Source organism: Klebsiella sp. Shm-1 (assembly GCF_040804525.1).
GTDB classification, from domain to species: Bacteria; Pseudomonadota; Gammaproteobacteria; order Enterobacterales; family Enterobacteriaceae; genus Klebsiella; species Klebsiella pneumoniae.
In genome coordinates, this window is the sequence record NZ_CP161824.1 from 115,192 (window position 1) to 172,862 (window position 57,671).

Below are 57,671 nucleotides of genomic sequence, written 5' to 3' on the forward strand. Positions count from 1 at the left end.
ACTCATTAAGGGCAGGCTCCTGGCAGCAGAACTCAGCGATGTTATGTTCAGACATCAGGGATTCAGGCGCTCTCATTCCCATGGTGATTTGCGGTTCATCAGGTTATCGATTCGCGCCTGGCGCTCCGGTGTTATTGGGGCGTCAAGCTCTTCAATAAACGCCTCAAACTGATTGTCATTGAGGAGGAACAGGCGTTGATCAAGCAGAATGTCCTGTGCCTCCCTGCAGGCAACCTCAAGCATAAAATCAGTCCGTGATTTTGAGACCAGGCTTGCGGCCATGTCGATCAGGTCACGCTGTGATGTTTTGGCCCGGATATTAATCGGAGCTTCACGAACGTCTGGTTTCATAGATACCTCATGTGTAGCAGATTTATACACGATTATAGCCTTTGTATATAGAAACGCTATACAAATCTGGCACACTTTCGTCGATCAGAAACACGAGCCGCGTTGTATCATCATGCATCTTTCAGGACTTATAAAGTTGTATCCAGCTGATAATTTCATCAAGCTGCTGGTTGTCCAGTTGGCCGCAGTTTTCAAACACCGCTGCAGCTACGATACCCTGCATTCTCTCGGTTGACGAACCTACACCAGCAACCGCTCCCATTCCCTGTCTTCCATCATCTGTCAGCACTCCTCTGCCGCTGCCGGTAAGAAACTGCTTCGCTTCGATGCTCATTTATTTTCTCCATAACATAGTAGGTGTTAATTCTGTTAAAGCGCTCGCCCCTCAGGCCAGTTCGCCACTTTCGGTGATAAGCGTGAGAACAAGCCGGGTATTCACACTCAGAGAAATGGGATCTCAAAAAATTTATGGATGGTTCGTTTTTTATCGATACGTGCCTGTCGCCACGTCTGTAAGTCCGGGCCTGTGTCCGCCATCCTGACGGCTTCAACAGATAATACCTTATATTTGCCCTGCTGCAGTGGCACGCCAGGCCAGCGGCGTATGGGGGCGTCTATCCACAGACGGGAGTTCTTAAGTTGGTCGACGGTGATCCATTTTTCTGACCATGCATAAAATTTCTGGCATCGCAGCTGATAGCATCGCTCTTCTTCCCGTCTTTTCCAGTCGCTGTCTACAGCAAACGTTCGGAGATCAATAAGAATCTCATGGACTTTGCCCATACCTGCTCTTCCCCGGAATGTCGTCAATATCCAAGGTATCAGGTCATGGCCGTAACGACCAGCAGCTCCAGGGGGAATAGTCCGGCCAGTACCGGCACCTTACCCTGAATTGATGTCTACTGTATGCGATATATTTGGGAAAACTGGCGATGGCTATTCTCCTGATTCTGATCGCCGGCAAGCGTTCCAGGCAGCAAAAGAGCCTGCGTAAGACAACATACCCTTGAGGGTCCTGACCTTCAACGTGCCCGACCCGGCCCCCGCCGCGCGGACGAAAAAAAGAGAAAAAATAAAAAAAAAGAAAAAAAGAATATGCCGAAAATGTGCACAGTCGCGACCCACGCAGAGCGTGGCGCTCCGGGGCAAAGGCTTTGCAGGGCTATAAGGCATGTTGTCTTACGTTTTGAGTGTGATAGTCCGATCCCACCAGCTTTCATGAATTGTCCCGCCGGGTGGACTGCTATAAAGTGCATACCAGCACTGCAGCCCCTGCCGGTGATGATGAATAATTCCGTCCGGCGAGTATTGAGCAAGACCTTCACTACGTATTAAAACCTGGAACTCCGGGATGACGATGCCTGAGGTGATTTACCACCGTGAGTAAAAATTCGTTTATGGCGCCAGCAGCTGGTACCTGGCAGAGTTAAGTTCTTATCGCAAAGGATGATAAAAATGAGCCATGGCAAATGTGAGCCGACAAACACGAATGCCGCCGATTACAAGCTGTACGCGCGATTCGATGCTGGTGAAACGCTTGAAAGCGTTTTAGCCTCTCCTCCGACCACGAAGCACAATAAAGTAACTTCTGAAGGAAACATCAGGACTGAACACAGAATGTGGATAGCGTGGAGAAAGAAGCATCCCAGACCACTCTGATTATCAGTGACGATTAATAAGGATAAAACATGCGAACGACAAGTATCACCCTGTGTCTGGTTTTGGCGAGTTTTGGTGTATCCGCTAAAATCCTTGCAGACCCAGACCTTACTTACCAGGCAAATAAAACGTGTGCTAAACGAGATGTACTGGAACTGAAAGTCCCTTTAGAAGCCAATAATCCCTCCTCCCCCACATGGGGTTTGGACAAGGGCATGGTGCAGGCCACAATTGACGCACTGAAAGAAAATCCAGACATCGCCCCGACTGACTCTGTAGCCTGCCAACAGGCTGCAATAAAACAGTATCGGGCTGGGCAAAAACACTACAGTAAGCTCAGGTAGCTGCCGTGATGCCCACCAGCTGAAACCTGTGTGTGGTATAAAAACCCCGTAGCGCTGGTGCAAAACAGACCAGCGCATTCCAGTTCTCAATCCCCTTCTGTGAAGTAGGCCCCTGTCGCATTCAGACCTGAATAACCGTGCAGGGAAACATGTCAGTAAGCCATCTGGATACAAAAACTGGTGGTATAGCCACTTTAGCGTAATGCTAATGTATGCGTACATTAGCATTAAATTTATGTTATTTACCCTTCTCCCTTCCTGGATGCCTTAACCAGGGTCTGATAGTTGCGCTTTACCCGTTCAATTTCCGCCAGAGTTGCTGCCCAGTGCAGCTCTGCTGCATGACGATATCTGGTTGCCATTTTTTCAACGGCCTCCGGCGTACTGTCAACGCTGCGGTGCTGCCGTCCCTTCACCCCGAAAATTTCCACAATAAGCCACTGGCTACCGGTTCTGCCGAACAAGGCCTGGCACAGCCGCTTCACGGCAAGCGGGGTCAGATCCGGGTCGGGATCATACGCGATGGTGGCAAAAATAAAACGCAGCATCTCAGAGGTTTTGTAGCGTTTTACCGCTGCCGCCAGCCGGGCAGCTCTTTGCGGCGCTTCCCAGCGGTCGTCGCTGTAACCTGCCACTTCAGAGAGATAGTCCTTCTCGAGTTGTTTAGCCGTGTAGCAACGTCCTCCCAAAAACATCCGCATAGCTTCTTTCGTTTCAGCTCTCACGAATCTTGTCCTCAGCCAAAGCTAATGTACGCATACATTAGCATTAAGTATCAGGTTAAACAAAAACCAGGAAACCGATCTGATTCAGTGCAGGTGGCTGTCTCTTTTGAATTATCGCTTTTGCGTTCTGGTATACAGGTTACCCCTCCCCCCTCTTTTCCCGCTGGTCTACTGTAGTCGACACAAAAGACAGGAACTGCGGTATGTCCTGATAATATTGTTTGAGTTTTAATCACGAAGCAGAGGGTATCGCATACAGTAGACACAACGCAGCCAGAATAACGCTCGATGTAAAATTTAGATCGTTGTCGCCTGCAGTAGACATTCCTGGTATCGACTCTGGTGCATCCAATACTGACCCGTTCCCGGATCATGGCAGAGCATCCAGTAGACACGGTATGGAAGGACGTCAGTCCTCACCTTTCCGTCTGTTTTGACTGTGTCGGAGACGACGGTTGCGGTTATTGTTGATGCCTTTGGCCGTCAGGTGAATACCTGTCAGTCAGGTAACTCTGTCGTTACATTTGATGCCCGAAAATCATAATTACCACATATTAATCCGGGCATTCCGGAAAATTGTGCCTGCCTGAAGAGTGTCAAACGATACCTGTCTCCCCTCCTCTGAATTATCTGCTCAGTCGAGAACCTTGACGATCGGGTGATTCAGTTTCGGCAAATGGCAGCATGATAATGTCAGCCAACAGCGTGCTGGTGAATTTATTGTCGGGCCAGACGAATTCTGTTTGTCACTGCATACTGCATGCCGGGCAGAGGAGTGAACAACGATCGAACTGAAACAGTTGCAGCGTCGTATGGAGAAAGAATGGGTTGGTTTCAGGCGGTGCTTCGGTCGGTTTCAAACAGTGTCTGACCGACTTCTGGTAAGTTTCTCCCTTGCTGTCTGGTGATTCTGTCTTGCCCGGATTGTTGACTATTGATGATGGTGTTTATCCACAGCTTAGAATAATAACAGAAGCTTAACTAAAGCTAAGAAAAGGACAAAAAAGACTAATAAAAGAATAACGTTTTAGTGAGGCCTTGAACTACGGGGCTCTCAGGCCATCTCTGTCAACGCTGGCGGGTATTCTATCATTGCTGGCGGGTGAACCATCATCGCCAGAGGGTATACCATCAACGCTAACGGGGCAATTATCATCGCCAGAGGGTAGATTTTATCAACGCCAGCGGGTAATCTGGTAAAAATATCCACATCTGGGATTTTATAAAATGGCCAATGATAACAATCAGTTAGCGCTAATTATCACTGAGCAAGATAAAAGTTCTGGTGAAGTTATACATTTGGTTCCTAACTCAAAACAGAGTATTCAACCTAAATCGCTACTGCGATTGGGGGTCTTTGTTCCGACAGTCAAGGATGGCAGCGACCCTATGGCACGAGGTCATGTCATCGATGCAACGACTGAGTTGTGTCGTCTTTCTTCTATCGCTGGAGAGGGGTACGAAAAGATTAGTATTTTTGGGCCCAGGCTTGATATGGATACGGATTTCAAAGTCTGGCTAGGGATCGTGGACACACTCGCCAACACGTTTCTTGAGCCTGATGGGACTGTTAGGGTCAATTTTATCGATTTTGCTTTCAGTTGTGGGCTTGCTACAAAACGAGTTGATTCAAGGTTAAGGAAACGTTTTAGCGACTCACTGACACGGATCCAGCACACCCATTTCCAGTTCATCAAAAACTCAACAGTAGAAGGGAAAAAAGTAAAGATCGACATGAGCCTGGTGTCTACTTCTTACTATGATGAGGGAACCGATGAGGTCATTATCAGGCCAAATCCGGATTTGAATACTCTGTATCGTGTCGACGGGAAGACCCGACTTTACTTAAAAATATTGAAGACCCTGTCGCGAAAAGAATCAGCCCAGGCACTGTATCTTTATCTAGTTGAATTACCTGACCATTTTTATCGCATTGGATTCGACCGCTTAAGAGAACGGTTGCAGCTGACTTCACACAAAGGTGCTCAGAATGCGACGATAAAAAAAGCGTTAGAGCAACTGGATGAAGCTGGTTTTTTAAAATACACGATAGAAAAAAATCGTGGGGATTATGTACTGGTCATTCTTAGTCGAAACAAAAAAGTTACCTGAGTTATTTAGGTAAAATCAGTCATTTACATTACACACTGACTCCAGAGTGTAGTTTCAAGAGTTCGGGTTTTTAGCTAACGCAGCAAACCGCACCAGGTAATTACCCTCCAGGGATGAGGCTTTACACCAGCAGCACCCTGTTTACCCGCCAGCGTTGAGGATGACCACCAGCAGCGACCACGCTTACCCGTCAGCGTTGAGGATGGTCACTGGTATCGCCCCTGTTTACCCGCCAGCGTTGACGGTGACCACCGACAGCGGCCACGCTTACCCGCCAGCGTTGAGGATGACTACCGGCAGCGGTCCCGTTTACCCGCCAGCGTTGAGGATAGCCACCGTCAGCGGCCACGTTTACCCGCCAGCGTTGAGGATGAGCACCGGCAGCGGCCACGTTTACCCGCCAGCGTTGAGGATAGCCACCGTCAGCGGCCCCGTTTGCCCGCCAGCGTTGAGGATGAGCACCGGCAGCGGCCACGTTTACCCGCCAGCGTTGAGGATAGCCACCGTCAGCGGCCACGCTTACCCGCCAGCGTTGAGGATAGCTACCGTCAGCGGCCACGCTTACCCGCCAGCGTTGAGGATAGCCACCGTCAGCGGCCACGTTTACCCGCCAGCGTTGAGGATAGCCACCGTCAGCGGCCACGTTTACCCGCCAGCGTTGAGGATGAGCACCGGCAGCGGCCCCTCTTACCCGCCAGCGTTGAGGGTAGCCACCGTCAGCGGCCCCGTTTGCCCGCCAGCGTTGAGGATAAGCACCGCGGCGGTCCCGTTTATCCGTCAGCGGTCACGTTTGCCCGCCAGCGTTGAGGATGAGCACCTGCAGCGGCCCCGCTTACCCGCCAGCGTTGAGGATGAGCACCGTCAGCAGCCCCGCTTACCCGCCAGCGTTGAGGATAAGCACCGTCAGCGCCCCCGTTTGCCCGCCAGCGTTGAGGATGAGCACCGGCAGCGGCCACGTTTACCCGCCAGCGTTGAGGATAGCCACCGTCAGCGGCCACGCTTACCCGCCAGCGTTGAGGATAGCTACCGTCAGCGGTCACGTTTACCCGCCAGCGTTGAGGATGAGCACCGGCAGCGGCCCTGTTTGTCCGCCAGCGTTGAGGATGAGCACCGGTAGCGGATCCGTTTACCCGCCAGCGTTGAGAATGATTCCCCTCTACCGACCCCGTTAACACGCCAGCTTTGACACTACCAGCGACTACAGTCGACATTAAAATCGCCGTGCCCTGCTGCAGCGTGATATACGCCCGGCTGGCATCAAAAGAATCTTAACCAAACAGCACACATCCAGCGGTACAGGAGGCCAGGTTTAACCCGGGGCAGAAACAGATTGATCTATAGCGACTTGTTAGGATCATTTAGCAAAAACCAATCCCGAAAGGCCTGCTTGCTATCGAAGGTGGGAAGGTTATGTATGGACAAGTTCCAGTTAATGATTTTCACTATAAAAGACAAAAATTCAATTTCTGAATCGCCACGGATAATCTAGACACTTCCGAGCCGTTGATAATACTGGTTTTCATATTCTGTCGGTGACATCTGATCGCTAGAACCATGCCGACGCTTACTGTTATAAAACATTTCGATGTAATCAAAAATATCGCTGCGGGCTTCTTCCCGCGTTCCGTAGAGCTTTTTCTTTATCCGTTCGCGTTTCAACAACTGGAAAAAGCTTTCTGCAACCGCATTATCATGGCAGTTACCGCGACGGCTCATGCTGCCCTCCAGGCCGTGTGATTTCAGGAACGACTGCCACTCATGGCTTGTGTATTGACTGCCCTGATCCGAATGAACCAGCACCTGTTTTTGGGGATTACGCCGCCATACAGCCATCAGCAGTGCGTTCAGGACAATGTCCTTTGTCATCCGGGATTGCATGGACCAGCCGATAATTTTGCGTGAGAACAGATCAACAACCACGGCAAGATACAGCCAGCCTTCGTGGGTCCTGATGTAGGTTATGTCCGTTACCCAACGCTCATCCGGAGCATCCGGATTGAACTGTCGCTGGAGCCTGTTGGGCGACACGATACTGGCTTCGCCTTTACGTGCCCGCGGGCTCCGGTATCCAACCTGAGCCTTTATCCCGACACGTTTCATCAGTCGCCAGACTCTGTTCACTCCGCACTGTTGCCCGCTGTCCCGCAGATCCAGATGGATTTTGCGATAACCATAGACGCATCCCGATTCCAGCCAGAACTGTTTAATCTGTCCTGTCAGTCTTAGGTCTGCCTGATGGCGTTGTGAATGCGGCTGCTGAAGCCAGGCGTAAAAACCACTGGGATGAACATCCAGCACCCGACAGAGCAGGCGAACAGGCCAGCAACAGGTGTTGTCACGGATAAAGGCGTACCTCAGTCGGACAGCTTTGCGAAGTACGCCGCGGCTTTTTTTAATATGTCCCGTTCGTCGGTAACCCGCTTCAGCTCTTTCTGGAGACGGCGGATCTCGGCCTGAGCATCTGACTGTTCTTTATTAGTGGAAGAATCCGGACCGTACTTCTTTATCCAGGCGTAAAGGCTGTGGGTGGTGATATCGAGACGTGTTGCAACGCTGGCAACAGAATAACCGCGATCAACAACCTGTTTGACTGCTTCAATTTTAAACTCTTCGGGATAACGCTTACCGCTCATGGGCACCTCTCTTTAAGCCATCTTAAATGACTCTGAGGTGTCTGTTAAACCCGTGGCGATTCATTCAGCCTCATTCAGTACACCCTCTCCTTTTTTCCGTATATAGAAGTCATACCATCGTTCGTAGGCGGCAACATTGATAGATTCAGATGCTTCCAGAAGCCGGGGGATATAATAAACCAGTTCTTCAAAGGCAATACTGCCTTGAGGGATATCAGAACGGCTCAGGCGACAAAGAAGGTTAATCGTGGCTCGAAGGTGATGCCACTGCTGTGCCGGGGAGGATGGGAGGGCGTTCATGCTTATCGGAAGTTCATGAGGAATTAAAGCAAGGATCTGATTTCCACTGGTAGACAGCTCACGCCGGTACTGGTGTAAAGTATGGTGTTTAACCTTCTTCATCATAGGATGGTAGATCCATTTTTTCGCTTCCTCAGAAACGAAAAGTAACTTTTCTATCGCATCCATCATCTTTATGCCTTCCCCATTCTCACGATATGGAGCGATGATACTTTCAATCCGAACGGCATCGATCTCCACCAGCGCCAGCTGGTCTGTTTGCGCTAACAGGTCTGGATTGGGCTGGATATCCTCCGACGTATCATTAATAAATATCCCGATTGTCGTATCGTTACATATCCCTGTGAGGTCAGCATTAAGGCCACAAACAATCCCACCACCAGCGAGATTTTTGAGGTTAACTATCCCTTTCTCCTTACCCTGCAGAAGATGAGGGAGAGCAAGGTATTTTTTTTCCTGTATTTTCACCTTTATGTATTTTTTTATATGTTGTAGTGTGAGCTCACTACAAACCCCTTTTACTTCTGTGCTGTGGCTAAAATGCCATTTTTTATTTTGACCCTGCCTGGCAATCAGGGAGGTCCCACAGATGAGGCAGATACAGTTACACGAAAGCCCATTTTCAACGCTGGCGATATCAACAATTTTATTTGAATCCGTATCAAATCCAAACGGGATCCATTTTTGTGCATTACGTCGCATGTATATTCCTCGTTAAAAATGAGTAAAGGAATTCTACATCATCCGTTTTTATCAAACCTGGAATAACAGCTTCTAATTACATTATTCATATCTCATCGGGGATGAGATGCCACACGGAAGCAGGTATTTTGTCATAGTTTTTTTTCATGTAGATCTCAGCCCTGCGGTGATCATAAGATCCGTTCAGGCTGGTTATCTTATTTATATCCCCACCTTCATCATTTAATTTATCCAGGATACGCTCAAACACTCGGTCAAGGGTTTCAGTCGTACTGCACTTTCTGAACTTCAGGAGATAGGTTTCTCTCAGGCTACTGTGCGCATTTGGGCTTTTCAACAACGACGCTCCGGGGCATGTTCAAAAACACTGGCTATTTTCGAAAACAGTAAACGAAGTTCCACGCACAGGCAAGAGAAGCCATTTGATTAATTCACGTTCTGCCTGGATTTGAAAAAAAACAATGTTACTATACTGGTTATAAAAACAGTATCAGTGAAAAGACATGAGATCTTCCCATGACAGATAAAACCAAACTGGTTGCTATCTCACGAACCGATGACATGAGCGCTCTGGATGCACTCAAGCTCTTGCGGTTTCGCCGGTACAATACGGCCAGAAGTCAGTTAAGGGTCACGAGTGTCTGGTCTGCATGGTGCGCCAGGCACGGTCTGACCCCCTTCCCGGTCACAGCGGTTGATGTCGAGCGCTATATTAATGGGCTGAATGGATCCGTTAAAATGGCGACTATCTCTCATTTTATTGCATGCCTTTCAAGCGTTAACAGCAGCCTGGGTTTTCCAGACTTCCGCAACGTTCTGATAAAAGCACTGGTTCAGGTATGGCGGGCGCGGGAGAATGAGAAAAAAATCGTCACCGGTCAGGCCCTTCCATTTCTTATATCCGATCTCAATATTCTTCGCCGGTCGCTGCATAAAAGCGATGACCTGAGAGACATACGGGACCTTGCAATGATATGGGTTGGGTTTGAAACCCTGCTGCGTAACGTGGAAATTCGAAGGATTAAAACCGGCGACCTGAAATGGCAAAATGACACGTCCTGTTACCTTCTGGACGTCATGCGGACCAAGACAAGCCTTTCAAGTAACCTGACATTTCAGCTCTCACCACAATGCAGTCAGCATGTCAGACGGTTGATTGAGACGGTGGAATACACCGATACCGAAACCTTCGGGCACCGTTTTCTTTTTCAGCCTGTAAACATCCATACAAACCGATATTTCCCGTCCACCAGCAGTAAGCTATCCCGGGGAAAATCCATAGACAGGATGCTGGTCAAAGCAGGATTCAGTGAGGGGTTACTGACGCAGCTACAGAATGAATCAAAGGTATCACGGGAAGATGTTGGTATGCTGTCCTCTAATTCACTGAACCAGGCATTTGCACGCCTCTGGGGGATTGCCGGGAAGGTCGGCGACAGTAACCGACAGTCCGGGCGGTACCGGACATGGACAGGACACAGTGTGCGTGTGGGGGGAGCCATAGAGCTGTTTAAGGCCGGGTACTCCCTGGAAAAGATTACCGAGATGGGGAACTGGTCTGATCCAAAGATGGTCTTCCGTTATATCCGTGGATATCTTGCCAGTGAAAAAGCCATGGTAAGCTTTATGCGTAATCATCTGGACGACATATAGATTTTACTGAGAGAAACGCCAGCACTCAGCAACATGTTTCTGAGCGCTGGTCACTTATGAACTTTTCAGATATTCAGTTCTTTCAAATCTGTCACAACAAAATCCCCTTTTCCTGAAAGACTATCAAAATCATCGAGTGTAAATTCATGGGTGTGATACCAAATGACCCTGCATGTGGGGCAGGTAACAGGTAACAAATCTTCCGCTAACTTTTCGCTGTTATGGATAACCTCACCCATCTCGTTATGTTCGACAATATAACCACTTATGCAAAGGGTTTCGTACCCATGAGCACCGGTAACAATATGGGTTGCTGTTCTCTCACGAATTTCCCCATTAATTTTAATCTGCTCTCGAGTGGTAATCGTTCTTTTATTATTCATGAAAACTCCGGATGATATTTAAAAACGGCTGACATTGCTCCCTGCTTCGGAATAATTGTGAAGGCAGCCAGGAAACCTGAAAATATGTTACCCTGTGCCTGAATCAGTTCTGGTGCGTCTCACGAATGAAAATGAGAGGCGATATCATGGATTATCCTTTTTGAGCAGCTTTTTCTTCTTTTCTTTGTTTTTTTAATCTCCGTTTTGCCCGGAAATTTGCAACGGTATAGAGAGTGACAGATGCAATGAAATTCACCAGTGCAGCAAACTCTACTGCCAGATTGATCACGGCAGGTTTGACAGGAAGCCAGAGTGAGACAAGGAGAAGGAGGAACGATGTGATACACCGTAAGGCGTGTACATTAGAGCCTCCACTCTGGTTAATCATACCCGTACCGGAACAGATTTTGTTTGTCAGATAATTTAATCCGAATGCACAAACAGCAGTTACTAACAAGAAAATAGCGTAAGTCATTTTTCCTCCAGAGGCTTTAATCTTAATTTGACCACGTTAACCAGTTTCATTACTCCCGCCTCATCCGGTACGAAAATGTAACGACATCTCGGCCATGTCGCGTGTGTAAATATCTTACCAGCGGTGTTGATATTCAGAGGCATAAGCCTTTCAGTCTTACTCAACGGCATTTTCTCTATCGGGATCAACCCTGACTTAAAACTTTTTATCATTAAGTCGAGAGGGGTTTTACAATCTTTATTGCTCATCGTTTCTGTGTAACGGATCATCCCGGCAATCGTTACCTGTATCGTTCCTATATCAGATTCGAATTTCGGCAGCACCGGCCAGTAAGGAATTTCAAAATCCACACTGGTAAGCGCCTGTTCGTAACCCTGCTCATTTGTTTCTGCAACCGTTTTAAGGCCTGGAAACCGGGCGTGCATAAATTTGATAATCTTTACCACATTGGGCGTGCTGGCCTGACGCTGATATATCTCTGGCAGCCATGTGGACGTGGTGGCCCATGTCGTGGTGCATGCATAAGTTTTTTGCTCCATATGCCATAAAATAGAGGTGTCAGCCAGGAAGTGATGAACAGTCAACAGCTCGGCCAGCAGCCGATCTTCATCTGGATGTGTTATGGCATTTTTGAAACAGACCTGTACACGAAAACGTTCTTTTGCAGACAGAAAAGTGTTTCCCCTACTGACGGCCACTTTGTATAACCTCCTGGCCGGATCAGCTTCACAAATCCCGGTTAAAATCCGGCTCATTTTGACTCCCTGATGACTTCCACCAGCCCTATACGGGGCAGGACAGAACGATATTTTTCATTAAAATCGCCGCGCTTCTGCCTTTCACCTTTTACGTAATTTTTTAACGGATTAAACCGGCCCGGTTCGCTGAACAAAATTAATGGTAAAGGCGCGCGAAAGTTGAGTTTGTACGGCCCATGAACATCATCTGGATCTTCAGGACTGGTGTACCGGATATTGACGTTAACAGCCGGAAAGTTACTTTCCCGGATAAGCCGAAATTTTCTCAAATTTTCATCGTCATGACTCACTTCATCATTGAGCAACGACAGCATCATGATTTCTTCGGTTCGTTCCTGTTTCAGCCGTTCAACATCCTGTTTTGTCAGACTGATATCCGGCTGGAGCTCAGTTATCTCCCTGCGTAAGCGGTCGATAACCGTTTCCAGCCGGGTAAATTTATGAATGACAGGGATTTGCCAGGTGAACCCCAGGGAGCGAATTTGCTCAGTAACGATCCGGATATTACGGGACACCTGTAAAGTCACCAGCCACGGGTAAACCTGATGCAGAATTTCTGACCGGGAGTCCTGGTAATGAGTGATAGCTTTTACAGCATCAGCAAATTTGTCGCGAAGCCGGTTGATTTCACCCACCAGCGACATCACCTGATCATGATTGTTTCTGACCACAACGAACCCGGGATATTTTCGGGTGATTTTGGTTGAATAATGCTCATCCCTGACATGGACTTTATCAACCCGCTGCTGCCGGTAAATATCCACCAGGGTGTCGACGTCGGGTACCGAATGAGTCACATTGATTTCCTGTGGAGGATTCAACTCCTCAACACTACGGGGCTCCGGGAGCGTGGCAAGGTAAGATGAGCCGATATCGCTGTGACGGAGTAAACTGTGCAGCTCACCGAGTTTGCGTAGTTGCTCTTCGTTGTAATGGGCAAAGTCAGTATTCATATCGTCTCCCGTATCGTATTCCTGAACGTGCGACGGTAATCGTTAAACAAACTCTGGTAAAGACTTAAACGTCAGCCATACAGGCTGGCGTCGCCCGTCCCTGCATACTCTGACGAGGCGGTAACGGTTTTTCTCCATCGTGACCAGCCAGTACCCATCGGAGACAGGGCGGTCGAGAGTGACCAGTTTTAACCCGTAAAAACCCATCGAGGTAAACAAACGCCCTTCCCGCTCCCGGAAAGAGACCGTGAAGGACGGGAACAGAAGCCAGAATGCAGTGAAGAAGACATACCAGGTATACGGAACAGTCAGTTGTAGAATTTCATAGTTCCTGACGGTAGCTGTGACCAGGCCAAGGCTTAATACAGCAGCAATGCTGGCATATACTTTGAAAGACGCGCTATCGGAGTTTTTCCAGGTAATACCACTAATACAATGCACTTTGCTCATCGCCTTGCCTCAATGTAGTTGTCTGCGCACTTTCATCCGGGGAAGAATTTCTTTCTCCCACAGAGACCTTGCATTCCCATGCCCCCCCAGGAGTTGCATTGCACAAACCCTGTTAAACACGGTTACTTCTTTCCTGATTGCCTGGGTTTGGCTGTCTGTGAGCTCAATGCATTCCGGTACCAGCTGCATAACACCGTTCATCATTTCGGCCTTTATGAGGCCTGGACCGTCTTTTGGGTCGGCCTCACAGGATTCCTTTACATTAAACCCGAATGAACAAAGAAGCTGGCCCTGTGCCTTAGGCCCCATCTGGACCCCCCGGCTATCGACGGTAAAGCGGACGATCGCGTAATCCCCTCCCTGGTCGCTGGTTATGTTTCTTACCAGCATGCTGACCGGAGTCATATGAAGCCAGCTGTAGATACCCAAAACAATTTCTTCTTTTAAAATCATATTCAATTTACTGGTTCTCATTTTCTAATTTATGAATATGAAAACATAAAAAAAAGCTCTGTAAAGCCCTAATCTGTAGAAAGCAAAGGTTTGGTGGCTTTTAACTTGTACTCAATAAAAATTCCGGCTGCATCTGCAGCTGTTATTTCAGACAATATGGCATCAATGATTTCCGGCTCCGTGATGTTATTGAACCCCTGCTTACGAACCATCTCTTTAACGCACTCAAAACGTCGGGCTGTTGCCGGGTCGATGACAAATGTATTTAGATGCACATCATCGCATACGCCAGACGTCTCATTTAGTTTCATGTTCACTCTCCAGATCAGGGATGAAGTCAAAGTTGTACGCAATCGCTTTTTCAGGTGATTCACCCGCGATGAGTTTTAACCAGGAGTAAGAGTCTTGCTGGTTAAGAAAAATAACGAGATACCCTTCATCCGCGCTGTTTCGCTGTTTAATGAATTCAATCTCATTATCCATTCCGAAACCAAATGGTCCATGTATAACACGCGACTGCTCTGGAAGCATTGAGCTGAACATTGATACCACGACTTCCCTCAGCTCCAAATTTTGGTGCGCAATAAAAGCCACTCTTTTACCTTCCTTAACGGAAGCTACAATTCGTTTAACACTCGACTTCACGTTATAGCGATACACAATCAACCGGAGCCGGGTCATGCAGAGGAAAATAATACATACGCAGCTGACAAGAGCCCCATAAGCTGAGCCTTCAATGAACCAGTTAAGGAATCCCAAAACAACCAGTCCCAAAAAAGTAACTAAACTCAACAGGAAAATATAAAAATTAATTTTACGGTCTTTTGGATACCAGGTAGATGCAACGGCTATAATAGCCACTACGCCGACTAATGCTGGACTGACCCCGCCCCGGTAGATGATCCTGCCCTATAGTGTGAGCACAGGAGGAGCCTATGGGCACACCACGATTTACACCTGAATTTAAGGAAGAAGCCGTCCGTCAAATAACGGAATGCGGTTATTCCGTCGCCGAAGTATCTGACCGTCTGGGTGTTTCTGCACACAGCCTCTACAAGTGGCTACGGGCTATCAAACCTGATAACAGCGAGCAGTATGCCCGGGGTATACTGGAAGCTAAAAGCGAGACCCTGAAACTCCGGGCGCAGCTAAAACGAACCGAAGAAAAATGGGATATCCTGAAAAAGGCCGCGCGGTACTTTGCAAGGGAGCCAGGCTGAAGTACCGCTTTATCAATGAGCACTGCACTGTATGTGGTGTCATGACGATGTATCGGGTACTGAATGTCGCCCGGGCCGGGTACTATGCGTGGCTGCATATAACGGCGAGCGCCTCTACGAATCCCTGAATAACCTGACGCCGGAAGAATACCGGCTGATGGCTGAAACTGATCTCCTCCCTGAAAACAGTGCCAGGCTAAACTGAAGTCTCCGGTCTTACTTCCATCTCACAGAGAGGCACATCGCCATGCAAAAGACCCGCTATACCGAAGAACAGATAGCATTTGCGCTGAAACAGGCCGAAACCGGCACTCGGGTGGAGGAAGTCTGCCGAATGATGGGTATTTCTGAGGCCACTTTTTACATCTATGGACTACCTCCTTTTTACAAGTACTTAATCTGGTTTTGGGTTGTTGCTTACATCTATCCGGCATCAGGAAAATCTGTGCCAAATGGGGAATTCGCACACAATCGCCTCAACAACTGGACGGCCTCTGAGGCCAGTATAAAAATCAGGTTCCGATTGTGCAGGTGCAACCTGTCACCATTTCTCAGTACGCTGCAACTTTTTCTGGCAGGGGATTAATTTCACACTACCTGATACTCGGTCTCATTTCTCAGCATCGACCAGATTATTCGCGCGTTTTTGTTAGCGACCGCCACGGTCGTTTTATTAAATCCGCGCCGTTCCTTTAACTGGTTAACCCACTGATTCATATGGCCATCATCGTTATTCGTGGCAACCCTGACGACAGAGCAGGCACCATGAATAAAAAGTGTCCGCAGATGCTTGTCGCCTTTTTTCGTCATATTCATCAGCACTTGTCTGTCGCCACTCGAATGCTGGCGTGGAACCAGACCCAGCCATGCAGCAATGTGGCGGCCATTCTTAAATTCAGTTCCTTTGCCAATAGCAGCAACAACGGCAGTGGCCGTTTTAGGGCCAATGCCTTTAACTCTGGCGATACGCTGACAGGCTTCTGATTGCCTGAATACTGTTTCAATTTCCTTATCAAAAAAATGGATCCGACGCTCGAGATCGTTAAAGAGATCATAGAGCTCGGCAATTGTTCTGCGCATACGGGAACTTAGACCGTTTTCTGCATCTTCAAGGATAAGAGGAATAGCCCGGCGAGCTCTGGAGACAGCACTGCCAATGGGGATCCCCCGGTCAAGTAACAGCCCTCTTATTTGACAGACTGTAGCAGTGCGGTGATTGACAATACGCTGCCTTGCCCGGTGTAAAGCCTGGATATCCTGCTGTTCGGGGCTTTTTGGCGACACGAACTGCATTGTCGGTTCCATCAGAGCCACTGCGATGGCCTGTGCATCATTACCATCATTTTTTTGCCCGTGGACAAAGGGTTTTACATACTGAGGACTGATGACCTTTGCTTTGTGCCCCAGTTTCTCAAACTCACGCTGCCAGTAAAATGCCCCGGTGGACGCTTCGATCCCAATCAGACATGCAGGAATATTTGCCAGCGTCTAGAGCAATTCTTTTCGGCCAGTTCGTTTCGTATAAACCGGTTTGCCGGCCTGGTTTAACCCGCAGAGCTGAAAAACATTTTTAGCCAGATCAATACCCAGAAATACGATATTCATGGTGATTCTCCTGGTGAGCACATTTCGTACAGTTAACCGCAGCGGGAGGAGGTAGTCCATCCCATTAACTGGAAGAAGAAATTCGCTGGTCTGGGCGTGACCGAACTGTGGCGTCTGCGGTAACTGGAGGATGAAAATCAGCGTCTGAAACATCTGGTGGCCGATTTAAGTCTGGACAAGGAGATGCTGCAGGAGATACTGAAACAAAAGTTCTGAGGTCGGCTCAGAAGCGTCAGGCGGTGCATTTTCTGCGGGAGGCTTACCGTATCAGTGTCCGGCGGGGATGCGGACTGCTGATGCAGAGCAGAACCGTTTACCACTGGCAGAGCCGGCGGGATGATCGGGCGATAACCCTGCGTATCCGGGAAATAGCAGAAACCCGGATCCGCTACGGTTGCCCGCGTATTCATATTCAGCTGCGGCGGGAAGACTGGCCTGTTAACCACAAGAAAACACACCGGATTTACTGTCTGGAAGGCCTCAACCTGCGCAAAAAGCGCCCCCGCAGGCATGTCAGTGCAGCACATCGTCAGCAACGTCCGGTCCTGACCGGAGTCGATCAGTGCTGGAGTATGGATTTCGTGTCGGATAACCTGTTTAACGGACGACGTTTCCGGGCGCTGACTGTAGTGGATAATTTTAGTCGGGAGTGTGTGGCGATCCATGCCGGAAAGTCGCTGAAAGGTGAGGATGTGGTCGGTGTGATGGAAAGGTTGCGGGTGCCGGGCAAGCGCCTGCCGGTACGTATTCAGACAGATAACGGCAGCGAGTTTATCTCGAAAAGTCTGGATAAATGGGCGTATGAGCACGGTGTTACAATGGACTTCTCCCGCCCCGGAAAACCAACGGATAACCCGTTTATTGAATCATTTAACGGCAGTCTGCAGGATGAATGCCTGAACATTCACTGGTTTCTCTCACTGGAAGATGCGCAGGACAAACTCGACAACTGGCGCAGGGAATATAATCATGAGAGAACGCATTCATCATTAAATGACATGACTCCGGCTGAATTCATCCGAAGTCTCCGGAAAGACGAAGCTCTCTGATTTAGCACTGCACTGAATTTGGGCCAGGGTCAAAGTTAAAAAGGAGCACACTAAAATCCTTAGATCTACAGAGGTTCCTCCTGGTGTTCCCTCAGGAGACTATCTAATGCTGGAGACCAGTGCTTATATTTTTGCGATGAAGCAACCTAGAGGGTATACCTACATTGGTCTGGTGAAGAATTTAATCAACGAAGGTGAAGGACATATTTGGTGGAAAATATAAATAACGATGTACCACAGCATCAACCTTACCGAAATGAAAAGGTATTTAATTCCGGTAAGACAGCGCTTGAGCTCAATTTTTCTGAGACAAATGGCAGTGTGAATCTTATCCTTGCGGGGCCTTTAGTATCGAAGCCGGGAAGTTTTGACTGGACTGGTCAAAAGGCCTTTTCAACAAAGCTGAGTGATGATGAAGTGATCACCTTGTGTATGGCGTTTCTTCGCCTTACTCATGAGGCTGTTCTGAAAGATAAAAAAACAAAGCACCATAATAAGCAAGTCTACAAAAACGTAAAAGTTACTTTTGATGGTAAATCTACAGCAATGATGGAGGGGGGAGTTGTAGCTATCAACAAAGACGAGAGAGACATTAATTTTATACATAAAATTAGTATTGATCCTGCCGCTTGCCTTCGCTTAGGTCTTTTCCTCTTGTCCGTCATACTGGCCCGAAATCCAGGGGTCCCATCTGACGCGGTTCTAACGTGCATGCGTCTTAATGCAAATGCTCAACTACAAAAGTAACTTTTCTATCTTATCATTCCCGTTTTACGGGAATTTCAAAAAAAGATACTTCCCTTAATGGGGAAAATACGCTCGGTTCATAGGATACATTAGATGTAACTATGGACTGACCCCATGCCTGTAGACAAATTCTGTCCTCACGACGAGGCCTGTTCGAAGGCCTCCGGACTGACGCCGCCGGGATGACTGTGGCGCCGGGTCGGATTGTAGAACACTTCAATGTAATCGAAGACATCCGCCCGGGCCAGATCCCGGTTTGGTATGTTCTCTTACTAATGCGTTCTTTTTTCAGTGAACTGAAGAACAATTCGGCCACCGCATTATCCTGGCAGTTGCCACGCCGGCTCAAGCTCGGTGCCAGGTTATTGGCCCGCAGAAGCGGTGCCAGTCGTCACTGCCGTACTGACTACCCTTACACAACCACAGACGGAACATGTTAAAGATCATTCCTGCCGATCGCATCTGGAAGGTAGCCGTTTCTCGTCTCCATTACTGCCAGTGTCAACATAGCTGTTTGTCCTGGCATTACCCCATTTCTCCCAAAAACGACGAAAGTGCCTGCAGGCCGCGTCATAACTGGCTTAAGCATAGATCTTAACCGCAAAAGGATCCTTTACGCATTTGGTTTTACCCGCAATAATGTGGGATAAGACAACAAAAGGATCCGCGCGCTGCGATTTATTGTCATGGCAGGATCAGCCGCTTCAGGCCAGAATAGCTGTATCCAAACCCGTTGTGCGCTACGTGAAAAATAACTCATGAACAGCATCATTCCCCTGCAGAATTCACCAGATCGCGTCTCCCTGCTGCCGATCCGCCCCGGGCGTTGATTTTGCGACCGCGGTGGCACTCCGGCGGATGGCCACCTCAACAGGTGCCACGCCGGCTTACCTCCTTGCGCCGGAAGTGAGCGCCCTCCTCTGGTATATGCCGGACCAGCGTCACCACATGTTGTTCGCCACCATGTGGAATACCGGGAGCCGTATCGGTGAAGCCCGGACGCTCACCCCGGAATCCTTCGACCAGGATGGTCTGCGCCCTTTTGTTAGGGTGCTTTCGGAGAAAGTGCGGGCGCGCCGCGGGCGGCCGCCAAAAGATGAAGTGCGCCTGGTGCCGCTGACGGATGGCAGTTTTGTGCGTCAGATGGAAAGCTGGATGGTCACCACCCGCCCCGCCGGCGGGAGCCGTTATGGCCGGTCACGGATGAGACAATGCGCAACTGGCTGAAACAGGCGGTGAAGCGGGCTGAAGCTGATGGCGTGTATTTTTCGATCGCCGTGACGCCGCATACCTTCCGGCACAGCTATATCATGCACATGCTTTATCACCGGCAGCTCAGGAAGGTCAACCAGGCGCTGGCCGGGCATAAGGATCCGCGCTCGATGGAAGTCTATACCCGGGTATTTGCGCTGGACATGGCTGCCACCCTGGCCGTTCCCTTTACCGCTGACGGTCGAGATGCCGCGGAGATCCTTCGCTCCCTGCCACCGGCCGGCTGAGATTGTCGGGCAGGCGGCCGGGGCTTTGCCACTTAGTGAAGGAGATAAAGACAAACGCATTCCAGACGAGGCAGAGTCAGTCAGTCGCTTCTGAGTCTCTCACCGTGCCGGCTGCAGAAGCGTTACGCTTATCCAGTATGACCCGGGCATCATTCCATCCGGGTCTGGAGAGAAATATTCATACCGCATCCCGTGTCGCCTCACCTTCTCATTGCACCATGACATCATTCGTATTAAGGAGCCCCGGTCCCCTGGTGACCAGCTGACATCTTCATACCGCAGACAATAAAACTTACTGCGATCCGGATATCAGCAGGTTACAGGGGATGTACCTGAGGGCCTTTCCAACCGGGTAAGCCAGGTCGTTATTCAGTATATCGTCGGTGACTGCGTCCCGGGCCATTTCTGACAGCCATCAGGTTTCCTCTTTATGATTGCAGATATCAGTGCGAAGCTGGCTGAGGGTACGATAGGATTAACGAACTTCGGAGGACTGGTTTTAGCAGCTCTTGTATGGCAATGCCGGAATCAACGCTCTGCTGAGTGGCTTCATTCAGTGCGCACCGGGGATTTACTGAAATATTGACTGTGGGATGCAGTCACGTGGAGAGCTCTCAATTGGTCGGGTAACACCCTCGTCAAACTTGCATGCTGCAGTCAATATCAGCATATTCTGGCCATAAATGACATACTGCAGTCAATATTGTCCGATCTTTACCTGCAGGAAGGAGAGCGAATATTGACTGTAGTATGCGTGATGCACCTCACAGTCAATAACTAATTGCGTATGCATACGGCAGTCATGGTAATGCATATCGCAGTCAATTTTCCGGCTTCATCGCCGATAGCGCTTCAGCAAGTTTCTGCGGATCGATGCCTGCAGCCTTCAGTGCCTTGATGACTTCGTCATAATTCTGCTCCGGCGCCTTCTCTTCTTCCTCCTTGCGCGGTACCTTCACCGTCCCGCTGATGAGTTTGGGATTGCGATTATGAACGCTAAAGTAAGTCGCCCGGCCACGTTTAAACTCGGTGTAATCCAGATAGCCGATATCCCGAAGTTGCTCCATAGCCTTTCGGACCGTGTGGTTCTGCGTATAGACATTTGAGGTAAGATTCAGCCGGTCCCGCATACGTTTCATGGAGATAGGTGCGGGATTCTGGGGAAGGCTCTCGATGTAGGTATACAGCGCCTGGGCAGATTCCTTCCGCTGCAGGGCGTCAATGGCTTTCAGCCGAAGCAGGACCCGCCTGTCCATATGGTAAAGCTCAAAGAGCTTGGGTTCAGCCTTGATCTCCACGATATCCTCGTTGATGTCATAATAGGCTGACTGCACCAGATGGGTGGTCCATCCTTTGGTCTCGCTCTGGAACTGCAGGGTAACCGAGGCGAGTTTAAACAGGGAATTGCTGATGCGATCCCGCATTTTCTTGTTTGAGCGCCGTGAGTCAAATCCACACATCTTAACGAATTCAACGAACGACAGTTCCAGGGTGTCACTTTTTACCCCATACTCAGACATCGAGCGAATGATCCCGAGCCAGACTTTAAAATCCGTGTCCATATCAAGACGCGAACCGGTGATCTTAACGTCGGTGTACCCTTCGCTTTTGGCGATGGACAGCTGTACGAGCTCCTCAGTGGCATCTGTGACGTTTTTACGGTTTGCCTTACTCCTGGAGGTTGATTTCAGGGTTGGAACGAAGAGACCGAGCCTCATGAGCGCTACCGGCTGCACAGTACTGGTACTGTTGACATCCAGCTTAACAACTTCGCCGGTTGTCTTGTCCACTTCCTGAAGATTGAGAGGTAAGCTGTTATTTTCGCTCGTCATCTTGATCCTCAACGGTTATCCACAAAAGAATGTCGTTATACGTATCGCAGTCAACGGATATACATACCTCAGTAAATACCGTTGCATATCACAGTATTAGATTTCGCATACAGCAGTCAACTTTTTACATTCCACAGTCGATCCAGTATGACGTTCAAGCCAGTTACAGCGCCTGCTGCAGCGATCCGGGGATCTCTTTAGGATCTCAATATGATCTCTTTGGGATCAATTACTGGATCGAAGCAATGAATAACGTTAATCCCCAGCCAGATCTACCCCACCACATTCGGGGTTCTGCAAGGGTAATCTGAATGCCGCATGAGTAACTCTCCCTGATTTAACATTAAATATTGACTGCGATATGTAGAATGTTCTTTTGTTGTTGACCAGCCCTCGGCGTTTAGTTTCATACCATAGTCAATTTTTCACATATCACAGTCAACTTCATGAAGATAGACTAATCCGGAGAAGTATCCGGCATCGTAGCGTTCGTGCTTTGTGCAGTCTCTGTGCTTTTCCACTTCCTCACTTCGTGAGATCGCTTACTACGGCGAGCGGCAGTGAGAAATATTGACTGCGGTAAGTGATTGAGCCTCTCTTCTCCGGTTTACAGCTTTCATTACAGTCAGCTTTGCAATTTTCAGATGACTTTGCGATTTTATTGTTGCTTTGCAAATAATCCCAAGATTTAATAAAATGATGCAAAGCGATGATTAAAGGATGCTCAGAATGGGACTGATGGATATACTTAACCAGTGCATTACTGCTGGACATGAGATGACGAAGGCTATCGCCATTGCGCAGTTTAATGACGACAGTCCGGAAGCAAGGAAGATCACCCGCCGCTGGAGAATTGGTGAAGCGGCGGATCTGGTTGGCGTTTCTTCTCAGGCAATCAGGGATGCAGAGAAAGCCGGCCGGTTACCTCACCCTGATATGGAAACCCGTGGCAGAGTTGAACAACGTGTTGGTTATACCATCGAACAAATCAATCATATGCGGGATGTGTTCGGTACCCGACTGCGGCGTGCAGAAGATGCTTTCCCTCCGGTGATCGGGGTTGCGGCTCATAAAGGGGGGGTTTACAAAACCTCCGTTTCTGTTCACCTAGCTCAGGACCTAGCCCTGAAAGGACTCCGTGTTCTTCTCGTTGAAGGCAATGACCCACAGGGAACTGCTTCTATGTATCACGGATGGGTGCCCGATCTTCATATTCATGCTGAGGACACTCTCCTGCCCTTTTATCTTGGGGAAAAGGATGATGCCAGCTACGCTATTAAGCCCACCTGCTGGCCTGGCCTTGATATCATCCCGTCCTGTCTGGCACTGCACCGCATTGAAACTGAGCTGATGGGGAAATTTGACGAAGGCAAATTACCTACTGACCCGCACCTGATGCTCCGTCTGGCCATTGAAACGGTCGCTCATGATTATGACGTGATTGTTATCGACAGTGCACCCAACCTTGGTATCGGTACGATAAATGTTGTATGCGCTGCTGATGTATTGATTGTCCCTACTCCGGCAGAGCTGTTCGACTACACCTCCGCACTGCAGTTTTTCGATATGCTTCGTGACCTGCTTAAGAACGTGGATCTTAAAGGCTTCGAGCCAGATGTCCGTATTCTGCTTACCAAATACAGTAATAATAACGGCTCGCAGTCCCCGTGGATGGAAGAACAAATTCGGGATGCCTGGGGAAGCATGGTCCTTAAAAATGTTGTGCGCGAAACGGATGAAGTTGGTAAAGGTCAGATCCGTATGAGAACCGTTTTTGAACAGGCTATTGATCAACGTTCTTCAACAGGTGCCTGGCGTAATGCCCTCTCTATCTGGGAGCCTGTTTGCGATGAGATTTTTGATCGTCTGATTAAACCACGCTGGGAGATTAGATAATGAAGCGTGCCCCTGTCATTCCAAGACATACCACACATACTCAATCGACTGAAGATACCTCATCACCGGCGCCGGCTGCGCCGATGGTGGATTCATTAATTGCGCGCGTGGGTGCTATGGCCCGCGGTAATGCCATCTCTCTTCCGGTATGTGGACGGGAAGTAAAATTTACCCTTGAAGTGCTCCGGGGAGACTCTGTTGAGAGCGCTTCACGCGTATGGTCAGGCAATGAGCGCGATCAGGAACTACTTACCGAAGATGCTCTGGATGATCTCATTCCTTCATTTTTACTGACTGGTCAGCAGACTCCAGCTTTCGGCCGCCGGGTTTCCGATGTCATTGAAATTGCAGACGGCAGCCGTCGCCGTAAAGCCGCAATCCTGACGGAAAGTGATTATCGCATTCTGGTTGGTGAACTGGACGATGAGCAGATGGCAGCATTGTCCCGACTGGGTAACGATTATCGGCCGACGAGTGCTTATGAACGTGGTCTGCGTTATACAAGCCGGCTGCAGAATGAGTTTGCTGGAAATATTTCTGCACTTGCCGATGCGGAAAACATCTCTCGTAAGATCATTACCCGCTGTATCAATACGGCCAAACTGCCTAAATCCGTTGTTGCCCTGTTTGCACATCCTGGAGAACTGTCTGCCCGGTCAGGTGAAGCCCTTCAGAAGGCTTTTGCAGATAAAGAAGAATTACTGAAGCAGCAGGCTGAGACTCTCCACGATCAGAAGAAAGCGGGACTAATCTTCGAAGCTGAAGAGGTCATTAGTCTTTTAACATCCGTACTGAAACAATCTTCCGCATCAAGAGTTAATCTGAGCTCACGTCATCAGTTTGCTCCAGGGGCAACAGCATTGTACAAGGGCGATAAAATGGTGCTTAACTTGGATAGGTCCCGCATTCCTGCGGAGTGTATAGAGAAAATAGAAGCCATTCTTAAGGAGCTTGAGAAACTAGGAGTTTGATGCGGACACGCTTTAGTCTACGGTTATCTCCCTTTACTTCATTTCCTTTCTCACAGGCCAGAAAAAATAACTGGCCTGAATACTCTCTATGGGACCACGGTCCCACCTGTATTATCGATTAGGTTTCAGCCTGGGACCACGGTCCCACCTGCATCGTCGTTTAGGCTTCCAGCCTGGGACCACGGTCCCACCTGCATCGTCGTTTAGGTTTTCAGCCTGGGACCACGGTCCCACCTGCATCGTCGTTTAGGTTTCAGCCTGGGACCACGGTCCCACCTGCATCGTCGTTTAGGCTTCCAGACTGGGACCACGGTCCCACCTGCATCGTCGTTTAGGTTTTCAGCCTGGGACCACGGTCCCACCTGCATCGTCGTTTAGGTTTTCAGCCTGGGACCACGGTCCCACCTGCATCGTCGTTTAGGTTTCAGCCTGGGACCACGGTCCCACCTGCATCGTCGTTTAGGTTTTCAGCCTGGGACCACGGTCCCACCTGCATCGTCGTTTAGGCTTCCAGACTGGGACCACGGTCCCACCTGCATCGTCGTTTAGGTTTTCAGCCTGGGACCACGGTCCCACCTGCATCGTCGTTTAGGTTTTTAGCCTGGGACCACGGTCCCACCTGCATCGTCGTTTAGGTTTCAGCCTGGGACCACGGTCCCACCTGCATCGTCGTTTAGGTTTTCAGCCTGGGACCACGGTCCCACCTGCATCGTCGTTTAGGTTTTCAGCCTGGGACCACGGTCCCACCTGCATCGTCGTTTAGGTTTCAGCCTGGGACCACGGTCCCACCTGCATCGTCGTTTAGGTTTTCAGCCTGGGACCACGGTCCCACCTGCATCGTCGTTTAGGTTTCAGCCTGGGACCACGGTCCCACCTGTATCGTCGTTTAGGTTTTCAGCCTGGGACCACGGTCCCACCTGCACCGTCGTTTAGGTTTTCAGCCTGGGACCACGGTCCCACCTGCACCGTCGTTTAGGTTTCAGCCTGGGACCACGGTCCCACCTGCATCGTCGTTACATTATTAGTTTGGGACCGCAGTTCCATCAATGCCTGTCACGAACAGGTATTGGCATAGCGCCGGTGACCCGTTGAGCGGAGTAATCACGCAGCAGGACTGCTATTACAGGCGATGGTGAAAGCTCTGTTGGGAAATGAACGAAGCATGCATGTTGAGTGAAATCTGCAAAATTTCGCAGGGTATGCGGCTTAATTTTAAATTTCCGCCAGCATTTTTAAAGCCAGTTGCCGCCGCTGCGCGTAGGCCGGTCCTTCGTTCGGCCGGTAACCAGTTCCGGCCGTTTTTACGACCTTTGGATCACCTCGTCAGCAGTGTCTCCACTGTGATGTCGTTTGTCACGTTGTCCGATCACAAAATATATTGATTTTGACGTTCTGTTATCAATTGCGCCAGGTCTTTTTCGTCCAGAAGACCGAGCATTTTTTCATACAGAACCGCGGGCACACAATAAAAAAACAGGCCGGTTGCTGTCAATAATAGCGACCGGGTAGCCGCAGCCGGCACCGGCGCTGCCCACCGGATCGTTTTTAAGTTCGCTGACGCTGGCAGTTACATCACACAGAATGATATTTGTCATGGTTCCCCCCTGAGACAAGTCATCTGCATGATCGGTAAAGTATGATCTGGCGGCAAGTTCCGTCTGTCATTTCGCCGGTCAGAAACGGGCAACCGGCAGCTCCTTCCAGCGCGTGGTATATGCCGATGAAAGCATCTCACGTTTCATCGGCCATTCCGGGGCAATTCCTCTACCGGCAAACCATACTTTACCCAGCCCTGAGTTGTTGATCCCGTCCAGAACCATCATCAGCTCAGCACTGTGAGGCAGGCGGGCGTTCGTCGAACAGCTGCAGCTGCGAAACGCCAGACCCGGTGGAATCATTCAGCATAACTCCGGCTTTGGCATACCGGTGCCCATCCTTCCAGATACGCTCCAGAGCCGTTGTGGCGGCAGCAATGATATCCCTGGTGTCCTGAGTGGGTGTAAGCAGTTTCTCCGTGGCCACGTTACCGTAGTAAGGCTCTTTAACGGCGAACGGAGACGTTTTGATGGAAACGGAAATATGCCGGCAATACTGGTGCTCTTTACGCAGCTTTTCATAGGCCCGCTCAGCGTGCTGACAGATAGCCTGGTGGAGCGACTCGTACTCCATGATCTTCACACCAAAACTGCGACTGCAGACAATTTGCTGTTTCGTCGGAGGGGCTTCCTCAAGCGAAAGGCAGCTTTCCCGTTCAGTTCACGTACCGTTTGCTCTAGGACCACAGAAAAATTTTTGCGGATGAAGGTCGAGTTTGTCCTGCGCATCTTCCAGCGACAGGAACCAGTGAATGTTCAGGCATTCATCCCGCAGACTGCCGTTAAATGATTCAATAAACGGGTTATCCGTTGGTTTCCCGGGGCGGGAGAAGTCAATTGTGACCCCGTGCTCATACGCCCATTTATCCAGACTTTTCGAGATAAACTCGCTGCCGTTATCTGTCTGAATACGTACCGGAAGGCGCTTGCCCGGCACCCGTAACCTTTCCATCATACCGACCACATCCTCACCTTTCAGCGACTTTCCGGCATGGATCGCCACACACTCCCGACTAAAATTATCCACTACAGTCAGCGCCCGGAAACGTCGTCCGTTAAACAGGTTATCCGACACGAAATCCATACTCCAGCACTGATCGACTCCGGTCAGGACCGGACGTTGCTGACGATGTGCTGCACTGACATGCCTGCGGGGGCGCTTTTTGCGCAGGTTGAGGCCTTCCAGACAGTAAATTCGGTGTGTTTTCTTGTGGTTAACAGGCCAGTCTTCCCGCCGCAGCTGAATATGAATACGCGGGCAACCGTAGCGGATCCGGGTTTCTGCTATTTCCCGGATACGCAGGGTTATCGCCCGATCATCCCGCCGGCTCTGCCAGTGGTAAACGGTTCTGCTCTGCATCAGCAGTCCGCATCCCCGCCGAACACTGATACGGTAAGCCTCCCGCAGAAAATGTACCGCCTGACGCTTCTGAGCCGGCCTCAGAACTTTTTTTTGATAACTTCCTGCAGCATCTCCTTGTCCAGACTTAAATCAGCCACCAGACGTTTCAGACACTGATTCTCTTCCTCAAGCTGGCGCAGGCGGCGCAGCTCTGTCACGCCCATGCCGCCAAACTTTTTCTTCCAGTTGTAAAATGTGGCTTCAGAAATGCCCATCTTTCGGCAGACTTCCTCCACCCGAGTGCCGGTTTCGGCCTGTTTCAGCGCAAATGCTATCTGTTCTTAGGTATAGCGGGTCTTTTTCATGGCGATGTGCCTCTCCGTGAGATGGAAGAAAGACCGGAGACTTCAGTTTAGCCTGGCACTGTTTTCAGGGAGGAGATCAGATCTTTGGTAAAGGTGGCTGTTCCAATGTTCTTTACCCTACCTGTGACCATTAATCGGCAAGTTCTGAAGTGATTAGTAGCCCTGAATTCGTTATCCTGGAAACGCCTGTAAACCTCTTCAGGAGCATGTATCCGATTAACAACGTTGACCATTTCCGGTTCTGCTGGTTTTAGAGGTACTTGAGTTAACATCTGGAGTTTCTGTGTCATGGTTCGGAGGTGATGTAAGGACACCATGAACAACAAGCACTGCAAACGCTAATGCCAGAGAAATTGTAACTATTTTGGTCAAATGTTTGTGAGTTTTTAGCATCCTACTTTTCCATCATTTCGAGGGTTATGATCTGATCATTTCTGCGATAAACCTGTAATTGGTCCTGAGGAGATTTCACCGTTTTTTGAATTTCTCTTACGATATCTTTTGTCAGAATATCGCTAGCTTCCATGTACAAAACTCTGCGTTCATCAAGACTGGTACCGTTATCGGTAAGCCAGGATTCCGGTATTTCCGTTTTGTGGATTAGGGTCATGTATTTGACGATAAATTCATAGGTGAGGGTAAAGGGACCAATCTGATACTTTCCGTTATAAAAATGGCCTGCTGGAAGTTTTTGCCATTCGTCTTTGTTTAGCCTGATAAGAGTTGCTGAAGCCATTATCTTGCCACCTCGAGTATCTTGATGCGTTTGTTGGTCATGTCGGTAAGGCATTCTGTGTCCCTACGGCAGGTATCTTTTTGCTTAATCCACTCCCGCTGCGATGGCAGTAATTTTCTACGGGTTTCTGAGGGGAGTTTGTTCCAGATTTCATTAAGTTTCTGGTCACTTAGTGCATACCTGTCCTTATTTTCTGTGACTGAAGATGGAGCCTTGTTGTAAAAGACAGGAGAGCGGATACCTCGCTTATAATCATCAGCGGCTTGTTCTGCGATTTTGGCTCCACTGGGCGTCAGTAACTTGCTGAAAGAGCTGGTGTTAAAACTGAAATGACGCTGTTCACCATTAAAGCGAATACTGACCAAACTCATACTGGATTTTGACAGGTTATCCAGGTAGTCGAATGCATCGGTTCCAAAGGAACATACGACCTCTTTGGTATTGTCACGAATGTTGGGACGCAGGGCATGCATGCGGAAGTCTTTATTATTTGTGGTTGCGATGACATCAGCATAAGGGATGTTTGATTCAGCCTGTTTCAGCATGGCGAAACAAATACCCTTTAGGTCCGCATTCCTGTCCATTCCTAGAAACATCAAACCTTTTTGGTCTTCGCTGGCGACGCCAAATGATTTTGCATCAGGAAGTGCGTATACGGTGGCGTTAGACGCTGTTGCGCTTACTGAAACTGAAAATGCTGGTATCACCATGATTTTAAATTATTTTTCAAATTTCATTTTTATACCTTCCTTTGTTCGTTACCAGCACTTAAATCATCCATGGCTGGTACATAGCTTGTGATGCAATGAAATCTGGCAAGGAATCATGATTTTACATTGATCTGTAAAATCTATTGATATCATAAAATCGATCTATAAAAACGATCGATCGTTTTTTCTTATGATTGATAATTTTTAAATCATTAAGGGTGGTTTATTGTTTCTGCATTTAGGTTTTTAGGAGGTTGTATGGATATGGATTTCATTAACAGACTGATATTCATTGCATTAATTTAACCAACGGAGGGCAGCGCCTCCGCAAGATGTTTCTGTATTTTTGTTGAAAACAGGAAATGTGACTCATCACAAATGAAACGCAATATATAGTGTTTATTATTTAATATGGCACCACATGGTGTCGAACACTTGTCAGGAAACCTCATGGGAAAGAACCAACATGTCGTACCGCACAATGGTAAGTGGGCTGTACGTGGAGAGGGTAATGAACGGGTAACATCTACCCATCGTACACAACAGGAAGCAATAGATGCGGCTCGTTCAATCTCCCGCAATCAGGAAAGTGAACTGGTTATTCATCGACCAAATGGACAAATCAGAGATAGAGACTCTCATGGAAAAGATCCATTCCCCCCTAAAGGATGAGAAGTGAGGAAAAAAAGAGGCTATGCAGCCTCTTTTTTCTATCAATTTCAATAGAAATCCTGATCTGTTCATTTAATGAGCACAATCTTTTTCTTGATGTTTCGGGCAGCGTATAACAACGTATGAATCCATGCGGCAGGCAATTTGCCAGTATGCTGAACGTGCTGCGGAAAAATTGAGCCAGGAACGTCAGTACTGCGGTCAGGTATCAGCTTTCATAAAAACCTCGACTTTTTCAAAACATGAACCCTATTACAGCAAAGTCTCCAGCGAACAGCTCTGCATTCCATCACGTGATACGCGGGACATTATCGCGGCGGCGGGCCGGGCTCTGGATAAAATCTGGAAAGACGGACATAACTATGCAAAGGCTGGTGTCATGCTCAACGATTTCCGTCCCTGCGGAGTTACCCAGCTATCGTTATTTGATGAAGGGAGGTCGTATGCAAACAGTGACGCGCTCATGAACGTACTGGATACGATAAACAACTCAGGCAAAGTATGGTTTGCCGGTCGGGGCATCGCACCGGCGTGGTCAATGAAGAGAGATATGCTCTCTCCAGCCTACACAACGAGGTGGGACTCGATACCGATCGCTACACTCTGAGGTATCGCAATCAGGAAAAATGCCTTCCGTCTGCTGGTGGTTGATATTTGCTCCGGTGTTACCATTTGGGTATAATGTAATGACCAAATGGAGGTTTGCTATGAAAACATTTAGTTTGTCCTCAACTCCAGCCAGACCACAGCGCCTCTGGCAGGTTGCCGGGTTAAATAATGCTGATGGCGTAGCGCTCCTGGGGCAAATCAATGAAGGCCTGGACGGGAAGGTGGCAAACCGGATCACTGACTGGGCCAGAATAACCCAGAATGACCTGAGAAAAATGTCCGGTATCCCTTCAACCACATTTAGCCGCAGTGTGAAGGCACGTTTTAACCCGGAACAAAGTGAACGTCTGGTACGTATTATCCGCGTCATTGATCGGGCGGTAGATTTGTTTGAAGGCGACAAGGAAGCCGCACAGAAGTGGTTGAATGAACCTAACCGGGCATTGAGCTGGAAAGTGCCAGCAGACCTGATGGCATCCGAGACGGGAGCGTATGAGGTCATTAAGCTGATTACACGTCTGGAGCATGGGGTGTACTCGTGATCCTCTACAGGCTGACGAAAACAAAGTATCTTTCTACGGCCTGGACCGGATATGGTGCGAAAGAGGCTGGTGGGCGCTGGAATAGCGTGGGGGTGTCAATGGTATATGTCTCCGAAACGGCATCACTAACGATGCTGGAGACGCTGGTACACCTGCATGCGGCACAGATAATGGACTCTTTCACGCTACTGAGTATCGATGTGCCTGATGAACTAATCCAAAGCGCAAACATGGATGAATTACCGGACAACTGGGCTGATGAGGATGCGCCTCAGGAACTGGCTGATTACGGAGATGCCTGGTCATTTACCAGGAGCTCGGTTGCACTGCGTGTTCCCTCAGCCTTATCGCCGGTAGAGTTCAATTATCTGTTAAATCCTGAGCACCCTGAGTTTTACGGGATCGTGCAGAAGGCTCAACAGATACCGTTCCGGTTTGATAGTCGTCTTAAACCTGACAGGAAGTGAAGCAAGAGAGGATAGGGCGCTGTCATGATGCCTGGCGCTCCTGTCCGGTGTCACATAAAAAAAGCCCGCCAGCGGCGGGCAAAGTCTACACACAATTATTACAGGATGATTCAGGCAGTTTCTTCGTAAACGTTGTAATCCAGCTTTGCTCCACTGTAATTATGCAGGCTACTGGCTTTATTCATCGTGCAGCTGAACGCATTCGAACGATCGCCTGCACTCCCGTTATGCCCATAACGGGCAATTTCATACGGTTTCTCATAACTGCATTCTTCCAGCACAATAAAGGCTCCCGGTTCACTGGTCAGCAATTCGAAACCAAGACCTGAGGACTTTGTATTTCTTAACTGGTAATATGCAGTGAGTGTCATAATTGATTACTTAAAATAATATCGATGCAAAGATATTTCTACAGGCATAGTTGAGCCTGTAAAATTGCTGATAGCTCAGAGCGCTTGTAAGTAATAATAACTTATTCAAGTGGCGCGTCAATTGGCTAAATAACTTTACCTTCATTAAATTTTGAAAGAAATACAATCAGGAAAAGTGACTTTAAAAATCTCTTTCGAACATGACGCTACTGATATCTGATATTGCCTGGAGAATTTTGTCATAGGCGTAGACCTCTATTTGGGCGTAAATCTTCAAACTGGTAGCTGAGTCGTTTGGTTAACATCAGACATGGGCGCAGTTGGCGAACAAGGGGGTTGTTCTGGCAATGCATTGCGTCTGCACAGAACCGCTACACTGGACGGCGCAGAAGTGGTAACCGGAGCATATCGACAGAGGGGAAAATTCATGACTGAACTCCAGCAGATGCCAGGATGCAGGGCAGAAACACGGCGGAAACCATCTTAAAAGTTATTAACTTACCAGCTTATCAGCCCTGGGAGGATGAGAGTAAACACGGTATAATGGTGTCGGCGCTTGAGGCTTTTTGCCTCATGATGTTTGAGTGTTTTGATGTTGTGAGGCAGAAAGAAGAAAGCCCCGTAGGACGTTAATTTTCATTAACCAACCACATGCACTGCGCCCATTTAGTTGGACTCTCAAATTGGAGAGTTCCATGTCCAGACGTAAGTACACCTTTCAACAGCGCCTCGAAGTGGTTATGCACTATTTCGCTACCGATGAAGGCTATCGCTTAACTTCAGCTCGCTTTAACGTTCCCAGAACCCAGGTAAGAATTTGGGTTGCAGCCTATGATGCTTATGGAGAAGAAGGTCTGAAGCCCAGGGATAAGGGCGTATCAATCGATCCCGATATCAGAGTCGAAGCCGTGAAGGCTGTACTGACGGGACAGATTTCCCAGACGCAGGCTGCTGCGAAATTTAACGTCGCGGGTTCGGCCTCGGTTGGGAAGTGGATGAAGGTGTTCAGCGAACATGGAGAGGAAGGGCTTCGTTCTCTCCGTGTGGGCAAGAAAAGGGCACTTTCATATGATTGATGATCCTGTTGCGCTTGAGGTAGAACTGGAGCGTTCGAAAGATAAACGTATTCAGGAGCTTGAACAAAAAGTCCGCCGTCTGGAATTGCGGATACTTTATTTAAAAAAGTTGAAAGCCTTAGTTCGGTAAGGAATAAGGTCAGAATTATCGACGAACTGAGGCAGCACTATTCGTTCGACCAGCTTTTGCAGATAGCTCAGATACCCAGGAGTACGTTTTACTATCATCTGAAAGCACTCCGCTCTCCGGGAAAATACGATGAAGTGAAATGCAGAATCAAAGAGATTATGATGAGAACCTGGGCCGCTATGGTTATCGGCGGATAGCACTGGCGCTCAGAAGAGAGGGAGGAGCGTTGAACCACAAAGTGGTTCAACGTCTGATGAATGTGCTTCGTCTCAAAGCTGCAATAAGAGTGAAGCGCTACAGTTCATGGCGGGGTGAACATGGGCGCGCTGCTGACAATATCCTGCAACGAAACTTCAAAGCCAGCCGGCCCAACGAAAAATGGGTCACCGATGTCACTGAATTCGCCGTCAGTGGCCGCAAACTCTACCTTTCACCCATTATTGATCTCTTCAATAACGAAGTGATCTCCTACAGTATTTCAGAACATCCAACCATGCCGATGATCGATGACATGCTCATTAAGGCATTTGCCAGGCTTGATGCGGGTACCAATCCGGTTCTTCATTCAGATCAGGGCTGGCAATACCGTCATCGATGGTACCAGTATCAGTTACGGGAGTTTGGCATCATCCAAAGTATGTCCCGCAAAGGCAACTGCCTCGATAATGCCTGTGCAGAATGTTTTTTCGGGACTTTAAAATCAGAATGTTTTTACACCAGTAAATTTAAGGATATTGATGAACTTAAGATAGTTATTGAGGATTACTGACCTGCCCCCAGAGTTAGATACAACCGTCAGTTAGTAAGGTCGGTTTGTTTACCTTCACATTTTCCATTTCGCCACCGTGCTGCAAACTCTGATGGCGTCTGATAATTCAGTGCTGAATGTGGACGACACTCGTTATAATCCTGCCGCCAGTCATTAATGATTTTCCTTGCGTGAACGATATCGCTGAACCAGTGCTCATTCAGGCATTCATCGCGAAATCGTCCGTTAAAGCTCTCAATAAATCCGCTCTGCGTTGGCTTGCCCGGCTGGATTAAGCGCAACTCAACACCATGCTCAAAGGCCCATTGATCCAGTGCACGGCAAGTGAACTCCGGCCCCTGGTCAGTTCTTATCGTCGCCGGATAGCCTCGAAACAGTGCAATGCTGTCCAGAATACGCGAGACCTGAACGCCTGAAATCCCAAAGGCAACAGTGACCGTCAGGCATTCCTTTGTGAAATCATCGACGCAGGTAAGACACTTGATCCTGCGACCGGTGGAAAGTGCGTCCATGACGAAATCCATCGACCAGGTCAGATTGGGCGCCGCCGGACGGAGCAGCGGCAGACGTTCTGTTGCCAGCCCTTTACGACGTCTTCTGCGTTTTACGCCCAGGCCACTGAGGTGATAAAGCCGGTACACGCGCTTATGATTAACATGAAGCCCTTCACGGCGCAGCAACTGCCAAATACGACGGTAGCCAAAACGCCTGCTCTCCAGTACCAGCTCAGTGATGCGCCCTGATAAATGCGCATCAGCAGCCGGACGGTGAGCCTCATAGCGGCAGGTCGACAGGGATAAACCTGTAAGCCTGCAGGCACGACGTTGCGACAGACCGGTCGCATCACACATCAGCATCACGGCTTCCCGCTTCTGGTCTGTCGTCAGTACTTTCGCCCAAGAGCCACCTGAAGCGCCTCTTTATCCAGCATGGCTTCGGCAAGCAGCTTCTTGAGTCTGGCGTTCTCTTCCTCAAGCGACTTCAGGCGCTTAACTTCAGGCACCTCCATACCGCCATACTTCTTACGCCAGGTGTAAAACGTGGCATCGGAAATGGCATGCTTGCGGCAGAGTTCACGGGCGGGTACCCCAGCTTCGGCTTCGCGGAGAATACTGATGATCTGTTCGTCGGAAAAACGCTTCTTCATGGGGATGTCCTCATGTGGCTTATGAAGACATTACTAACATCGGGGTGTACTAATCAACGGGGAGCAGGTCATTACATACGATACTACAATACCCGACGAATTAGCCTTAAATTCAAGGGACTCAGCCCGGTTGAATACCGCCTAAAGAGCTATCCAGGCAGAAATTAACAAGGCTCTGTACAGGGATTCTATCAGGAAACCTGAACGTCGTTGGACACGCTCACGCAAATGTCTGCTATGAGCGATGAGCGGATATTCACACCGACTGATAGCTGATTTTGAGTTACCAAAAAAAGCACTCCTATTCAGTACTAAAAAGATGGTAATGTTTCATAAAATCTCTTAGGCCTTGCAGGAATGGTTTTGAAATGAATGGATCTTGTTTGTGTGGAACAATTGAATTTGAACTTACTCATAAACCAGCAGTGTTTTATCGTTGTCATTGCTCGCTTTGCAGAAAGCAGAGCGGCGTGGGTTACAATCTCGCCACACTAGTGAAAGACAGTGAGTTTCGCTGGATAAAGGGGAAAAACTGCGTTGCTTCATGGTCTAAGCCAACGGGGTACCGTACAGATTTTTGCAATGTATGTGGCTCAACTGTGCCTAACAGTCTGCGAGACGTACCTTATGTCTGGGTTCCTGTTGGTTTAATTGACGAACGTCTTGACATGGAATGTGCAGGAGACTTCTGCACTGATGATGCAATGCCCTGGGATGAAACCCGCTCACCTAGTGGCCACGCTGGACCTGTCGAGTCGCTTGCCTCGCTTTTAAAGTGCCTGAAACTCAATTCCTGAGCGTCCGCACCCAGCACAAAGCGGACATCAGTATTCAAAAAAATAAAAAAACGATGATTTTATGTATAGCATATGCTATACGTGGTGGTTGTGCTATTCTTGTAAAGCAAATGCTATACAAGAGAGGTGTGTATGAAATCAGATGTTCAACTCAACCTAAGAGCTAAAGAGTCTCAGAGAGCACTCATCGATGCCGCTGCAGAGATCCTTCATAAATCGCGAACCGACTTTATCCTGGAGATGGCCTGCAAGGCTGCGGAGAATGTGATCCTTGATCGCCGTGTTTTCAATTTTAACGACGAACAGTATGCAGAGTTCATCGATATGCTCGATGCGGCTTTGTTGAATAAATCGAACTTTTGCTGAGTTGAAGGATCAGATCACGCATCCTCCCGACAACTCAGACCATTCCGTGGCAAAGCAAAAGTTCAGAATCACCAACTGGTCCACTTACAACAAAGCTCTCATCAACCGTGGCTCCCTCACTTTCTGGCTGGATGATGAGGCGATTCAGGCCTGGTATGAGTCGGCAACGCCTTCATCACGAGGAAGGCCCCAGCGCTATTCTGATCTCGCCATCACCACCGTTCTGGTGATTAAACGCGTATTCCGGCTGACCCTGCGGGCTGCGCAGGGTTTTATTGATTCCATTTTTGCCCTGATGAACGTTCCGTTGCGCTGCCCGGATTACACCAGTGTCAGTAAGCGGGCAAAGTCGGTTAATGTCAGTTTCAAAACGTCCACCGGGGTGAAATCGCACACCTGGTGATTGATTCCACCGGGCTGAAGGTCTTTGGTGAAGGCGAATGGAAAGTCAGAAAGCACGGCAAAGAGCGCCGTCGTATCTGGCGAAAGTTGCATCTTGCTGTTGACAGCAACACACATGAAGTTGTCTGTGCAGACCTGTCGCTGAATAACGTCACGGACTCAGAAGCCTTCCCGGGCCTTATCCGGCAGACTCACAGAAAAATCAGGGCAGCCGCGGCAGACGGGGCTTACGATACACGGCTTTGTCACGATGAAATGCGCCGCAAAAAAATCAGCGCGCTTATTCCTCCCCGAAAAGGAGCAGGTTACTGGCCCGGTGAGTACGCAGACCGCAACCGTGCCGTTGCTAATCAGCGGCTGAGCGGAAGCAATGCACGGTGGAAATGGACAACGGAATATAACCGTCGCTCGATAGCGGAAACGGCAATGTACAGAATGAAGCAGTTGTTGGGAGATTCACTGACGCTGCGTGACTACGATGGTCAGGTAGCGGAAGCTATGGCCATGGTGCGTGCGTTGAACAGGATGACAAAGGCTGGGATGCCAGAAAGCGTGCGTATTGCCTGAAAATCCAGCCAGCTACAGGGTCGTTCGCACGAAATCTTATTTATTCAACAAAGCCCGGGCGATCTGCATTTTTGTAGTACGCCTGCAGCGGTTGCCTTGTTTGACAATAGCTTTAACGCCTTATCAAAGGTAGGGCGGAAAATAAAAAATGAAGCGGCCCGGAAAGCTTTCTTTGACTGTATCTACAGCAGGGATATGCTCGGATTGTCCGGGGGCAAAAGGGCGTAGGCGTTTCCAATAAACGTCGTGAACCAGCCCTGATCGCTGTAAACCCGTTTATCGGGATGAATGTGGGCAGATACTGCACTCAGTGGCGTAGTGCGTTACTGACGTCGGCTACCCTCTCTATTACCAGTACCCCAGAGACCGGAATGGAGTGGTTATGTAAAGCTCTGGGGTTAACCAGCGATACGATTTCAATCAGGAAAATATTCTCCCCAGACGTCTATGGCTCAATGAAGCTGACCATCGCCGGTGCTGATTTTCCAAAGGTGTTCGATGACCCGAAAGAACAGATATTTTCAGGTCAATGGTTAAAGGCAGTAGTTGAACAATTGTCCTGTATTCACGGGCCAGCTCTGGTATTAACTGCCAGTCATTATGAAACCCGGATGGTTGCCAATCAGCTGGGTGAGGTCTCGCAACCAGTTTATATTCAGAAAGCAGGTCAGGCCCTGTCAGAAATTATTAAATAGTATCAGGAGAAACCAGGGATTCTTATTTCTGCCGGTGCTTCTGTTGGTGTGAGCTCACGAGGCGAGGAGACGGCACTGTTTTCAGGGAGGAGATCAATGCCTCTAATTAATTGAATTGATGTATGATGCGTGCTTTTGAGGTTTGTTCATGACCAGCGTTACCGTTCATTGCCCCCGTTGTCAGTCTGACCAAGTTTTCCGCCACAGGCAGAGCCCTAAAGGCCGTGACCGGTTTCGCTGCCGCGATTGCTACCGCGTGTTTCTGCTCACTTATACTTATGAAGCACGCAAGCACGGCGTCAAAGAGAAAATTACCGAAATGGCATTCAACGGAGCCGGCGTCTGTGATACCGCAAGGACACTCAAAATCGGCATTAACACCGTTATTCGCACTTTAAAAAACTCGCGCCACGACGAGTAACCACATCTCCGGTTGCTCATGCCGATGTGGCGCTCATCTGCGAACTCCACGAGCAATGGAGGTCGGCAGCAAAGCCCGGTAGCACTGGCTCTGGTACGCGTACAACACGAAAACAGGTGGTGTGCTGGCCTATACTTTTGGGCCACGGACCGATGCAACCTGCAGTGCGCTGCTGGCTCTGCTCACACCGTTTAATATCAGCATAATAACCAGCGATGACTGGGAAGTTACGCCAGAGAGGTGCCGAAGGATAAGCATCTGACCGGCAAAATCTCTACTCAGCGCATTGAGCGAAACAATCTGACGCTGAGAACCCGAATCAAACGCCTGGCTCGCCGACCGTCTGTTTCTCACGCTCTGTTGAGCTGCATGAAAAAGTCATCGGGGCCTTCATTGAAAAATACATGTTCTACTAATTAGATGCACTACCAGATGGCGTATTATCAGAAGCGACTTAAGGGCAGCGGCCTGAAACAGAGCATGTCAAGAAAGAGAAAATGTCACGACAATGCAGTAATGGAAAGCTTCTTCGGTACGCTAAAGATTGAATGTTTTTACCTGAAGGAACATAAGAATATCAGCTAGTTGCGCATGGCTATAGATGAGTACATCCACTATTACAACCATGAAAGAATAAAACAAAAAGGCCTGAGTCCGGTAGAGGACCGAACCCAAGCCCTGTTAGTCGCTTAATATAAACTATGGGATCAGTTCACAAGGTGTTTTTTAAAAAAGATAAATCCAGGAAAAAATGATAAATAGCTATTTTTTTTCATGCGCAGAGAACATTGCGACAGCACCTTTCACAATGACATCAATATTTTTAAAATAATGAGAAAGCATTTTTTTTAGTTCTTCTTCTGAATCACTAAAATTAGAAAAAATACCTTTTTTGTTATAAATTTGCAACAGTTTTAACGCAAAACTATTATGCCTTACCTTATCACCAAGTATGGTTGCTCCGTAAAGTATTCCACCTTTAGTTAAGGCGGCCTTCGCGTTTTTTATGACAATTCTTTTATCTTCCATTGTTCCTGGTAGACAATGGATGAGGTAATACATTGATATGGAATCAAATTTTCCATGAAGTTCCTCTGGGTAAGATTCAAATACATCATGCCTAACTTTATAGTGTATTCTATCTTCCCCTACTCTTGCCGATGCAGCTTTCAAGCTGGCAGGGTTAAGATCCATGAGGGATATATTATAGTGAGCAGGGATTTTAGTGAGATAATAACCAGTACCAACGCCAATATCTAGGTGGTTAGGACTTAAGTTTTGTAAAAAATAAGGAATTAAAATATCCTTTGTTGAACAATTCCATGCGTAACTATTCGAAATGCAAAGCACCCACCAGTCATATAGTTTCAGAGTTAATGGAGTGTAGATCTTCGTCCCGTTATCAGTATTACTCATTGATTGCACCTTATACAGTTATCATTTGAAATTAAATCAAAAAATGGGCCGGATATCAAGGAGAACAATATATTAATTTACTTTGAGGGTATTTTGCCTGGATCATGTGGTCGGATCAATCGCCAAATAACTCCCAAGCACCAACTGTTACACTAGTGGTAATCTGAACATATTTTTCAGAAACCTAATTACCATGGTTATTATAGAAACAGACAGTATTACTAAGCGAATCGTTTTTTGCGAAAGTATTTATTTGATAAGGATTTTAAAATAAGTCCTAAACTCGCCCCTCCCCACACATCTTTAATCGTGAATTATTAAGCAAACTGACAAAATAAAGGGGGGCGGGTTAAAAAAAAAGATCAATTAATTGCAAACACGCAAAGACAAAAAAAATGACTATTTACCGTGATTGATTGAATTTTTATTCATTAAAAATTGTAACCAACGACTTTCAAGAGAAATGATTCTCTGTTGTTTTTTTTTTTAATGCTTATAAAATATTTTTGGATGAATATTGATGGATCAAAGTTACTGTTTCTATGGAAAAATATATTTACTTTATATGTAACAAGGATGTAAACATAGTGTTGACTGATGATTATTTTTTTTATTATGGCCTAAAGCAGTTAACTGGACTACCTCTGTTTCATATTACATATGAAGGAGTAGTTAATAAATCAATAGCAATTAAGCACAAAAGAAACATAAGAGTATTGGTTGACAGCAGGATTTTTTATTCAGGGAAATGGGGAGGGTACAAAATGTTAAGGGGATCATTAAATATGATAAGCCAATGGATGTGGCTTGACGTTTCGGGGGGGGGGCGGTTTTATCCTAAAGGGTGTGATTATGACATCTATGTTAACATGCAAGGAAATGTAAAAAATAATATTGAAAAACTATATTTTGCATTCTTAAAGAAAAATGTTAGCCGAATTGTAAACCATTATCCACGGCTAACAAAAAAGGAACAAGCAGTGCTGCAATGCCTACTGAAAAATGGGGGCATTAATGAAATAAAAAGTCAACTAAAAATTGAAGAAAAAACGCTATCATGCTACCAAAGCAAAATAACAAGAAAATTTGGCTGCAAAAGGTACATAAGGTTTATGTATCTTTACAGCCTTAATAAAGAAATGGTTGATGAAAGATGGCTCATGCCAAGTATTTAGGTAAAAAAGGGGAGGGGATGTGAAGGATCTCTTTTATTTATTTATTGCTTTTTTTTTGTTTTTTTTGTCAGTTTATAATTCATATTCTTATATTTCAGACAGAAGAAAAATAAAAAGAATCTTCCGCTCGCGCAGAAAAGCGATGAATAGACGCAAAAAAAAATTCAAACTATTATAGAACTATACTCACGTTCAATAAATGATATCAGCGCGATATATAACTCATGCCAATTTCAGTTGGCAGATAAGTACGCATACTGCATGCACCATTTATGTATAAAACATCTATCAAATATGTCAAAGCATAGTGTCACTATACATTATAATGCATCTCCAGCAAATGAGAACATATAAAGAAAGAAGGATCAAGGTAAGAAATAATGAAATTGTGTGTCGTTACAAATAATAATTATTTCTTTGCCGGCATGGAACATATTTTCTCAGAGGTTCAATGCTGTCTTTGTAGAATATCGAGTTATGATGTATATGCATGCACTCCTAATTCAAACGTAATCATTTTATTGGATGGTGTGAATCACAAAGTTTCGATAAAAGAGTATAGCTATCTAAAAAAAATAGGTTTACCTGTTTTTTTTATTCTGAACACAAACTGTAATGTTAATTCCACCCTCATCGGAATTAACATCATTAACGCACGCGAGGCTATCACTATTTTAAAAGATAGAATGATTTCTCTCTTTAATGGGGGGGGGCAGCTTGATTATAAACCAATAAATTTGACAAAGAAGGAGTCTTTTATTCTTAGATTATATATAGATGGATTATCATTAACACAGATAAGTGAAAAAACAGCCATTAGAAAAAAAACACTTATAACTCACACACGAAATATTCTTAATAAGACCGGTGTAAAACACCATAATCACCTTAATATTTTAAAAAACATCCTTGGCATACATTTGGCTCATTAAGGATGGTATAGCTTTTTGTTTCCAAAGATTTGTGCGTTTAAAATTACATACTTTATTAATGAAGGGGAATGAATGCGTAGAATTACTATATTTATATTATTCCTGTTAGTTGCTGTAACTTGGGGAACCACGTGGTTAGCTATGAAGATTGCTCTTGAAACTATCCCTCCAGTCTTTGCTACCGGGATGAGATTTTTATTTTCCGCTCCATTATTAATCATTATCGCATGGGTAAAAAAAATACCAATTTTATTTCCTGTTGGCCAGCGTCTATTTCAACTTGCAATTAGTATGTTTTATTTTGCCATTCCTTTCTCTCTAATGATTTATGGTGAGGTTTATGTAAACCCAGGACTTGCCGCTATTATATTTGCAAATATGCCGGTGGCTATTTTAATAGCATCATTTTTATTTTTGAATGAAAAAACAAACTCAATACAGATTACTGGACTAATTATCGCATTAGCTTCACTTTCGTTCATCCTCATCACGGAGGCGCGGGAAAGGACAGAAAGCCAGTGGACGGGAGTTATTGCCCTTTCTTCTGCAGTAATAATTCATGCCATAGTATATACTCAATGTAAAAAAAGATGCTGTAAAGTCTCTGTTATATCGTTTAATGCGTTACCGTGTTTTATAGCTGGGGTTATTCTTTCGCTGGTGGGGAGTATCTTTGAGAGGCCACAATTATCAGCTTTATCTTTACACTCTACATTAGCAACAATGTATTTAGGCTGTTTTGCTGGAGTTTTTGGGATACTGTGCTATTTTTCTCTGCAGAAAAGGGCTAGCGCTTTCCAGGCTTCGCTCGTATTTCTCATCTTCCCTCTAATTGCAGTAAGCTTGGAAAGTTATATATATGGGAAAACCATATCAACATACTCAATCTTACTGATTATCCCCCTCGTCATTGGAATACTTATCACACTTATCCCCAAAAAAACTGTCGTTGATAAAAACAAAATGAATAGCTGAAAATATAGTGTAGATAACAATTTTATGAAGTAAAATAATGTTCTTTTAAATTTATTTGTTATCTGCTAATTTGCTTCCCTGCGCTGAAACTAGCGCAGAGGAAAATTAAGTTATATTTAACTTGCGGATGCGATGAGGTTTATTAACCTCTAGCACGGTTCAAATATTTTTTTATCTCAAGTAACTCATCTCGCGAGTTTGAAAATGCCAGCGGCCTAAACCCATTATCCTTTCCTTCAAGAAAACAATTGCAACTTTCGATTAAAAACGCATTGGCTTTCTGTATATTGAATTCCAACAAAGATTCATTATAAAGAAGAATAAAAAAATCATCCTCAGGGTATTGAAAAAGCTTTTTATCCATAATCGATCCTCAAGATTTTATATAACATCAGTTATATCTTGCTTAGTCCTAATAATTACGATCAGAATGAAACTACCGCCCCCACATAATAAGCCCGCCCTGGCTCATTATAGGTACTAGCACCTTCTGAAGTTCGGTAGATCTGCTTATCGAGGATATTACTGACACCGATGTTAAGACGAAGATTTTTATTAATATCGTAATTGAAGTTCGTTCCCACCAGAGAATAAGCCCCCAAGACTTTACCTGACATGCCGCGAGTATCTTCACTTCGACTTTCCGCATGGGTACGCGGTTTTTGTCTGCCGTATAACGTCCAGTTGACGCTGGCGGAAAACGCCTGGGTGATGGTCCAGTCAAGCGAGTTATTAATTGTATATTTCGGGATGATCGACAGTGGGTTACCGGTGTCTTTTTGCTCCGAGGTGATCATCCAGGTGGCATTGGTATTCCAGTTCAGACGATCTTTCACCAGCGGGAACGCCATGCTGGCTTCGATACCGTCAACCAGCGCTTTCCCTCCATTCTGCCACTGGAGGATATATGCGCCTGAAGCGGTTTGCCCGATAGCATTATCCCCGGCCACGATCTTATTCTGGTAGTCATTGCGGAAGTAGGTCACGCTGGCGTAGTAATCTTCCCAGGCGAACTCCAGCCCAATTTCTTTATTGATACTGATTTCCGGATCGAGATCTTTATTTCCTTTCAGGTAGCAGCCGCCCGATGTAATATCTTTTGGACAACCGTTGCCTTTCGAGTAGAGCAGATAACCTTTGCTGGATTGATACAAGTTTGGTGCTTTGAAGGTTCGGGCAATCCCCGCTTTGACTTTGAAGTAATCGCCCAATTCCTGCGATAGGTTCAGGCTGGGGCTGAAGTTACCGCCGGACTCGTTGAGATAATCAAAGCGCAAGCCGGAAATGATATTCGTGCCGGGAACCGGCTCAATATTATCATCAATATACAGCGCACTGATTTGGGAATGGTTTTTACTGCTGCGATCCGCAGCAGAGCCAGAAATGCCGCCTATATCACTGTCATTCACCGTAAGGCTGGTAGAGGAAGGGGCGTCGAGTTTATCTCGACTCCACTCCACACCAACTGTTAGCGTTTGATCGACCGGTTCATTCAGCGGAATATTAATCTCACCGCTGGTTCGCCAAGAGCTCAGGCGATTGGTCGTGAATTTTTCATCCGCCAAAATACGCCCTTCACTGCCGCCGGATAATCCTTCATTCATGCGGTTGTTATTGGTTTTCTCGTAATAAACACCAAAACGACTTTGTCCCCAGTCCCAAATACCATTATGCGCAATGCCATAATTCTGCCGGTAAAGGCGGTTCGTCTCTTTGCGGGATTTCGCTAGGTTTTCAGTAACAGCACTGGAAGAACTGTTTTGCGTATCGCCCGCATAAATATTCCCCTGACGGCTATATCCGGCTTCGAAATCGAGAATTTGCTGCGGATTTAATTTCCACGAAACAACGCCGTTAATATCTTTGTTGCGCACCCCTTCATGCCCGGCCGCGTTTTTCGTACCGGCTGAGGAGTTAATATCCCAGCTGTCGGCATCGGTTTTATTCAGGTTACCGTAGAGGTGCATGGTCAGCGCATCGCCAGCCAGTGGCCCACTAAGGCTGAAGTTGGTGCGATGCGTAGCGCCTTCATCGCTGCTTTCCGGCTGGTTGGTGTATAGCGACAGCGAACCGTGCCAGTCGTTGGAGGGACGTTTGGTAATGATGTTTACCACCCCGCCCGCGGCGCCCGAACCGTAGCGCGCCGCCGCAGGGCCACGGATCACTTCGATACGCTCAACCTGTTCCGGTGGCACCCAGTTGGTGTCGCCGCGGGTATCACGCTCCCCACGCCAGCTATAACGCACGGAGTTGCGCGACGTCACCGGTACACCATCAATTAAAATTAATGTGTTTTCCGGCCCCATACCGCGAATATCGATCTGGCGGTTATTACCGCGTGTACCCGAGGCGCTATTGCCGGTCAGATTGACACCTGGCATTTTGCGAATAATATCGGAGAGGTCGTTGACCGGAGGGGTCTTTTTAATATCTTCGCTGGTAATAATCGACACGCCAGGCTGCTGTTTTAGTACTTGCTCTGCGGTGGCTACCACCACCAAGGTCTCGTCGTTATCGTCGTAGGATTTGGCTACTGATACTTGACTATTCAACCCTGCCAAGAGCGCAATTGACGGCCAGAGGATCTTGTTAATTCTCATACCCATTCCCTAATGAATGCTTAACTTAAAAGTGGTTGATCGTTAAGCTCACATCCTTGCCAGATATTTTTTACTGTAATTATTGTTACTATCGTAAGTAATGATAATTATTATCATTTGTGGGGAAGAAATTCAACCCTTTGTGATTTAAGTATTAGGCATAAGGGGCACTGGGCCTGAGTTACGGGGCTGGTACCCGCTAGCTCTGATATCCACTTAGGGTGAATTAGCCCGACGCACTATATGAATATCTTCATTGAAACGAGAAATTTCAGTATTATGCAATACCGTGCTATCAACAGTTTTAGGCTCGTCCTTATATCGTTTCCCCCATCCGTGTAAGTTGCGGGGGGGCTTTGTTGAATAAATAAGATTTCGTGCGAACGACCCTGTAGCTGGCTGGATTTTCAGGCAATACGCACGCTTTCTGGCATCCCAGCCTTTGTCATCCTGTTCAACGCACGCACCATGGCCATAGCTTCCGCTACCTGACCATCGTAGTCACGCAGCGTCAGTGAATCTCCCAACAACTGCTTCATTCTGTACATTGCCGTTTCCGCTATCGAGCGACGGTTATATTCCGTTGTCCATTTCCACCGTGCATTGCTTCCGCTCAGCCGCTGATTAGCAACGGCACGGTTGCGGTCTGCGTACTCACCGGGCCAGTAACCTGCTCCTTTTCGGGGAGGAATAAGCGCGCTGATTTTTTTGCGGCGCATTTCATCGTGACAAAGCCGTGTATCGTAAGCCCCGTCTGCCGCGGCTGCCCTGATTTTTCTGTGAGTCTGCCGGATAAGGCCCGGGAAGGCTTCTGAGTCCGTGACGTTATTCAGCGACAGGTCTGCACAGACAACTTCATGTGTGTTGCTGTCAACAGCAAGATGCAACTTTCGCCAGATACGACGGCGCTCTTTGCCGTGCTTTCTGACTTTCCATTCGCCTTCACCAAAGACCTTCAGCCCGGTGGAATCAATCACCAGGTGTGCGATTTCACCCCGGGTGGACGTTTTGAAACTGACATTAACCGACTTTGCCCGCTTACTGACACTGGTGTAATCCGGGCAGCGCAACGGAACGTTCATCAGGGCAAAAATGGAATCAATAAAACCCTGCGCAGCCCGCAGGGTCAGCCGGAATACGCGTTTAATCACCAGAACGGTGGTGATGGCGAGATCAGAATAGCGCTGGGGCCTTCCTCGTGATGAAGGCGTTGCCGACTCATACCAGGCCTGAATCGCCTCATCATCCAGCCAGAAAGTGAGGGAGCCACGGTTGATGAGAGCTTTGTTGTAAGTGGACCAGTTGGTGATTCTGAACTTTTGCTTTGCCACGGAATGGTCTGAGTTGTCGGGAGGATGCGTGATCTGATCCTTCAACTCAGCAAAAGTTCGATTTATTCAACAAAGCCTTGCGGGGGCTATATATCTTGTCTAATGCTTACATATAGCGGTCATTCTACACTTACAATAGCCTTACGCCATGAGCCATATCTACACAGATGTCTGAAAGTATTCTCGGGTCAAGTCAACCTTTTAGTAAACCAAGCCCGTCAATCAGTGCGCCGCGCCACCATGCGTAATCGTGACCACCGGTGTAAATTGCGTAATGGCTGTCGACGCCAGCATTCAGCAGACGCTGATGAAGCTGCTGAACGTGCAGTACCGTCGAACCTTCCAGTGATCCCACGCATAGGCGGATACGAACATTCTGCGGTGGGGCAGAAAGCAGATGCTCGCTCACCCATGACGTATCGGTTTCTCTGAATAAGTTTGGCCGGCAGGCGCCTTCCGGCGTCCACCACATTGAAGGGGAGTGGCTGAGCGCCAGGCCGAACGTTTCTGGTGCGTGACGAGCGGCTATTAGCGCGCTGACTCCGCCGAGGCTCTGCCCGGCTAACACTGTGCGAGAACGGTCTGCCCACTGCCGCTGCGGTTGTTCGGCACGAATAGTCGGCAGTAGATGCCTGGCAATATCCGTTATCAGTTCGCTGCGCCCGCCAAGTATCGCATTGCGCTCGTGTTCATCGATGTTGTCGATGCCCATTATAGCTACGGGAACGATGCGTCCGTTGTTTATAGCAACGTCAATTGCCGCGCATACTCCTAGATGATCGAACCACGTTTCACCATCGGGCAGCACCACTAGGCCCAGGGGCTGCAAAACATCAACGTCCGGCATATAAAGCTGAACCCGGCGCGATTGCCCGGCGATAATGCGCGAGGAGGTAAGCAATTGCCCTGTGGGTGAGCCGCCGCTCCATTCGGGCTGGGCGGGGGCTTTATCAAGCGTCAGCACCGATTCCTGTGAGCTTCCCCGAACGCTAATTCTTGGCGTTTTGTTTAGCGGATCGGCGTGCCCGGGGAGAGCGGCAAAGCGGCCTCCGGCCTGTGCAATCCTCTTGGCCGGAGTGCCGAGGGGGATTTCTATCAGCGAATAGGAGCCGCAGTAACTTGCGGGTAAACGCAGCGTTAGTGTCCAGATATCCGTCTCGGGAAGGGGGGTCATCATGCCTTTTGCTACGTGCTCTTTATCCGTTACCCGATTCAGACGCAGATATACGCCCTGCAGAGAGTGCCAGGCACGCCACAGAAAGGTCACTTCACGCTCGTCTTCCGCCCCTTCGACCGGCATCACCAGCGGTCCATTCAGCGATTCAGCGTCGCGCCAGAAGTCAGAAACGTTAGCAATGTGGCCTGCTGCCAGTTGGCTACGCAACCTGGCGATAGCTGAGGGATGTTGTTGCATGTTCAGCATTCACTCTCTTTGAAAATTAAGGAGAACAGTATAAATAGCTAAAGCGGCTGTTCCCGGAGCAGCCGTTTCAGAGCGTGTTTTTTAATGTTTAATGTGCACTGTAACTATCCCGCGATGTCGTGCTGTCGATGTAGCACAGTACTGCCGACACTGTCATGCCATAACTGGTTATAGAGGCCGCCTGCAGCTAAAAGCTGTTCGTGAGTGCCGTATTCAGTAAGCTGCCCCTTATCGAGAACGGCAATCAGTTCGCAGCGCTGCGCGGTGGTCAGACGGTGCGCCACAATCAGCGCCGAGTGCTGCCTGGCGTGCGCGACATCTATTAACGATGACATCAATCGTTCTTCGGATGCGCGATCCAAGCGTGACGTAGCTTCATCGAGTAGCAGGATGTGAGCATTCGCTAATTGCGCGCGAGCCAGTGCAATCAGCTGGCGCTGACCTGCGGACAGATCGGCACCGCCGTTACTCACCGGTGTCCGGAATCCCTGCGGCAGATTGCGTACCGTCTCATACAGCCCAGCCCGCAGTGAAGCAATCTCAACGTCGTCATTGGTGCTGGATGGCCGTGAATAACGAATGTTTTCCGCAATATCACTACTAAACAGCGCCACATCCTGATCGACCACCCCAATCTGGAGACGGTAATCGGCAAGCGAGGCATCATCAATCGTCCGATCACCGATGCTGATACTGCCGTAGGTGGGGGAATATAACCCGGCAATCAGTTTAATCAGCGTTGACTTACCCGCACCACTGCGACCGACGACCGCGACAACCGTTCCCTCGGGGATCGTCAGGGTAAGTTTGGTCAACGCCGGCTCGGAACTGTCGGGATAACTAAACGTGACATCATCAAGATGAAGCGCACCGGTGGCGGGCGGTGCAGAAGAGGGGGTTACGTTCTCAGTGCCTTCGGTCGCCAGCAGTTCATCAATATGTTTACCGCTGGCCGTCGCCTGCTGCCAGGCGTCGACAATCCCTGATAACTGCTGAACTGGTCCGTAGAATTGCCCCAGCAGCAGGTAGAAAGCCGCCATCACCCCGGCGGTCATTTCACCTTCGGCGACCCGCGATGCTCCCACCAGTAGAACGGCGGCATAGGAGGCCTCGGTGCAGAAGGTCAGGAACGGGAAATAGACGGCAAGGTATTTTTGCGCACGCACGCGGGTCGTGCGGAAGCGATCCGATAACGCACGCAGCCGTGCTGCCTCCTGTTCCTGCTGGCCATGCGATTGCACGACGCGCAAGCCGGAGACTTTCTCCTGCAGGGTGCTGTTAACTTTGCCTATTTCCAGCCGCGCCTGCGCATAAGCAGGGGAGCTGAGTCGGCGATAAATCCAGGTTGCCAGTGCGACCTGTGGCACCGCACTTAATGCCGTCAGCGCCAGGAGCGGGTCGAGCCAGAACATGGCGGCGGCGATAGCGAACATCGTCACGAGGCTGGTGGCCGCACCGGCAAGGCCGTTTTGCAGAAAGCGGGCGAGAGAGTCCACATCAACGGTCATGCGGGTCAGACGCGAATCGACATGCTTTTCATGCCAGGGGAGGCCAAGACGCAGCATATGGCCGAAGGTGCGCACACGCACGGTATGCTGGACTGACTCCGCCGCCCTTGCGGCGAAGACCGTCTGCAGCGAATAACAGCTCCAGCTCACGGCTACTAGGCACAGGGCGAGCAGGACGCAGAGGCCGATAGTCGACATATCGCCTGCGGCGACGCCGGAGTCAATGCCGCGCTGCAGCAGTATCAGTACCCCGACGCCTGCCGCCGAATCGAGTGCGATCAACAGGGCGGCGATGACGAACATCCACGCCACGGGCTTCAGCAGCGACGTGACTTTGCGGCCTTTACCGGCCAGCGCCTGCTGTACTGCATTTTCCGGCACGCGAGTCATACGGGCAACAAAGCCTTTATCCCCTGTCTCCGGCGCATAGTCTTGTGCCGCGGGTCCGGTTGGCCACAATTCGTTATTCTCACTGTGGGAAGGCGCGAGGAAATCGCCATCGCCGGTCATAAGCGCACGGAACGCCGGACAGCGCGCTTCAAGTTCTGCCTGGGTTCCAGTATCCACCACCCGGCCCTTATCCAGCATCACAATTCGGCTGGCTAACTGAAGCGTTGAACGGCGTCGGGCAATCACCAGCAGCATATGCTCTTCGTCAGCATAGCGACTCAGCGCGGTGTTGATCTCCGCTTCAGTACCGGCATCGACCGCCGAGGTGGTGTCATCGAGGATCAATACTTCCGGCGCGGTAATGAGCGCCCGCGCCAGCGCGATTCGCTGCCTCTGCCCGCCAGAAAGATTTGTACCGCGTTCAGTTAACCAAGTATCAAAGCCTTTCGGCAGGGCGTTGATAAAATCGCTGGCTCCTGCTGCCGTCGCCGCGCGGTAAATGTCGTCCGCCGTTGCCTGAGGGTGGCCATAGGCGATATTTTCCGCCACCGTACCGGCAAACAGAAAAGCATCTTCAAACACAACGCCTATACGACGACGAAGCGCCTCCAGCCTGAGAGCGCGGAGGTTATGTCGGCCAGCGCTGGTGTTGAGCCATATATCTCCGGCGCTGGGATCGTAAAAACGCGCCAGCAGCATCAGCAGCGTCGATTTCCCGGAACCCGATGCGCCCACTACCGCCACGGTTTCACCGGCGTGCAGGGAAAAGGATACATCGCTGAGGATGCGTCTGCCGCCACGGTAGTCGAAGCTCATATTCTCCAGTTCCAGCCCGACAACCTGACCGTTAACCACCTCCGTCCCGTCTTCCATCTGCGAACGGGTGTCGATCAGAGCAAACACTCGCTCCACGGACGCCTGGGTGCGCTGAGCGATAACCAGAAACGATGCCAGTACGCGGGTTGGCCCGGTCAGCATCGCGAGGAAGCTGGCAAATGCCACGAAGGTTCCGAGATTGATCCGCCCATGTATGATCGACCAGCCGCCGTAGCACAGCAGAACGATTTGCCCGAGCACCGGTAGCGCCAGCATGGTGGCACTTGGTATCGCCTGCGAGATGGCTGCGCCGATGCGTACATGCACAATCTGCCGCGACTGGCGATCCAGCCAGCGCGTTTCACGCAGCTCCGCCACGCAGGATTTCACCACGGAGATCTGCGCCAGCACCTCGCGCATATGTTCGGTGAGATTCGCCAGTCGGTCCGAGGCTAGACCGGTCTGCGCGAAGACCCGACGACGCGCGCGCAGCGCAGTGATCGCTAGGCACGCCAGTACGCACACGACGATGAGTGTCATGGCAGGTGACATCCACAGCATCACGGCAATGCCGGCGATGTAATAAGTGAATACTGCCAGCGGCACCGGACACATCTGCAGCAGGGTATGCACCTGCTGCAGATCGCTGTTGGTCCGGGAAATCACTTGCCCGGTGCGCAGCGCGTCCTGGCCTGCGCCGTCAAGTTTCTGAATGCTGTCGAATGCCCGTCCTCGCAGGGTGTGCTGTACCCAGAGCGAGAGCTCCCCGGCATAACCGCGGCGCACGTAGTTACCGATGAAATCAAAAAAGGCGATCAGCAGTAGCCCGCAGGCCAGCCTCGGCAGACGGGTCGGATTGCCTGCCAGCGCGTCGTTCACCGCTTGCCTTGTCAGCAGCGGTGTCAGCGCGGCCAGCAGAATAGTCGATACCGACGCTACTACCACGATGATGGTAAGTTTCTTACGTTCCCAGCACACGCGTGCCAAGCGAACTATCCAGGACCGCGCAGGTGTGGGAGAGTGAGTCGCAGGCATTAAGCCACCTCCGTCTGTAAAAAATACGATCCGAGCTGGATCGCTCCGAAAAAAAAGCGCCAGCGCGATCCGGTCCCGCATTGTTACGGGCGTATAACTCTAGGATGCGTGCTGGCGTATGATCGTCATGACGGTGTGGTGGCTACCCTTTCTGTACCATCGCGATCAGGTTTTTCGCCACTTCGCTTGGGCAGGGTAGCGTCGCCATTTCCGCCGCTACCTCTTCAGAGGCGTCGCGAAGTGCGCGATTGTCGAGGAAAGCATTGATCATGTTGCTTGACAGGCCGCCGTCGCCGGGGATGATCCCGCAGCCACGCTCGACAACAACGCGGGCATTTACCGGGCGATCAGCACCCTGGCCGAAGACGATCTGTGGAATACCGGCGTGTAGCGCTGTCAGAGTATTGCCTGCGCCGCCATGATGAATGAAGCCATCTGCGCCGTTCAGGAAGGCCCCCATGGGTATCCAGTCGACCAAGCGGACATTTGACGGTAGCGAGCGTAGATCGGACCGCGCATTGGCCGGAAGATGCAGGATAATCTCGGCATCGACTTCACTGGCGGAATCCAACACCCAGGTGATCAATTCAAGGCCGTCGACCATCGGTTTGACGGTGCCGAGACTCACCAGCAGACGTTTACGATCGGGCTTCCTCTCCCACCATGGTTCCCACACCGCGCCGCCGTTGTACGGGACGTACTGCATAGGAATAATGGGTTCGCCGTCGTTTTCAAGAATGCTCATGCTCGGCGGTGCTACGTCGATCCAGGCCATATCGCGCGGTGCGGCCCCGACGCCGTGGCGATGATACGTGTCCGCAAGCGAACGCGTTACGCCTTTGATATGCCAGGGCGTATGGCCGAAGCCGACGGTTTGCATCACGACCGGGATATCGTATTTGGCCGCAATCAGCGGCCCGATGACTCCGAGCGGAGGGTAGATGATGAGATCGGGCCGCCAGTGTCCGGCGAACTCCACCAGGTGGTCGGCCATCTCTTCGCTGAAGAATGAGAAGTTTCCCATTTTGGTGCCGATGTGACTTTCTTTCCGCAGAGCTTCATGGCGGCAATAGCCAGCTTCGGAATCTAAGCCTGGTGCGGCATCAAACGCCACCAATCCCGCCTCTGCTGCTTTTTTGACGAATTTTCCTCCGCTGGCGATCAGCACTTCATGGCCGTTAACGCGAAACGCCTGTGCCAGAGATAGCACAGGATACAATAGCCCATAGAGAGGAGGACCTATAAATAAAATACGCATAAGAAAATCCCTCTTTTAACGCTCCTGTATACTATGGCAGGAAACCAAAAAACACAGATGATAATGATTATCATTTGTGTTTTGATTTTGCAATGGTAATAGTTTTATTTGGGATGCAAGTGCCGTTGCCATCAATGCATTTGCCTCGATGACAGTTTTATCTGTGGTCAGGGGAATAGCGCTGGCAATACTTGCAAGCCGCTGTTCGGTATATGCAACAGCAGGACCACCTTTAGCATTCATAAAATGACGGACAGTATCGCTGCTAGCCCGTTTGAGTTGTTGCAGACTCTCGGCCAGCGAATGATTACAGTCTCTTTTTGACCACAACAAACCATATTTAACAGAATCAGCGAACCGTCCATGCCGGACTGAAATCCTCTTCCTGAAACAGTTCTGTCAGTCCGCTAATCTGTTTCAGCCTCAGCACTTCATCTTGGTCCATGCCCAACTCAGTGCCAATGCGTTGATCTGTCCAACCCAGACGCGAAAGGTCTCTTACAATATCAGACATTGAGGTTATCTGGTGCTTCCCCCTGGCCCGGTTATGTCGAATGGTAGCAGCAATGCGTGCGGCCTGTCCCTTTCTCTCCGGATTAATACAGGCTACAGGCAGCCAGCCCTTCAGGCGTTTCCCTGTATCTGATTCCCTGCCCAGTAACTGACGATGAAAACCATCCACCACCAGATAATGGCTCTTATCTTCTGACACCACCACCGGTTGTGTGAAACCATCTTTCTCCAGTGACTGCTTCAGCAGTCTCTTCTCACCCGGAGCCATGACATTGGGATTGTAATCGTTGGCCACCACCTCATCCGCTTTCACCCACAGCACACAGTCCACAGGCTCCTGTGCAAAAGGGCTGACCTCATGCAGCACCCTGCGCAGATGATTAAGGGCTTGTATGGTTTCTTCTTCACTTCGTGCCTGACTGAAGTACTGACGAATAATGTTGCTCAGTACCTCCACCTCCGGTATCACAGAATCCCCCATTCCTTTCTCCTTTCCTTCATACGCTGCAGATAACGTTCATAGTGCCGAGGTTTGTTCGGGCTGAAGGAGAGGGACCGGCACCAGAAATCATTCTTTATGAGAGTCTTACAGATTCGTCGCCAGGACGGGATATCCCTGCACCCCAAATCATTCTCCTGTTCATCCGGGATGTCATCCGGAAACCCCTTAGTCTGATACCAGCGCAGGTAGACAGCAATTTTGTTACGGTAATGTTCTGCCGTTCTTTCCGGCATCACATCCAGCAGGAACATCGCGTAACTGCGCCAGGTGTGATGAACTGGCTTTGTGATACGCTTACGCAGAGCAAAATAAGCACCGCTTTCATTGGCATAAAGAGCACCACTGGCAGCCCCGGACACCCGCTCACACATCCTAGCCCAGGTTTCCGGCTCCAGAACATGATAAAGCCACAGTCCTTTACGCTGTTCCGGGCCAAAAGGCTCACAGACACGCATGTCGCGTAACGGCACACCTGCACGGTACATCAAATCATACAGAGGATTGTAGATGGCACGGGTTTTGGCGTTATATATCCAGATATCACGGGATTTCCAGTCATACAACGGGTACATAGTGTAGTAAAAACCTTCAGGCGACGCCGTGGTCCAGGGTTTATCATCGGCATATCTCAGTTTACGCCGGGACACCAGTCCCATAAAGCGGTTAAGGGATTCATCCGCCCGGACACCAATCAGTATTGCCACTGCACACCGGTTTCCGGTAAACCAAGAAGAAAATGCCGGAACAAATTCTTCAAAGGTCATGGCATACCGGTAAAAGGGAAAATATGCCATATCTGTAATGGCATATTCCGGTGGCTGACGAACCCACGCCACACCGGGTTCCCAGCATATCCACTCCGGCTGAAACTGAGAGACACCGTTTACCGTGGTCAGGGGAAGAGCCACCCAGTAAAAGGTGTCCGTCACATCCCGGTACATATCCTGCATCTTCTGAATATGTTCAATGGTGCACTGGTACTGGGCTTCCCAGTCAATGAACAGTACAGAGAAACGGCGTTTTCTCCTGCGGGCCACCTCTGCCACAAGATGGAGAAGCACAGTGGAATCCTTACCACCAGAAAAAGACAAACAGACAGAAGAGAATGTCTCAAACAACCACTCAATACGGCGAATGGCCGCGCACAGGACATTCTTACCCGTCAGGATTTTTTCCGCAGAAAAATCACTGTTCATTCCCCCTCCTCAGATAGCGCTGTATACCCCGGAAAACAGCAGAAATATATTCTCTGAACAGACTCAGAGAGTAACATTCTGATGTGATACAGTGGCAGATGTTCGCAGTATTTAGCTGGGTCTCAACCCGTTCAACCTCAAGACGCAGTTTTTCTATCTGGGCCCACAGATGTTCTACTTCCCGTGCATCTTCTTCGGGCTTTTCTTCGGCATGGGTCAGCACAGAGCGCAGAAAGGCCTCCGTCTCTTCAACCTGACTCAGTTTCTGGTCTTTCTGACGGAGGGCTTCACCCTGCTCAGAGAGCAGCCTTTCCAGCTCAGCGATGCGAATGAGGTATTTCTGACTCATGACCGTTTTTATAATGCGGTCATGAGTTTTTTACAACATTGTCAGTACATTAAGGTGGGGGATTTTCGGGGCCAGCTTATAGAGGTGCATTGTAGTGGATCACAAAATCAAGACACCTGCATAGCCTCTTTCCATTGATTTTCATATTCATAGGGTGATAACCCGCCATTAAATGTGTGGGGGCGATGCTGGTTGTAGTAGTGTATCCAGACGGTGATATCCTGCATCATCTGTCGGATATCACTGTAGCCACCCACCGGTATCCATTCACTCTTCAGGCTCTTGAACACCCGTTCCATCGGTGAGTTATCCAAATACTTGCTGGCACTGGAAGCGCGAAAGTCGCCCTTACTGAAGCCATAAAAAGCTTGTCTAATGTCTCAGGGCGTGAAGCAGTCCCTTGCCCATCTCATAACATTTACTAAAAAAAACAACAGATTAAAAAAAATCAAAAACATGCAATTTTATCTCCAATTGTAATGATAACCATTCTCATATTAATATAGGCGCGTGATAATTAACTTTTGATGCACTCCGCATGTCTGACAGCGCCACTACCATTGCTTCCTTGACGCTCGAGTCGCTTTATGGCTCACATCACGACTGGCTGAAAAGCTGGCTGACGCGCAAACTCCAGTCGGCCTTTGATGCAGATGACATTGCCCAAGACACTTTTCTGCGGGTAATGGGCAACAACACGCTCTCGACGATCCGCGATCCCCGCTCATTCCTGTGCACCATCGCCAAACGCGTGATGGTCGATTTGTTCCGCCGAAACTCGCTGGAAAAAGCCTATCTAGAGATGCTGGCCCTTATGCCGGAGAGGCTGGCGCCTTCGCCCGAGGAACACGAAAGCCAGCTCGAAACCCTGCAACTCATCGACAGGATGCTTGACGGGTTAAAAGGAAAAACACGTGAAGCGTTTTTGCTTTCACAACTGGATGGTCTGACATATAGCGAGATCGCACTGAAGCTCGGTGTCTCCGTCAGTTCAGTAAAAAAGTATGTGGCAAAGGCAATCGAACATTGTCTGCTGTTTCGTCTGGAGCACGGCCTGTGAACGCGTCTATCACCAATTCTCGCCGCCAGGCATTGCGCTCGGCATCACACTGGTATGCCGTATTGAGCGGCGAGCGCGTCAGTCCGCAGCAGGAAGCACGCTGGCAACAGTGGTATGAAGAGGATAAGGAGCATCAGTGGGCCTGGCAACAGGTTGCAAACCTGCGCAGCCAGCTCAGCCATGTACCGGCCAATGTCGCCAGCCGGGTGCTGCACGATACGCACCTTACCCGTCGTCACGTTTTGAAAGGACTGCTGTTGCTGCTCGGCGTGGGCGGCGGCTGGCAGCTCTGGCAATCCGAAACTGGCGAAGGTCTTCGCGCGGACTACCGCACCGACAAAGGCGCGGTCAGCCATCAGCTGCTAGAAGATGATTCGCAGCTGACGCTCAACACACAAAGTGCAGCTGACGTTCCTTTTGATGTACATCAGCGCGCTGTCCACCTCTGGTACGGCGAAATTGCTATCACCACCGCAAAAGATGCTCAGCAGCGACCTTTCCGCGTGATGACCCGCTAGGGTCAACTCACCGCGTTAGGCACAGAATTTACCGTCTACTAGCAGGACAACGTCACGCGCGTTGCCGTTCAACAACACGCTGTTGAAGTCTTACTGGCAAACCGTCCGCAGGAAAAAAGCATTGT

Annotated in this window: 49 protein-coding genes and 18 pseudogenes (2 of these 67 only partly in view); 29 read left to right on the plus strand and 38 right to left on the minus strand. The window is 48.9% G+C overall.

The features are described 5' to 3' along the window. The 4 genes from AB1E37_RS26030 to AB1E37_RS26045 all read right to left on the minus strand — a co-directional run. Positions 1-82, minus strand: partial view of a GNAT family N-acetyltransferase gene (locus AB1E37_RS26030; protein WP_048333033.1) — the beginning only. Its footprint begins 401 nt before the window's first position; 82 of the gene's 483 nt are visible here — the first part of the coding sequence; its start codon is at positions 80-82; its stop codon lies beyond the left edge, outside the window. After that, on the minus strand, positions 73-351 hold the full coding sequence (locus AB1E37_RS26035) for a DUF1778 domain-containing protein (RefSeq protein WP_004902250.1): 279 nt from the start codon (positions 349-351) through the stop codon (positions 73-75). Before AB1E37_RS26035 ends, AB1E37_RS26030 begins: the two co-directional genes overlap by 10 nt. A 121-nt stretch (positions 352-472) precedes the next feature. Then, a complete protein-coding gene (locus AB1E37_RS26040) occupies positions 473-685 on the minus strand; it encodes a hypothetical protein (RefSeq protein WP_016946198.1) in 213 nt (70 codons plus the stop codon). A gap of 107 nt (positions 686-792) precedes the next feature. Continuing rightward, positions 793-1,134 (minus strand): hypothetical protein, encoded by a 342-nt coding sequence (locus tag AB1E37_RS26045; RefSeq protein WP_032437747.1) that lies wholly within the window; start codon positions 1,132-1,134, stop codon positions 793-795. 905 nt (positions 1,135-2,039) lie between these two features. Here AB1E37_RS26045 and AB1E37_RS26050 point away from each other — a divergent pair. Continuing rightward, positions 2,040-2,354, plus strand: coding sequence for a hypothetical protein (locus AB1E37_RS26050; protein ID WP_040210113.1), 315 nt, complete (start codon positions 2,040-2,042; stop codon positions 2,352-2,354). Between the two features lie 242 nt (positions 2,355-2,596). Here the strand turns inward: AB1E37_RS26050 and AB1E37_RS26055 are convergent, their stop codons facing one another. Continuing rightward, a complete protein-coding gene (locus AB1E37_RS26055) occupies positions 2,597-3,079 on the minus strand; it encodes a hypothetical protein (protein WP_227508891.1) in 483 nt (160 codons plus the stop codon). A 1,227-nt stretch (positions 3,080-4,306) separates the two neighbouring features. Between AB1E37_RS26055 and AB1E37_RS26060 the strand changes: the two genes are divergently transcribed. Together AB1E37_RS26060 and AB1E37_RS26065 are read left to right on the plus strand one after the other, a co-directional pair. Beyond that, on the plus strand, positions 4,307-5,191 hold the full coding sequence (locus AB1E37_RS26060) for a RepB family plasmid replication initiator protein (RefSeq protein WP_004186900.1): 885 nt from the start codon (positions 4,307-4,309) through the stop codon (positions 5,189-5,191). Positions 5,192-5,351: 160 nt separating this feature from the next. Further along, entirely contained in the window at positions 5,352-6,308 is a 957-nt protein-coding gene (locus AB1E37_RS26065) for a hypothetical protein (RefSeq protein WP_180297167.1), read from the plus strand. A gap of 368 nt (positions 6,309-6,676) precedes the next feature. Here AB1E37_RS26065 and AB1E37_RS26070 read toward each other — a convergent pair. The 3 genes from AB1E37_RS26070 to AB1E37_RS26080 all read right to left on the minus strand — a co-directional run bounded on the left by AB1E37_RS26070 (position 6,677) and on the right by AB1E37_RS26080 (position 9,166). Beyond that, positions 6,677-7,824 (minus strand): IS3 family transposase gene (locus tag AB1E37_RS26070; protein WP_088476848.1). Its coding sequence is split into 2 segments (ribosomal slippage): positions 6,677-7,587 and positions 7,587-7,824, totalling 1,149 coding nucleotides; the frame shifts between segments, so codons are not numbered across the junction. 60 nt (positions 7,825-7,884) lie between these two features. Further along, complete coding sequence (locus AB1E37_RS26075; RefSeq protein WP_367777110.1) at positions 7,885-8,826, minus strand: hypothetical protein; 942 nt, start codon at positions 8,824-8,826, stop codon at positions 7,885-7,887. 85 nt (positions 8,827-8,911) lie between these two features. Then, positions 8,912-9,166: an Hha/YmoA family nucleoid-associated regulatory protein gene (locus AB1E37_RS26080; RefSeq protein ID WP_065809477.1), complete on the minus strand. Its 255-nt coding sequence runs from the start codon at positions 9,164-9,166 to the stop codon at positions 8,912-8,914. Between the two features lie 176 nt (positions 9,167-9,342). On the opposite strand from AB1E37_RS26080, the gene AB1E37_RS26085 reads away from it, so the two are divergent. After that, positions 9,343-10,479, plus strand: a complete 1,137-nt coding sequence (locus AB1E37_RS26085; protein WP_014386529.1) for a tyrosine-type recombinase/integrase — start codon at positions 9,343-9,345, stop codon at positions 10,477-10,479. Between the two features lie 65 nt (positions 10,480-10,544). On the opposite strand, the gene AB1E37_RS26090 is transcribed toward AB1E37_RS26085, so the two are convergent. The 8 genes from AB1E37_RS26090 to AB1E37_RS26125 all read right to left on the minus strand — a co-directional run bounded on the left by AB1E37_RS26090 (position 10,545) and on the right by AB1E37_RS26125 (position 14,812). Next, positions 10,545-10,862, minus strand: coding sequence for a hypothetical protein (locus tag AB1E37_RS26090; protein WP_004026552.1), 318 nt, complete (start codon positions 10,860-10,862; stop codon positions 10,545-10,547). Between the two features lie 151 nt (positions 10,863-11,013). Continuing rightward, a complete protein-coding gene (locus AB1E37_RS26095; RefSeq protein WP_004186935.1) occupies positions 11,014-11,337 on the minus strand; it encodes a hypothetical protein in 324 nt (107 codons plus the stop codon). Further along, positions 11,334-12,092, minus strand: a complete 759-nt coding sequence (locus AB1E37_RS26100) for a hypothetical protein (protein ID WP_004181760.1) — start codon at positions 12,090-12,092, stop codon at positions 11,334-11,336. Before AB1E37_RS26100 ends, AB1E37_RS26095 begins: the two co-directional genes overlap by 4 nt. Then, a complete protein-coding gene (locus tag AB1E37_RS26105) occupies positions 12,089-13,048 on the minus strand; it encodes a DNA replication terminus site-binding protein (RefSeq protein WP_004026549.1) in 960 nt (319 codons plus the stop codon). The genes AB1E37_RS26100 and AB1E37_RS26105 overlap by 4 nt, the downstream gene beginning before the upstream one ends. 42 nt (positions 13,049-13,090) lie before the next feature. Further along, positions 13,091-13,498: a hypothetical protein gene (locus AB1E37_RS26110; RefSeq protein ID WP_024198103.1), complete on the minus strand. Its 408-nt coding sequence runs from the start codon at positions 13,496-13,498 to the stop codon at positions 13,091-13,093. A gap of 9 nt (positions 13,499-13,507) precedes the next feature. Beyond that, entirely contained in the window at positions 13,508-13,972 is a 465-nt protein-coding gene (locus AB1E37_RS26115) for a hypothetical protein (RefSeq protein ID WP_004181762.1), read from the minus strand. 47 nt (positions 13,973-14,019) lie between these two features. Further along, positions 14,020-14,262: a hypothetical protein gene (locus tag AB1E37_RS26120; protein WP_004026547.1), complete on the minus strand. Its 243-nt coding sequence runs from the start codon at positions 14,260-14,262 to the stop codon at positions 14,020-14,022. Then, positions 14,249-14,812: a hypothetical protein gene (locus AB1E37_RS26125; protein WP_224324662.1), complete on the minus strand. Its 564-nt coding sequence runs from the start codon at positions 14,810-14,812 to the stop codon at positions 14,249-14,251. Before AB1E37_RS26125 ends, AB1E37_RS26120 begins: the two co-directional genes overlap by 14 nt. A gap of 74 nt (positions 14,813-14,886) precedes the next feature. On the opposite strand from AB1E37_RS26125, the pseudogene AB1E37_RS26130 reads away from it, so the two are divergent. Together AB1E37_RS26130 and AB1E37_RS26135 are read left to right on the plus strand one after the other, a co-directional pair. Further along, a pseudogene (locus AB1E37_RS26130) lies at positions 14,887-15,269 on the plus strand (transposase); the annotation flags it as partial. 149 nt (positions 15,270-15,418) lie between these two features. Then, positions 15,419-15,535, plus strand: a pseudogene (locus tag AB1E37_RS26135) (transposase); the annotation flags it as partial. Positions 15,536-15,759: 224 nt separating this feature from the next. Here AB1E37_RS26135 and AB1E37_RS26140 read toward each other — a convergent pair. Continuing rightward, positions 15,760-16,776: pseudogene (locus tag AB1E37_RS26140) on the minus strand (IS110 family transposase). A 66-nt stretch (positions 16,777-16,842) separates the two neighbouring features. Here AB1E37_RS26140 and AB1E37_RS26145 point away from each other — a divergent pair. Together AB1E37_RS26145 and AB1E37_RS26150 are read left to right on the plus strand one after the other, a co-directional pair. Continuing rightward, positions 16,843-17,825: pseudogene (locus AB1E37_RS26145) on the plus strand (IS3 family transposase); the annotation flags it as partial. A 210-nt stretch (positions 17,826-18,035) separates the two neighbouring features. Further along, positions 18,036-18,572, plus strand: a complete 537-nt coding sequence (locus AB1E37_RS26150) for a hypothetical protein (RefSeq protein ID WP_032414401.1) — start codon at positions 18,036-18,038, stop codon at positions 18,570-18,572. Positions 18,573-18,709: 137 nt separating this feature from the next. On the opposite strand, the pseudogene AB1E37_RS26155 reads toward AB1E37_RS26150, so the two are convergent. Next, positions 18,710-18,983: pseudogene (locus AB1E37_RS26155) on the minus strand (IS3 family transposase); the annotation flags it as partial. Between the two features lie 347 nt (positions 18,984-19,330). On the opposite strand from AB1E37_RS26155, the pseudogene AB1E37_RS26160 reads away from it, so the two are divergent. Next, positions 19,331-20,071 (plus strand): annotated as a pseudogene (locus AB1E37_RS26160) (tyrosine-type recombinase/integrase). 821 nt (positions 20,072-20,892) lie between these two features. Here the strand turns inward: AB1E37_RS26160 and AB1E37_RS26165 are convergent. Next, positions 20,893-21,903, minus strand: coding sequence for a RepB family plasmid replication initiator protein (locus AB1E37_RS26165; protein ID WP_048291867.1), 1,011 nt, complete (start codon positions 21,901-21,903; stop codon positions 20,893-20,895). Between the two features lie 729 nt (positions 21,904-22,632). On the opposite strand from AB1E37_RS26165, the gene sopA reads away from it, so the two are divergent. Both sopA and AB1E37_RS26175 read left to right on the plus strand, forming a co-directional pair. After that, positions 22,633-23,799, plus strand: coding sequence for a plasmid-partitioning protein SopA (sopA, locus tag AB1E37_RS26170; RefSeq protein ID WP_004211841.1), 1,167 nt, complete (start codon positions 22,633-22,635; stop codon positions 23,797-23,799). Further along, positions 23,799-24,770, plus strand: a complete 972-nt coding sequence (locus AB1E37_RS26175) for a ParB/RepB/Spo0J family plasmid partition protein (protein ID WP_004117790.1) — start codon at positions 23,799-23,801, stop codon at positions 24,768-24,770. The genes sopA and AB1E37_RS26175 overlap by 1 nt, the downstream gene beginning before the upstream one ends. 1,366 nt (positions 24,771-26,136) lie before the next feature. On the opposite strand, the pseudogene AB1E37_RS26180 reads toward AB1E37_RS26175, so the two are convergent. The 5 genes and pseudogenes from AB1E37_RS26180 to AB1E37_RS26200 form a co-directional block, all read right to left on the minus strand. Continuing rightward, positions 26,137-26,365 (minus strand): annotated as a pseudogene (locus AB1E37_RS26180) (type II toxin-antitoxin system Phd/YefM family antitoxin). Between the two features lie 78 nt (positions 26,366-26,443). Beyond that, positions 26,444-27,073: pseudogene (locus AB1E37_RS26185) on the minus strand (DUF4113 domain-containing protein); the annotation flags it as partial. A 1-nt stretch (position 27,074) separates the two neighbouring features. Then, positions 27,075-28,042, minus strand: a pseudogene (locus AB1E37_RS26190) (IS3 family transposase); the annotation flags it as partial. A gap of 424 nt (positions 28,043-28,466) precedes the next feature. Beyond that, positions 28,467-28,808, minus strand: a complete 342-nt coding sequence (locus AB1E37_RS26195) for a hypothetical protein (protein ID WP_048291869.1) — start codon at positions 28,806-28,808, stop codon at positions 28,467-28,469. Next, the gene (locus AB1E37_RS26200; RefSeq protein WP_063444649.1) at positions 28,808-29,518 is read right to left on the minus strand and encodes a lysozyme inhibitor LprI family protein; all 711 of its coding nucleotides are present in this window, start codon (positions 29,516-29,518) and stop codon (positions 28,808-28,810) included. Before AB1E37_RS26200 ends, AB1E37_RS26195 begins: the two co-directional genes overlap by 1 nt. 450 nt (positions 29,519-29,968) lie before the next feature. Between AB1E37_RS26200 and AB1E37_RS26205 the strand changes: the two genes are divergently transcribed. The 4 genes and pseudogenes from AB1E37_RS26205 to AB1E37_RS26220 all read left to right on the plus strand — a co-directional run bounded on the left by AB1E37_RS26205 (position 29,969) and on the right by AB1E37_RS26220 (position 31,808). Next, on the plus strand, positions 29,969-30,190 hold the full coding sequence (locus tag AB1E37_RS26205; protein WP_072060588.1) for a DUF2188 domain-containing protein: 222 nt from the start codon (positions 29,969-29,971) through the stop codon (positions 30,188-30,190). A 100-nt stretch (positions 30,191-30,290) separates the two neighbouring features. Beyond that, positions 30,291-30,797 (plus strand): annotated as a pseudogene (locus tag AB1E37_RS26210) (DUF4113 domain-containing protein); the annotation flags it as partial. 100 nt (positions 30,798-30,897) lie between these two features. Then, positions 30,898-31,341 carry an antitoxin Xre/MbcA/ParS toxin-binding domain-containing protein gene (locus AB1E37_RS26215; RefSeq protein ID WP_004026357.1) on the plus strand — a complete coding sequence of 148 codons (444 nt, stop codon included), beginning with the start codon at positions 30,898-30,900 and terminating at the stop codon, positions 31,339-31,341. Further along, positions 31,338-31,808, plus strand: coding sequence for an RES family NAD+ phosphorylase (locus AB1E37_RS26220; protein WP_004144067.1), 471 nt, complete (start codon positions 31,338-31,340; stop codon positions 31,806-31,808). Before AB1E37_RS26215 ends, AB1E37_RS26220 begins: the two co-directional genes overlap by 4 nt. A gap of 110 nt (positions 31,809-31,918) precedes the next feature. Here AB1E37_RS26220 and AB1E37_RS26225 read toward each other — a convergent pair whose 3' ends face one another. After that, positions 31,919-32,179, minus strand: coding sequence for a hypothetical protein (locus tag AB1E37_RS26225; RefSeq protein WP_048291871.1), 261 nt, complete (start codon positions 32,177-32,179; stop codon positions 31,919-31,921). A 695-nt stretch (positions 32,180-32,874) separates the two neighbouring features. On the opposite strand from AB1E37_RS26225, the pseudogene AB1E37_RS26230 reads away from it, so the two are divergent. Next, positions 32,875-34,151, plus strand: a pseudogene (locus AB1E37_RS26230) (IS3 family transposase); the annotation flags it as partial. Between the two features lie 29 nt (positions 34,152-34,180). On the opposite strand, the gene AB1E37_RS26235 reads toward AB1E37_RS26230, so the two are convergent. Continuing rightward, positions 34,181-35,301, minus strand: a protein-coding gene (locus AB1E37_RS26235) for an IS3 family transposase (RefSeq protein WP_088476787.1) whose coding sequence is annotated in 2 segments (ribosomal slippage) — positions 34,181-35,043 and positions 35,043-35,301 — 1,122 coding nt in all. Because the reading frame shifts where the segments join, the coding sequence is not laid out codon by codon here. A 21-nt stretch (positions 35,302-35,322) separates the two neighbouring features. Here AB1E37_RS26235 and AB1E37_RS26240 point away from each other — a divergent pair. The 7 genes and pseudogenes from AB1E37_RS26240 to AB1E37_RS26270 all read left to right on the plus strand — a co-directional run. After that, a complete protein-coding gene (locus AB1E37_RS26240; protein ID WP_159193595.1) occupies positions 35,323-35,469 on the plus strand; it encodes an IS3 family transposase in 147 nt (48 codons plus the stop codon). Between the two features lie 200 nt (positions 35,470-35,669). Continuing rightward, positions 35,670-36,098 (plus strand): GFA family protein, encoded by a 429-nt coding sequence (locus AB1E37_RS26245; protein ID WP_004901287.1) that lies wholly within the window; start codon positions 35,670-35,672, stop codon positions 36,096-36,098. Between the two features lie 132 nt (positions 36,099-36,230). Continuing rightward, the gene (locus tag AB1E37_RS26250) at positions 36,231-36,464 is read left to right on the plus strand and encodes a DUF1778 domain-containing protein (RefSeq protein ID WP_367777112.1); all 234 of its coding nucleotides are present in this window, start codon (positions 36,231-36,233) and stop codon (positions 36,462-36,464) included. Between the two features lies 1 nt (position 36,465). After that, positions 36,466-37,433, plus strand: a pseudogene (locus tag AB1E37_RS26255) (IS5 family transposase). 371 nt (positions 37,434-37,804) lie between these two features. Next, the gene (locus AB1E37_RS26260; protein WP_004902375.1) at positions 37,805-38,128 is read left to right on the plus strand and encodes a hypothetical protein; all 324 of its coding nucleotides are present in this window, start codon (positions 37,805-37,807) and stop codon (positions 38,126-38,128) included. Between the two features lie 148 nt (positions 38,129-38,276). Continuing rightward, positions 38,277-38,965, plus strand: a pseudogene (locus AB1E37_RS26265) (IS1 family transposase). Between the two features lie 10 nt (positions 38,966-38,975). After that, positions 38,976-39,242, plus strand: a pseudogene (locus AB1E37_RS26270) (IS3 family transposase); the annotation flags it as partial. 69 nt (positions 39,243-39,311) lie between these two features. On the opposite strand, the gene AB1E37_RS26275 reads toward AB1E37_RS26270, so the two are convergent. Next, positions 39,312-39,965 carry a class I SAM-dependent methyltransferase gene (locus AB1E37_RS26275; RefSeq protein ID WP_023302796.1) on the minus strand — a complete coding sequence of 218 codons (654 nt, stop codon included), beginning with the start codon at positions 39,963-39,965 and terminating at the stop codon, positions 39,312-39,314. Between the two features lie 542 nt (positions 39,966-40,507). Here AB1E37_RS26275 and rmpA point away from each other — a divergent pair. The 4 genes from rmpA (at position 40,508) to peg-344 (ending at position 43,047) form a co-directional block, all read left to right on the plus strand. After that, the gene (gene rmpA, locus AB1E37_RS26280) at positions 40,508-41,140 is read left to right on the plus strand and encodes a mucoid phenotype regulator RmpA (RefSeq protein ID WP_004213609.1); all 633 of its coding nucleotides are present in this window, start codon (positions 40,508-40,510) and stop codon (positions 41,138-41,140) included. Between the two features lie 55 nt (positions 41,141-41,195). Beyond that, positions 41,196-41,318, plus strand: coding sequence for a mucoid phenotype synthesis protein RmpD (rmpD, locus tag AB1E37_RS26285; RefSeq protein ID WP_213034833.1), 123 nt, complete (start codon positions 41,196-41,198; stop codon positions 41,316-41,318). Positions 41,319-41,670: 352 nt separating this feature from the next. Next, a complete protein-coding gene (gene rmpC, locus AB1E37_RS26290; protein WP_214588034.1) occupies positions 41,671-42,072 on the plus strand; it encodes a LuxR C-terminal-related transcriptional regulator in 402 nt (133 codons plus the stop codon). Between the two features lie 72 nt (positions 42,073-42,144). After that, positions 42,145-43,047, plus strand: coding sequence for a DMT family inner membrane transporter PEG344 (gene peg-344 / locus AB1E37_RS26295; RefSeq protein ID WP_004213613.1), 903 nt, complete (start codon positions 42,145-42,147; stop codon positions 43,045-43,047). 142 nt (positions 43,048-43,189) lie between these two features. Here the strand turns inward: peg-344 and AB1E37_RS26300 are convergent, their stop codons facing one another. The 11 genes and pseudogenes from AB1E37_RS26300 to AB1E37_RS26350 all read right to left on the minus strand — a co-directional run. Beyond that, a complete protein-coding gene (locus tag AB1E37_RS26300; RefSeq protein WP_004213615.1) occupies positions 43,190-43,411 on the minus strand; it encodes a hypothetical protein in 222 nt (73 codons plus the stop codon). A 61-nt stretch (positions 43,412-43,472) separates the two neighbouring features. After that, a complete protein-coding gene (gene iroN, locus AB1E37_RS26305) occupies positions 43,473-45,647 on the minus strand; it encodes a siderophore salmochelin receptor IroN (protein WP_004213617.1) in 2,175 nt (724 codons plus the stop codon). A 407-nt stretch (positions 45,648-46,054) separates the two neighbouring features. Then, positions 46,055-47,023 carry an IS5 family transposase gene (locus AB1E37_RS26310; RefSeq protein WP_004225014.1) on the minus strand — a complete coding sequence of 323 codons (969 nt, stop codon included), beginning with the start codon at positions 47,021-47,023 and terminating at the stop codon, positions 46,055-46,057. Positions 47,024-47,171: 148 nt separating this feature from the next. Further along, positions 47,172-48,401 (minus strand): catecholate siderophore esterase IroD, encoded by a 1,230-nt coding sequence (iroD, locus tag AB1E37_RS26315; protein WP_004902400.1) that lies wholly within the window; start codon positions 48,399-48,401, stop codon positions 47,172-47,174. A 104-nt stretch (positions 48,402-48,505) separates the two neighbouring features. Further along, positions 48,506-52,150, minus strand: coding sequence for a salmochelin/enterobactin export ABC transporter IroC (iroC, locus tag AB1E37_RS26320; RefSeq protein WP_023302798.1), 3,645 nt, complete (start codon positions 52,148-52,150; stop codon positions 48,506-48,508). Between the two features lie 142 nt (positions 52,151-52,292). Further along, positions 52,293-53,408, minus strand: a complete 1,116-nt coding sequence (gene iroB / locus AB1E37_RS26325) for a salmochelin biosynthesis C-glycosyltransferase IroB (protein ID WP_004213623.1) — start codon at positions 53,406-53,408, stop codon at positions 52,293-52,295. Between the two features lie 96 nt (positions 53,409-53,504). After that, positions 53,505-53,716 (minus strand): annotated as a pseudogene (locus AB1E37_RS26330) (IS110 family transposase); the annotation flags it as partial. A 41-nt stretch (positions 53,717-53,757) separates the two neighbouring features. Further along, positions 53,758-54,402: a ParB/RepB/Spo0J family partition protein gene (locus AB1E37_RS26335; RefSeq protein WP_004213626.1), complete on the minus strand. Its 645-nt coding sequence runs from the start codon at positions 54,400-54,402 to the stop codon at positions 53,758-53,760. Next, positions 54,387-55,619: a phosphoadenosine phosphosulfate reductase gene (locus AB1E37_RS26340; protein ID WP_004213628.1), complete on the minus strand. Its 1,233-nt coding sequence runs from the start codon at positions 55,617-55,619 to the stop codon at positions 54,387-54,389. The genes AB1E37_RS26335 and AB1E37_RS26340 overlap by 16 nt, the downstream gene beginning before the upstream one ends. Positions 55,620-55,761: 142 nt before the next feature. Next, positions 55,762-55,968: pseudogene (locus AB1E37_RS26345) on the minus strand (IS66 family transposase); the annotation flags it as partial. A 107-nt stretch (positions 55,969-56,075) separates the two neighbouring features. Further along, positions 56,076-56,282, minus strand: a pseudogene (locus AB1E37_RS26350) (IS3 family transposase); the annotation flags it as partial. A 224-nt stretch (positions 56,283-56,506) separates the two neighbouring features. On the opposite strand from AB1E37_RS26350, the gene fecI reads away from it, so the two are divergent. Both fecI and fecR read left to right on the plus strand, forming a co-directional pair. Then, positions 56,507-57,028, plus strand: a complete 522-nt coding sequence (gene fecI, locus AB1E37_RS26355; RefSeq protein WP_004213635.1) for a ferric citrate uptake sigma factor FecI — start codon at positions 56,507-56,509, stop codon at positions 57,026-57,028. After that, positions 57,025-57,671 (plus strand): annotated as a pseudogene (fecR, locus tag AB1E37_RS26360) (ferric citrate uptake sigma factor regulator FecR) (it continues 307 nt past the right edge of the window). Before fecI ends, fecR begins: the two are co-directional and overlap by 4 nt.

What these genes read in the sequence shown, in the direction of transcription:
- AB1E37_RS26100 (WP_004181760.1), bottom strand. Translation starts at nt 12,092, where the DNA reads ATGAGCCGGATTTTAACCGGGATTTGTGAAGCTGATCCGGCCAGGAGG.
- AB1E37_RS26175 (WP_004117790.1), top strand. Translation starts at nt 23,799, where the DNA reads ATGAAGCGTGCCCCTGTCATTCCAAGACATACCACACATACTCAATCG.
- iroD (WP_004902400.1), bottom strand. Translation starts at nt 48,401, where the DNA reads ATGCTGAACATGCAACAACATCCCTCAGCTATCGCCAGGTTGCGTAGC.
- sopA (WP_004211841.1), top strand. Translation starts at nt 22,633, where the DNA reads ATGGGACTGATGGATATACTTAACCAGTGCATTACTGCTGGACATGAG.
- fecI (WP_004213635.1), top strand. Translation starts at nt 56,507, where the DNA reads ATGTCTGACAGCGCCACTACCATTGCTTCCTTGACGCTCGAGTCGCTT.
- AB1E37_RS26035 (WP_004902250.1), bottom strand. Translation starts at nt 351, where the DNA reads ATGAAACCAGACGTTCGTGAAGCTCCGATTAATATCCGGGCCAAAACA.
- AB1E37_RS26275 (WP_023302796.1), bottom strand. Translation starts at nt 39,965, where the DNA reads ATGAGTAATACTGATAACGGGACGAAGATCTACACTCCATTAACTCTG.
- AB1E37_RS26050 (WP_040210113.1), top strand. Translation starts at nt 2,040, where the DNA reads ATGCGAACGACAAGTATCACCCTGTGTCTGGTTTTGGCGAGTTTTGGT.
- AB1E37_RS26225 (WP_048291871.1), bottom strand. Translation starts at nt 32,179, where the DNA reads ATGACACTCACTGCATATTACCAGTTAAGAAATACAAAGTCCTCAGGT.
- AB1E37_RS26090 (WP_004026552.1), bottom strand. Translation starts at nt 10,862, where the DNA reads ATGAATAATAAAAGAACGATTACCACTCGAGAGCAGATTAAAATTAAT.
- AB1E37_RS26260 (WP_004902375.1), top strand. Translation starts at nt 37,805, where the DNA reads ATGGAGTGGTTATGTAAAGCTCTGGGGTTAACCAGCGATACGATTTCA.
- iroB (WP_004213623.1), bottom strand. Translation starts at nt 53,408, where the DNA reads ATGCGTATTTTATTTATAGGTCCTCCTCTCTATGGGCTATTGTATCCT.
- AB1E37_RS26085 (WP_014386529.1), top strand. Translation starts at nt 9,343, where the DNA reads ATGACAGATAAAACCAAACTGGTTGCTATCTCACGAACCGATGACATG.
- AB1E37_RS26115 (WP_004181762.1), bottom strand. Translation starts at nt 13,972, where the DNA reads ATGAGAACCAGTAAATTGAATATGATTTTAAAAGAAGAAATTGTTTTG.
- AB1E37_RS26045 (WP_032437747.1), bottom strand. Translation starts at nt 1,134, where the DNA reads ATGGGCAAAGTCCATGAGATTCTTATTGATCTCCGAACGTTTGCTGTA.
- AB1E37_RS26205 (WP_072060588.1), top strand. Translation starts at nt 29,969, where the DNA reads ATGGGAAAGAACCAACATGTCGTACCGCACAATGGTAAGTGGGCTGTA.
- AB1E37_RS26245 (WP_004901287.1), top strand. Translation starts at nt 35,670, where the DNA reads ATGAATGGATCTTGTTTGTGTGGAACAATTGAATTTGAACTTACTCAT.
- AB1E37_RS26120 (WP_004026547.1), bottom strand. Translation starts at nt 14,262, where the DNA reads ATGAAACTAAATGAGACGTCTGGCGTATGCGATGATGTGCATCTAAAT.
- rmpA (WP_004213609.1), top strand. Translation starts at nt 40,508, where the DNA reads ATGGAAAAATATATTTACTTTATATGTAACAAGGATGTAAACATAGTG.
- AB1E37_RS26250 (WP_367777112.1), top strand. Translation starts at nt 36,231, where the DNA reads ATGAAATCAGATGTTCAACTCAACCTAAGAGCTAAAGAGTCTCAGAGA.
- AB1E37_RS26075 (WP_367777110.1), bottom strand. Translation starts at nt 8,826, where the DNA reads ATGCGACGTAATGCACAAAAATGGATCCCGTTTGGATTTGATACGGAT.
- AB1E37_RS26060 (WP_004186900.1), top strand. Translation starts at nt 4,307, where the DNA reads ATGGCCAATGATAACAATCAGTTAGCGCTAATTATCACTGAGCAAGAT.
- AB1E37_RS26240 (WP_159193595.1), top strand. Translation starts at nt 35,323, where the DNA reads ATGAAGACATTACTAACATCGGGGTGTACTAATCAACGGGGAGCAGGT.
- AB1E37_RS26195 (WP_048291869.1), bottom strand. Translation starts at nt 28,808, where the DNA reads ATGGCTTCAGCAACTCTTATCAGGCTAAACAAAGACGAATGGCAAAAA.
- AB1E37_RS26065 (WP_180297167.1), top strand. Translation starts at nt 5,352, where the DNA reads ATGACCACCAGCAGCGACCACGCTTACCCGTCAGCGTTGAGGATGGTC.
- peg-344 (WP_004213613.1), top strand. Translation starts at nt 42,145, where the DNA reads ATGCGTAGAATTACTATATTTATATTATTCCTGTTAGTTGCTGTAACT.
- AB1E37_RS26200 (WP_063444649.1), bottom strand. Translation starts at nt 29,518, where the DNA reads ATGGTGATACCAGCATTTTCAGTTTCAGTAAGCGCAACAGCGTCTAAC.
- AB1E37_RS26105 (WP_004026549.1), bottom strand. Translation starts at nt 13,048, where the DNA reads ATGAATACTGACTTTGCCCATTACAACGAAGAGCAACTACGCAAACTC.
- AB1E37_RS26095 (WP_004186935.1), bottom strand. Translation starts at nt 11,337, where the DNA reads ATGACTTACGCTATTTTCTTGTTAGTAACTGCTGTTTGTGCATTCGGA.
- AB1E37_RS26335 (WP_004213626.1), bottom strand. Translation starts at nt 54,402, where the DNA reads ATGGGGGATTCTGTGATACCGGAGGTGGAGGTACTGAGCAACATTATT.
- iroN (WP_004213617.1), bottom strand. Translation starts at nt 45,647, where the DNA reads ATGAGAATTAACAAGATCCTCTGGCCGTCAATTGCGCTCTTGGCAGGG.
- AB1E37_RS26300 (WP_004213615.1), bottom strand. Translation starts at nt 43,411, where the DNA reads ATGGATAAAAAGCTTTTTCAATACCCTGAGGATGATTTTTTTATTCTT.
- AB1E37_RS26110 (WP_024198103.1), bottom strand. Translation starts at nt 13,498, where the DNA reads ATGAGCAAAGTGCATTGTATTAGTGGTATTACCTGGAAAAACTCCGAT.
- AB1E37_RS26040 (WP_016946198.1), bottom strand. Translation starts at nt 685, where the DNA reads ATGAGCATCGAAGCGAAGCAGTTTCTTACCGGCAGCGGCAGAGGAGTG.
- AB1E37_RS26340 (WP_004213628.1), bottom strand. Translation starts at nt 55,619, where the DNA reads ATGAACAGTGATTTTTCTGCGGAAAAAATCCTGACGGGTAAGAATGTC.
- AB1E37_RS26215 (WP_004026357.1), top strand. Translation starts at nt 30,898, where the DNA reads ATGAAAACATTTAGTTTGTCCTCAACTCCAGCCAGACCACAGCGCCTC.
- AB1E37_RS26165 (WP_048291867.1), bottom strand. Translation starts at nt 21,903, where the DNA reads ATGACGAGCGAAAATAACAGCTTACCTCTCAATCTTCAGGAAGTGGAC.
- iroC (WP_023302798.1), bottom strand. Translation starts at nt 52,150, where the DNA reads ATGCCTGCGACTCACTCTCCCACACCTGCGCGGTCCTGGATAGTTCGC.